The sequence below is a fragment of the Streptomyces sp. NPDC107517 genome, from assembly GCF_055582645.1.
Window position 1 is genome coordinate 45832 of the sequence record NZ_JBVJPM010000010.1, and the last position, 56027, is coordinate 101858.

The following is a 56027-nucleotide window of genomic DNA, read 5'->3' on the forward strand; positions in this document are numbered from 1 at the left end:
TCCGACACCCTCACCACCCGGGGCAGCCTCGCCCGGTGGCGGGGGGAGGCTGGGGATGTGCGGGGTGCGGTCGACGACTTCGCCGCGCTGCTGCCCGACTGCATTCGGGTGTTGGGCCCGGAAGACCCCGACACCCTCACCACCCGGGGCAGCCTCGCCCGGTGGCGGGGGGAGGCTGGGGATGTGCGGGGTGCGGTCGACGAGTTCGCCGCGCTGCTGCCCAACAGGATCCGGATGTTGGGCCCGGACCACCCCGACACCCTCACCACCCGGCACAACCTCGCCCAGTACCGGGGGGAGGCTGGGGATGTGCGGGGTGCGGTCGACGAGTTCGCCGCGCTGCTGCCCGACTGCATTCGGGTGTTGGGCCCGGACCACCCCGACACCCTCATCGTCCGAGGCAGCCTCGCCCGGTACCGGGGGGAGGCTGGGGATGTGCGGGGTGCGGTCGACGAGTTCGCCGCGCTGCTGCCCGACAGGATCCGGGTGTCGGGCCCGGACCACCCCAGCACTCTCATTGCTCGCCACAACTTCGCCATGGCGCGGGGGCGGGCGGGGGATGTGCGGGCTGCGGTCGACGAGTTCGCCGCGCTGCTGCCCGACTGCATTCGGGTGTTGGGCCCGGACCACCCCGACACCCTCATCGCCCGGGGCAGCCTCGCCCGGTGGCGGGGGGAGGCTGGGGATGTGCGGGGCGCGGATGAAGCCTAAGCAGACCTCGGATTCTGAGTTTGACCTTAGTCTCAGTTCTAGTCTCGATTGCTGTTCAATCCGGTGCGGTACGTCCTCGTCCATGGGCGTCCGGCACGCCACCTGACCTGCAACGCGAACCCGTTGTCAGACGTCCCCGGACCGCTACGGAACGGGACAGGACAGCTTGTAATGCGTAGGTCGTCGGTTCGAATCCGACAGGGGGCTCCACGCTGAAAGCCCAGCTCAGACACCGTCCGATCTGGGCTTTCTTGGTTCAGTGGACGCGGCGGCGGCGCTAAGCGCGGGCCGCGCGGCGCCGTCCAAGGGCTGAGATCAGCGCCTGGGCGGCACCGCCCGCGTGGAGACGGCCGTTTCCCGACCAGGCGCCCGAACGCGGGGGATCAAGACCTACCCCGCCAGGTGCCGCAAGAAGTCGGTCACGAACTTCTCGACCTCCTCCTTGGTGCTCGCGTCCCGGACGTCGGCACAGAAGTTGGGGTCATGTGCAGATTCTGACAGGTGCCACTGACAACGCCCCAGTGGTGAGGCGGAGTTCGAGGTTCGTGTGCCCACCGGGCGGGGCCGGAGGACGGCAGGCGGCCTTGCGTTCCGAGGTGCCAGTTCAGAGGCGTTAGTAAGACTGCTGGACCCCTCGCACCCACGGACCGTGGAGCAGGGTTCTGCGGTTACTCATGGAACCGTCTCGACTGCGCACTCCTCGATCCAGCGGGCTACGACCGAGAACGTCGCTAGGTACTCCAACGCTTCCTGCTGAGACCAGTTCACCTCGTCCTCGTGAGCGGCGAGGTTCCGGAGCGCCAAGAAGACCCCGGCGGAGGTGTACTTCGCGCCGTCCTGGCGGGCCCTCCAGGACGGGGTGCTTCGGTCCCCGTCGAAGCGGAGGCGCGGTTTGCCCTCCTCAGGTGCCTTCATGTCGAAACTCTGCATGCAGAGGTCTTTCTCGCCGATGTCGTGGCGCCCAAGCTTCTGCTGAAGGCGTCGGTTGACAGTGCGAGCGGCGGAGAGGACGGCGTCTTGATGAGCTTCGGCGGCCCAGAGCGGCGCGGCCGGCTCCCAGACCCAGGGGTGGAGCGCGTCCGCCTGGATAACAGGTGACGCGGGCCGCAGAAACGCCGCAATCTCGTCTGCGTGCTTGGCGTGCCCAAGGGCCTCGGCTGCTGCCAAGCGTACGAGTTGCCAATACCCGAGACCCTCTGGGACGTACTGGCCCAGCTCGGTAAGAGCTTGTGGGACGTAGGCGTCAACGATCTTGCGGGCACGCACCAGCTCGATCGCGAGGTCCTGAGGCCAGTCAGGCCAGTAACGGCTGCCGCTTTTGTCCTCGCTGGCCGCTTCTAGCTTCGAGAGGTGGACGTTTACGTCTTCGAGAAAGTCGCTCAGCGTCTCGACGGCGTAGGCGTGATCCATAATTGGACCATAGGTTGAACAGCCCAGGCCGGGCAGCGGTTTCAGCTAGTTAGAGCCGCCGAGGGAACGTCCTTGATCCCCCACGTGTCCCCCAAGAGCGGCCCGAGGTGCGGAAATCGCCGGTCAAGGCGCCTGAATTCGTCCCACTGTAAATCTGCCGGCTCAGCCTTCCCAGGTTCGAATCCTGGCGCCGCCACTTGGTGGAGAACCCCCTCCGAACTGCGGAAACGCAGTTCGGAGGGGGTTCTTTCTTTTCGAACAGTGATCTTTGCGATTAGCCCGAAAAGCGTGGCTTGTCGGATGCTGTAGCGCCCGCATCCCGGGTCTCATCAGCGCGTGTCCCCCCAGGCGTCCCTCACGGGTGAGGCCCACTCCGTTCCATTCGAGCAACGCGGCCTCGATCTTCTGGTTCGCCCGCTGTTGAGTCTGGGCGAGCACCTTCGCGTAGACCCGGTACAGCGCCGCCAGTGAATGCCCGCCGCGCCGTGCGGCCTCCATGGCGTCCACTCCGGAACCGAGCCAGAACGACACACCGGCGTGACGTAGGTCATGCGGTCGTCTGGCGAGCAGTGAGGCAGCTTCCTCGCTTCCTCGGAGCTGAGGACGGCTTCTCGTGCTCGCGCCCAGACTTCGCCGTAGCCGGTGTCCTGGAGGACTCCGCCGCGATTGGTCCGCTGAACGACGCGTGAGGGAATGCCGAAGGGCAAGGCCCAGCACTACCGCGAGCGGGCGTTGGAGCTCTTGGTGTCGGCGGACGCGACTCTCGTCGCGCCGCAGGCTCGCAACACGTGCTTCGTCCCCAGCTGAAGGAGGCTGGGGACGGCGCGGTGGCGGTGCAGCGCCTGGCGATCGCTACACCGGGTTGTGTGTCCGGTGTCGGGGCATCGTCGGTTCCGGCAGGCGCAAAGCCCGTTGATGCCGCCCGCCCGGCGTTCCCGGCGGACATGCAGCGGCCCCTCCCCAGGCACTCGCCCGGGGAGGGGCCGCTGACAGTCACCCTGCAGTGGATCAGGACAGGGTGAACAGGGTCATCTGGCGAATCGCGGTGTAGGGACCGGAGAGGCCACCGCCCTCCAGCTCCGCCATCCGGTCAATGCCGGTGTCGTCGAAGTTGAGGGAGACGATCTCGTCCACTCCGTCGCCGTCGAGGTCGCCGGAGACGAACTCGCGGCTGCCGAGCGCTTGGCCGTACGAGACCCGGGACAGCCAGCCGTCCTTGACCTGTGCCGGGTCCATCAGGTCGAAGCCGGTCTGGCCCGCGCCGACCAGGTAGGACACACCGTTCGGGCCGGTGGCCAGGCCTCCGGTGTTGATCGTGCCGGTGGTGGACGCCGCGTAGTCCTGCCCGTCGGCGGCGTAGAGCCGGACGGTGGCGGTGCTCACCTGGTACACGCCGTCCGGACCGTTGAACCAGTTGCCGCTCTGCCAGGGGCCGGCGGCTTTGTTGGTCTTGAGGACCTTGCCGGTGCGGCCGTCGCGGATCTCGGTGACTCCGCCGAGGTTGTTCTTCGCGTCCCGGATGAGCCAGCTCACGGCGACCGCGTGGCCGTCGGCGTAGGGGAACTTCGAGGAGGCGAAGGTGGCGGCCCGCATCTGCGTGCCGATCAGCTTGGCCGCGCCCTCCGGCTTGGGGGCCGAGTCGACCCAGACGGCCTTGCCGGTGCTGCCCTTGACGGCGAGGGCACCAGTCGGCTGGTCCTCGTCCACGTCGAAGGCATGGTATGTGCCGTACTGGGCGTAGACCTGGCCGTCGTTGATGCTGGCCTCGGCGAAGACGGCGTTGTCGGCGGGGGCGGTGTAGGCCCACTTCTGCCTGCCGCTGCCGTCGTAGGCGCGGAGCTTGTCGGTGGGGACGACGATCTCGTCCTTGCCGTCGCCGTTGAGGTCGCCGGCGCTGACGGTCCACACGAACTGGCCGCCGCCGTCGATGGTCGACTTCACCTTGCCCTGCGCGGAGACGACGGCGGTCGCGGTGTCGGCGGCGACCACGATCTCGTCCTTGCCGTCGCCGTCGACGTCCGCCTTGACCATCTTGTGGATCTGGCCGGGAACGGTGGCCTGCCACAGCAGTTTCGCCTTGCCCGCGACCATGGCGGCGCCGTCGTAGGCGAAGACGGCGCTGGACTGGCCGCCGGCCACGATGTCCTTCTTGCCGTCGCCGTTGACGTCCATCAGGACGGCTGACCACAGCTGCGACTGCTCGGGCAGGATCGACTGCTGCTTGCCGCTGCCCAGGTTGTAGACGCGGATGTTCTGGTCCGTGTCCTCGGTCCGCAGGCGCCACTCCTTGCCCTGGCGGAAGGGCTGGGCGAAGGCCTGCGAGGCGACGACGCCCCGCTTCTCCCACTTCACCGCACCGTCGTCACCGTTCATGACGGCCAGGCGGGCGAAGCGGCTCGCGCCGCGGTTCTCCGCGTCGTTCAGACCCTTGTCGTCCTTGTACGAGGCGACGATCTTGCCGTCCACCGCCGACAGGTTCCAGGCGGTGGCGCCGTCCAGCGTGTTGTCGGCGTCACGCTTGACGGTGCGCTGCCACAGCACGGAGGCGTTCGAGCCGTCGAGCGCCCGGACGGTGTTGGCGTTGACAAAGAGGCTCTGGTCGAAGGTGTCCTCGCTGACCGTGTACTCCGGCTTGGAGTCGCTCCGGATGTCGGCGACTTCCAGGTCCATAGCGATGACGTTGGTGCGCTGGTCCAGGGTGGTGCGGTCCCCGGTCTTGAGGTCGTAGGAGGCGATCTCGTACTTGACGGCGTCGTTCACGTCCGCCATCTCCAGCGCGACCAGACGCCCCCGGGAGGCGTCGAGGTGCAGCTGGCGCGAGTACAGCGAGCCCGTCGACTGCCACTTGACGCTGCCGTCCGCCGCGTCGAAGACCAGGGTGTGGTTGGCCGTGGTGTCGGTGGCGCTGGTCTTGCGCTTGTTCCAGGAAGCGGCGACCAGGCCGTTGCCCAGCGGGGTGAGGCTCGACCAGGCGGCGCCCTTGAACAGACCCGTGTCGTACGTCCAGGAGTCTGCCGTGGTCAGCTTGCCGTCGGCGTAGTCGAACCGGATACCGGTCAGCGTGGACGTCGAGCTGGAGGCGGCCGAGGTGTTGTAGTACGGCGTGTCCGCGACCATCAGCGTCTTGCCGACCAGGGAGACCTGGTAGGCGCCCGCGTACAGCTTGGTCCACAGCGTCTTGCCGCTGGCCCCGTCGAGGACGGTCACGAAGGTGCCCGTGTGCAGGGTGCTGTCGCCGTGGACGAACGGCCGGTAGGGGTAGGTGCCCACATCGGCCGTGAAGACGAGGTCCGGCACGCCGTCGCCGGTCAGATCACCGGTGTCGTAACCGTTGTCGGAGTTGGCGGTGAACGGGGAGACCGCGTTGAAGCCCATCGTGATCTGGGCCGGGTAAGGCTCCTTGGAGAACCGCGCGGAGAGGGGCGGGAGGTTCCACTCCTTGTAGAAGGAGTTGTTGTCCCGCGTCCACACCTGCTTGCCGTCGGCGGTGCGACGGGTGAGGTTCCCGCGCGCGTGCACGGTGAAGTAGTCGCCGTCCGTGCCCGCGACGGGGACAGTGGCGGCCATGCCGGTCGCCCCCTCGGTGTATCCGGAGGCGGTGACCTTCGGGGCCACAAGGGCGTCGGTGCCGGAGGCCGTGGTGTCGGGGGCGGTCGCACCGGAGTCCGGGGTGCCCGTCGCCGTACCGGCGCCGGCGGTGTCGTCCGCCTCCGGGATCGCGTTCTGCGGATCGGTCTTCTCGGCGGTCGTGGCGGACGGGTCGAGCTGCAGACGCTCGGAGAGGTCCTTGGCCTGCGTGTCCGTCAGCGACATCACACCGCTGTCATCATCGGCCACAGCTACGGCCGGAACCGCGCAGAGCACCAGGCCGGCCGTGACCAGGGCGGAGGCGAGGCGTACGCCTCTTCGGGAGGTCTTGTTCATCAGTTGGCTCCCTGCGTGAAGCGGACGGCGGTGCCGGCGGCGATCACGGACTGGTTGAAGGAGTACTGCAGGGCGTCGGTGCCGGCCTGGTCGGCGATGCCGACGGTGGCGCCCGCGCCCTTGTCCGCGACGGACTGGTACTGCAGGGTCACGGCGCCGGTGGCCTCGTCGAAGACGGCCTCGAAGGTGGCGCGGCCCGAAGTGCCGTTGCCGTAGGCGGCGTTGTTCCACACGATGGCGAACTTGCGGTTGCCGGTGGTGCCGGTGGTGGCCGTCTGCACGGAGGACTTCTTGTCCAGGACCAGGTCGTCCCACAGCGGGGCGATGAAGCCCTTCACGCTGTTCCTGCCGGTGGTCGGGATCGCGGTGTTGTTGTAGTCGCCGACGCGGGAGGACAGGAAGTTGACCAGGCCGTCGGTGGTGACCGACGCCGAGGTGTACGAGACCCCGTAGTGCTTCACGGGGAAGGGCAGCGCCACGGTGGCCGCGTCCTCGTCACCGGACAGGGTGACCTTCTTGGAGCCCGCGATCCACGCGTAGGTGGCGGGGGCGCAGGAGTTGCCCGCGTTGTCGGTGCGGTTCGGGACCTTGACGTCCTTGGTCAGGTCACCGGAGCCGACCGCGGCAGCACCGTTGTAGACACCGTTGCACAGGATGGGCGCGGCGGGCTTCACCGCGAGGCTGTAGGAGCCTTCGGCGACCTTGGCGAAGGAGTAGGCGCCCTTGGCGTCGGTGGTGACGGCGTCGAGCGGCGTGCCCGTCAGCTCGACCTTCGCGCCGGACAGGGGCTTGCCGGCGACGTCGAGGACGGTGCCGGAGACCTTGTGCGAGGGAACCGGGGTGAGCGCGATGTCCTGCGTGAGGGCCTGCTGTGCGGCGAGCGTGACGCCTGTGGCCGAGCCGTTCGCGTAGCCGTAGCCACTGAAGGCGAAGGAGTACGTGCCCGCGGGCAGCGGCAGACGGTACGAGCCGTCCGTGCCGGTGGTGACCGTACGGACGGCGCCGGCCGTGTCGGTGGCCTGCCCGGTGATGTTGTTCAGGGCCGCGCCACTCGCCTCGTCGGTGACCTTGCCGGTGACGGTGGCCGCGGTGTGCGGGGCCTTGTCGACGGAGGCGAGGATGTCGAGCTTGCCCTCACCCCACACGTTGTTCATGCCGGCGGTGCCGCCGCAGTGCGTGTCGTCGACGTCACGCGCGCCCTCGCCCAGGAGCTTGCGGGTCTCGTCGATGTCGCCGATCAGCGACGGGGCCGCCGACCACAGGAGGGCCACCGCGCCCGCGAGGTGCGGGGTCGCCATCGACGTACCGGACTCGGTCTTGTACGTCGAACCCGGCCACGTGGACGCGACGTTGACGCCCGGGGCCGAGATGTTCGGCTCCGCCGAACCGTCGACCCGCGAGGGGCCGAAACCGGAGAAGGAAGCGATCTTGCCGGTGGAGTCGTAGGCGCCGACACCGTAGGAGTCGGCCTGCGCGCCGGGCGGGTCGGTCGTCGAGCAGGTCACACCGTCACCGGAGTTGCCCGCCGCGAACGCCTCGAAGATGCCCGCGGCGTCCCAGGCGGCAAGAATGTCCTGGTAGAAGGGGTCTGTACCGTTCGTTTCACCCCAGGAGTTGTTGACGATGTTCGGGGCGAGGTCCGGGCGCGGGTTCTGCCCGTTGTGGTCGGTCGGCGCGAGGATCCACTGCCCGGCCGCGAGCAGGTTGTCGTTGTCGCACTGCGCGGTCCCGCAGCCCTTGGCCGCGATCCACTTGGCGTTCGGCGCGACACCGATGCCGTTCTTGCCGACCATCGTGCCCATCGTGTGGGTGCCGTGGCCGTTGTTGTCGCACGGAGTGCCGCTGGCGTCGCAGTTCCCGGTCGCGTCGAAGAAGTTGTAGTCGTTGGTGAAGGTGCCGTCGCCGTTGTTGCCGCGGTACTGCTTTACCAGGTCGGGGTGGTTGTACTGCACACCGGTGTCGATGTTGGCGATGACGATGCCCTCACCGCGGTCCCCGTACTGGTCCCAGACCTGGTCGGCCTTGATGTCGGAGACGCCCCACTCGGGGGTGTCGGTGCCGTCGGCGGACGAGGCGGTTCCCGCCGACGTGGTGCGCGACTTGGTGACCTTGCTGTCGTCCGTCTCGCTGTCGTCGAGCTTGAACGACTTCGCCTTGACGACCGACGCGACGTCCGAGCGCTTGGCGAGCTCGTTCACCAGCTCCTGGTCACCGGTCACCTCGACGGTGTTGGCGATCCAGAAGTCCTTGTGCCCGACCTTCTCCTTGTCCAGGAACGAGGCCAACGACTTCTGGCTGTCCTCCGCGTGCGCACGCAGCTCCTTGTACGCGGCCTTCGCCTTGGCGGCGTGCGTCTTCTGCTTCTTGGCGCCGGACAGGTCGGCCTGGTCCTTCAAGGTGACGAAGAACGTCGCGTCGCCGCCCTTCGCGACGGCGCTGCGCAGCGCCGAGTCCACCTTCGCGGTGGCGGTGGCGGACGGGGTGTCGGCGGCGACGGCCGGCATCACGCCGGCGGCCAGGGCGGTCGCGGTGAACGCGGCAGCCGCCCATGCGGCGGATCTGCGCCGTGGCGGTCGGGGCAGGTGCATCGAAGCACTCCTCCAGGAGGGTTTCGGGGGGTGCCCGGACGCTAGGGAGCCGCCGTTACTGAGCCATTACTGGCCCTGTGACCTGCCGTTGAACGTCCTCCTGGCGCGTACCTTCCGGTGAGCGGTCACCACAGCCAGAGCGCGCCGCGTCAACCCGACTCCGCACGTCGAGTCCCTGTATCGCACGAGTGCAGCGGCTCGGACCCTGCGCGCGGAGGTTGCCCTGAAGACCTGACGGGGGCACTCAACCAGCGCCCGGGGGCTGCCAGTTGCACGCCCGTGTCGGTGGATGCGCTTACGCAGGGCTATCAAGTCGGGCGCTGTCCCGGCCGTCCGTGTGTCGCACGGCCCCATACATCTCGCCGACCACCTCGGTGCCGCCATCGACCAGCAGGCCAACGTACTGGGCATGCAGCCCTGCGCCTCGCTCAGTGCTCTACGCCGCCCCACACGGCGTCCCGTTCACCCCAGAGGTTGAGCGAGGCGCAGAGCCGCCATCCTGGGGCGGGGCCGTTACTGAGGAGTTACTGGCTCGGCCTTCCCAGGGTCGGACCCCGGCGCCGCCACATGGTGAAGAACCCCCTCCGAATTGCGGAAACGCGGTTCGGACGGGGTTCTTGGTTCTTTGTATGTCGGGCCCCTGCGCGAGAGGCACGAGTCCGCGCTGAACAGGCGGGCTCAGGCGGGCTCAGGCCGGCTCAGACGGTCTCAAGCGATCTCAGGCGGGCTCGTACCTGCACGGCCCCCGCACGGAGCCCTCTAGGGCGCGATGGGGAGTTGGCGCTTGTGGTCGGTGAGGCGGTAGCGGTGGATGATCGTCTCGAAGGCCCGGCCGTCGACCGGCTTGCCCTCCAGGAAGTCGTCGATGTCGTCGTAGGTGACCCCGAGCGCGTCCTCGTCGGCCTTGCCCGGGTCGAGGGTCTCCAGGTCGGCCGTGGGGACCTTCCACACCAGCTCGGCGGGCGCGCCCAGCGAGTCCGCGACGGCGCGCACCCGGCGCTTGGTCAGGCCGGTCAGCGGGACCAGGTCGGCGGCACCGTCGCCGAACTTCGTGAAGAAGCCGGAGACGGCCTCGGCGGCGTGGTCCGTGCCGACGACCAGGCCGTTGTGCGCGCCGGCCACCGCGTACTGGGCGACCATGCGCTGCCGGGCCTTGATGTTGCCGTGCACGAAGTCCTGGTGGCCCTCGTCGCGGAAGCTCACGTCGGCGGCCAGTGCGGTCTCGAGCGCGGCGTCGCTGGCGGGCTTGATGTCCACGGTCAGTACGTGGTCGGCCCGGATGAAGGAGAGCGCGAGCTGGGCGTCGTGCTCGTCGGCCTGAACCCCGTAGGGCAGCCGCATCGCGTAGAACCGCGCTTCGTGTCCGGCGGCCCTGGCCCGCTCCACGGCTAGCTGGCACAGCCGGCCGGCGGTGGTGGAGTCGACACCGCCGCTGATGCCGAGGACGAGGGAGCGCAGGCCGGTGGAGGTCAGGCGCTCGGCGAGGAAGGCCACCCGCCGTTCGATCTCACGCTCGGCCTCGAAGGTCTCGGCGACCTGGAGCTCCCGGGCGATCTCCTGCTGCAGGTCGTTAGACGCCGACTCGCTCACGTCTGCTCCTTGCTCCGGTTCATGAGGTGCTGTCGCGCCCAGCCTACTGGGGGTGCCCGGGGGTCAGCGGGGCGCGGGACGAGGCGCGGACGGGACGTGGACGAGCCAGGCCGTGCGCCCGGCGCCGCCACATGGCGGGAAGCTCGAGGGAAGCCGCAGGGGAGCTCCGCAGTGGAGCTCCCAGCGAAGCTCCCGGAGAATCCGCTCCCCGCCACATGGCGGGAAGCCCGCAGGGCAGACCAGGGAAGCCCGCAGGGCAGACCAGGGAAGCCCGCAGGGAAGCCCAGGGAGCCCCAGGGCTTCCCCCTCCGGACCGTGGCATCGCCGTCCGGAGGGGGCTTCCCCGGATCCTCGGACACCCCGTGGCGCAGACTGATCCCCATGTCCGTACCGTCGGCGTCTCGCCGCAGAAACTGCCCCGAGTGCCGCCGCGACATCGCCGTCGTGGCCGGCCGCTTCGCCCGCCACGACCCGCCCGGAGCCCGCAGCACGGGCGAACTCGTGTCCTGCCCCGGCTCCCGCAGGCCCGCGCAGCTCGGCGCCGCGCAGCCGTCCCTCGACGGCTACGTGGTCCCGACAGTGCCCGGCCAGCTCCCGCTCTTCTGAACCGGGCTCAGTTCCCCGCGATCGCCTTGACCGCCACCATCACCGGTGCCGACCCGGAGACCAGCTCCAGCGTCAGCCCCGCGGTGGCGGGCGTGTCCACCAGCTCCGCGAGCACCGCCGCCACATCGTCCCGCGGCACCGGCCCCCGCCCGGTGGACGCCTCCAGGCGTACGAGTCCGGTGCCCGCGTCGTCCGTGAGCATCCCGGGACGCAGGATCGTCCAGTCCAGGCCGGACCGGGCCCGTACGGACGCGTCCGCCTCGCCCTTGGCCCGCAGATACGCGTCGAAGACCTCGTCACCCTGATGGGCCGGGTCCGCGCCCATCGACGACACCATGACGTACCGCCGGACCCCGGCCCGCTCCGCCGCGTCCGCGAACAGCACGGCCGCCCCGCGGTCCACCGTGTCTTTGCGTCCGGCCGTGCTGCCCGGCCCCGCGCCGGCCGCGAACACCGCCGCGTCCGCGCCCTCCAGAAGCGCGGCGACCTCCTCCACGGACGCCGATTCCAGGTCGCACACAAGGGGCTCGGCCCCTGCCTCCCGCAGGTCGTCCGCCTGCTCTGCGCGGCGGACGATGCCCGCGACCTCGTCTCCGCGTGCGGCGAGCAGACGCTCGAGCCGCAGCGCGATCTGACCATGACCACCAGCGATGACAATGCGCATGTTTCCGACCGTACGCCGGGCCGCCCCGTTCGCCGCGCAACCTTGCGGGTGCCTCGTGGGTCTCATCAGCGACCCGCGCTGCCGACGGCCGCCGGGTCTCTCATCGGACCTCTGCGGGAGACAGACATCAGCGCCATACGTACCACCACCCTCACCGCGGCCGGCTGCGCCGCCCTGCTGCTCGCGACGACCTCCGCCTGCGGAACCGTCGAGAACCTGACGGCCGGTCAGAAGATCGAAAGGGCCGCCGACAAGCTCGGCGAACAGAAGTCGCTGTCCTTCGAGTTGGGCCTCGACGCGAAGTCGGACGCGCTCATGGAGCTGGCCGGCGGGCAGGGCGACGAGGCCATGCCGCCGGCGATCGCCAAGGCGTTCGCCGGCGCCCACGTCACCTTCTCCGTGCGGTCGAAGAAGCCGCTGTCCGAGTCGGACGAGAAGGACTTCGTCGGGATGGGCGCGAAGGTGGCGGTCCAGGGCGGCACCCTGGCCGAGTACCGGTTCGCCGGAGACTTCGTCTACTTCCGCCTCGACATGCAGAAGTCGTCGGAGCTCATGGGCTTCCCCCTCCCTTCGCCGAAGGACCTCCCGAAGGGTGAGGAGGGGCTCGCGAAGGCCCTCGCGGGCGAGTGGGTCAAGGTGGATGTCTCGGACGCGAAGAAGCACGCTTCGGGCGAGGGCTCCAAGGGTTCCGGGGGCGTGGACGAGCACACCCAGCGGAAGGTCCTCAAGGCCCTGCGCGGCGTCATCGCCGACGACGTCACGCTCCGCAGCGCCGGCACCAAGGACGGCACGGAGCGCATCGTCGCCAAGGCGTCCTTCCGCGAGCTCCTGACGGACCTCTTCGACAAGCTCGGCCCCCTGAAGGACGAGCTGCCGCCCGGCGCCGGATTCCCCACCGCCAAGGACCTCAAGGACGCCCCCGCCAAGAAGGTGGGCGTCGACTTCTCCATCACCAACGGCACGCTGTCGAAGATCTCCTTCGACCTCGCGACCCTCTCCGACGGCAAGAAGGGAGCCAAGGTCCCGCTGGTGCTCAAGTTCGGCAAGGCGGGCGACATCAGCGCACCGTCCGGCGCGACCGAGGTCCCGCTCGAAGAGCTCGCGGGCGGCAGCCCGTTCATCATGGGTGCCCCGATGGGCGGTTTCTGACAGTCGGTCAATGCTCCGGGTGGGGGCGGCGGACGGGCTTCACAGAAGGCAAAGGGGCCCGCGTGCGGGCGGGCCCCTTCACTCCTGCCCGCAGTCCGCGCCCTCCGGGGGCGTCCCCGTTCGCCCCTGCCGCGGCAGATCGAGCGCCGACGTCGAGTCGCAGTACTCCCGCACGGCACTGGTGCGCGCCACCACCCGCCCCCGGTGCACCACGATCCGGCTGTACGCGAGTGAGAGCGCACCCGCGAGCCGGTCGCCGCGCACGGCGATGAGCTCCGCGGGGAAGCCCGCCTCCACCCGCACCTCGGGCAGCCCGAGCGCGGCCCGCGCTGCCCCGCTGACGCAGTCGTACGCCTCCTCGGGGCGCAGCCCGTAGCGCGAGACCAGCAGGTGCGCGGCCTCCAGCGGATCGCCGCGCCCCACCGGGTTCGCCATGTCGCGCAGCGCCCCGCTGCCCGCCGCGACCCGCACGCCGGCCGCACGCAGGAGCCGTACGGGAGCCGTGCCGCGACGGTCGACGCCCGCGCAGCCGCCCTGCGGCAGGCAGACCACCGTGACGCCCGCGGCGGCGAGTCGGTCGGCGGTGCGCGCGGCGGCCTCGCGCGGCAGCCGCCCGAGCCCGCCGCACGGCCCGATCGTGACGCCGGGCCGCAACCCTCCGGCCATCGTCGCGATCCGCCCGAGCCGTGCCGGATCACCGCCGTCCGTATGCAGGTCCACCCCGCAGCCGTGCTCCGCCGCGACCTCGAGGACCGCCTCCACGTAGCCGGTCGGGTCGGGGTCGAGATCCGGGCACCCGCCCACCACGGACGCGCCCATCTTCACCGCGTCCCGCAGCATCGACAGGCCGTCGGCCCCCGCGAGGCCCGTCAGGAGCCGGGGCATCGCCACGGTCCGCAGATCGGCCAGGCCGCGCAGCGACCGCCACGCCTGGAGCACCGCCTCCATCGGGCCGAGGCCCTGCAGATCCCCGATCCGCACATGCGCGCGCTGCGCGGTGGCCCCGTGCCCGAGCTGGAGCAGCGCGGCCTCGGTGGCCCTCCGCTGCACGTCGGGCCCGTCGTACGACACAGGCCCCTCCGTCTCCTCGGACAGCGCCGTGTCGCCATGGGCGTGGGGCTCGGCGGGGGCGGGGAGCAGGAGGTAGCCGCCGAGGTCCACGCGCGCGGAGGGGGTGGTGAGGCTGCCGGCCGTGCCGACGGCCTCGATGCGCTCGTCGTCGAGCCGCACGTCCACGGTCCGGCCGTCGGTGAGCCGGGCGCCGCACAGGAGGAGGGCGGTGCTCTCGGCGGCGGAGTCGTTGCCGCGGGAGCGGGGGTGCTGCGGCTGGCTGTCGGGCATCGCGCTCCTGGGGCTCGGGGGCGGCGGCCGCGTGGGCGGGGGCCGCCCCGGACCGGAGGCGGGCCGGGGGCATACAAGATCACGCAGCGCGGGTCGAGCCTAGAGCTGCGGCAGGCCCGCTTCGCGGAGGAGCGCAATAGTCGTACCGCTGTGGTGCGCGGTGCTGATGAGGCGGCTGTGGGCGGCTGTTGCGGCTCCGGAAGGGCCGCGGCCCTGCCCATGGGCGGCGGTCGCGAAACGGATTTGGGCGATCGGCGGGCGAGCGTGTAATGTCTTCATCGCTCGCCCCAATAGCTCAGTCGGTAGAGCGTCTCCATGGTAAGGAGAAGGTCTACGGTTCGATTCCGTATTGGGGCTCTGGTGTGAAGTTCCCTCACCTTCGGGTGAGGGGCATCGCATCAAAGCGGTGTAGCTCAGTCGGTAGAGCAAGCGGCTCATAATCGCTGTGTCACCGGTTCAAGTCCGGTCACCGCTACACACAGTAGCCGATTGTGGGGTCGGTCCTCCGGTCGGCTACTATTCATGCGTTCATCCGTCAACCGTCCGTCCAAGGAGCACTCACGTGGCTGCCACCGACGTCCGCCCGAAGATCACGCTGGCCTGCGTGGAGTGCAAGGAGCGGAACTACATCACCAAGAAGAACCGGCGTAACGACCCGGACCGTCTTGAGATGAAGAAGCACTGCCCGCGCTGCAACCAGCACACGGCGCACCGCGAAACGCGCTAGCTCAGGCTCGTACATGAGGCCGTCCCCTTCCGAGGGGGCGGCCTCATGTCGTTCATCGCGTGTGGGCGGCCGGCCGTAAGATCCGGCCACATCCGGCAACAGCGCAAATCCAGGAGGTGCCGAGTCCATGGCGCTCGACCAGTCCTTCGTGGGACGGTCCTACCCGCCCACCGACCCCTATGAGGTCGGCCGGGAGAAGATCCGTGAATTCGCGGAGGCGGTGCGGGACGCCAATCCCGCCTACGTCGATCCGGAGGCGGCCAAGGCGCTCGGCCACTCCGATGTGATCGCTCCGCCGACCTTTGTGTTCGCCATCACGTTCAAGGCCGCGGGCCAGGTGATCGAGGACCCGCAGCTGGGCCTCGACTACAGCCGCGTCGTCCACGGCGACCAGAAGTTCGTGTACACGCGCCCGGTGCGCGCCGGTGACCGGCTCACCGTGACCTCGACGATCGAGGCGATCAAGTCCCTGGCGGGCAACGACATCCTGGACATCCGCGGCGAGGTCCACGACGAGGCCGGCGAGCACGTCGTGACCGCCTACACCAAGCTCGTGTCGCGCGCGGCCGAGGGGGCGTGACCATGACGACGACCATTCAGTACGCGGACGTGGAGGTCGGCACGGAGCTGCCGGCCCAGACCTTCCCCGTGACCCGCGCCACGCTCGTGCAGTACGCCGGCGCGTCCGGGGACTTCAACCCGATCCACTGGAACGAGAAGTTCGCGGTAGAGGTCGGACTCCCGGACGTCATCGCCCACGGCATGTTCACCATGGCCGAGGCGATCCGCGTCGTGACCGACTGGGTCGGTGACCCGGCCGCCGTCGTGGAGTACGGCGTGCGCTTCACCAAGCCCGTCGTCGTCCCGAACGACGACAAGGGCGCGACGATCGAGGTCGGCGGCAAGGTCGCAGCCAAGCTCGACGACGGCCGTGTGCGCGTCGACCTCGTCGCGACGAGCGCGGGCCAGAAGGTGCTCGGCATGTCGCGGGCGGTTGTGCAGCTGGCCTGACGGCTGCTTCGTAGGAACCTGAGTAAGGGGCACCCTCCATTGCGGGGTGCCCCTTACTCGTAGGCATCAGGACACGTATGGCTCAGAGGCATCAAGGTGTGTACGCCTTCGCGGCGGCCGAGACGTGATGCTTGACGTAGGTAGTGATTGGCCACTAACTTACCTGCATGGTCAGGATGAGCGCAGACGAGCGGCGCGAGAGCGTCATTCGCGCGGCGATGAGCGAGTTCGCCAGGGGTGGGTACTACGGCACCTCCACCGAGGCGATCGCCAAGCGGGTGGGTGTCTCGCAGCCGTATCTGTTCCGGCTCTTCCCGGGGAAGAAGGCCATCTTCCTCGCGGCGGCCACCCGTTGCGTACAGGACGCGACGAGGCTCTTCGCCGAGGCCGCCGAAGGGCTGGAGGGCGAGGAAGCCCTGGACGCCATGGCGAACGCGTACACCGGCGTCATCGCCGAGGATCCCGAGCGGCTCATGATGCAGATGCAGGTGTACGTCGCGGTCGCCGCCGCCGAGGCGGCCGGTGACCATGAGTTCGGCGAGGCGGTCCGCGCCGAGTGGATGAAGCTCTGGGAGGCGGCGCATCTGCCGCTGGGGGCGGACGTGGGTACGACGACGACCTTCATGGCCTACGGAATGCTGATCAACGTCCTGGTCTCCATGGGGTTCCCCCCGGAGCACCGGATCTGGGAAGGGCTGTATCCATCGGCTCGCGCCAAGGGGCGCCTGGAGCACTAGCGGCAGTCGGCAACTGATCGCGGGGGGCCGCGGGTGGGTGTCCGGGGTTCTGGGCACCTTTGCGCCCATGAAAGTTAGTCATCAATAACTAACCACCGTTCTGGGGGAACGATGTCACAGCAGACAGCACGCCGCGGGGGAGCCGTCTGGGCCCTCGTCATCACCAGCGTCGCCGGATTCATGGCGGCCCTCGACAACCTCGTCGTCACCACCGCGCTGCCCTCCATCCGCAAGGACCTCGGCGGCGCGCTCGACGACCTGGAGTGGACGGTCAGCGCCTACACGCTCACCTTCGCCGTGCTGCTGATGTTCGGCGCGGCCCTCGGCGACCGGTTCGGCCGCCGCCGGCTCTTCCTCGTCGGCCTCACCGTCTTCACCGGCGCGTCCGCCGCCGCGGCCATGGCACCCGGCATCGACTCGCTGATCGCCGCCCGCGCGGTCCAGGGTGTCGGCGCCGCGATCATGATGCCGCTGACGCTCACCCTGCTCACCGCAGCCGTCCCGGCGGCGAAGCGCGGGACGGCGTACGGGATCTGGGGCGCCGTCAACGGGCTCGCCGTCGCGAGCGGGCCGTTGATCGGCGGCAGCCTCACCGAGCACGTCTCCTGGCACTGGATCTTCTGGCTGAACGTTCCGCTCGGCCTCGCGCTTCTCCCGCTCGCCCGGCTGCGCCTCGGCGAGTCGTACGGCACCGGCGCCCGGCTCGACCTGGTCGGCACAGTGCTCGCCAGCAGCGGCCTCTTCGGCATCGTGTACGCCCTGGTCCGCGCGCCCCGCGACGGCTGGACCAGTGGACTCGTCCTGCTCGGCCTGTTCGCCGGCGGCGCCCTGCTCGTTGCTTTTGCGCTGCACGGCACCCGCGCCAGGAACGCGATGCTGCCCATGCGTCTCTTCCGCTCCCGCGCCTTCGCCGGGATCAACGCGGCCGGCCTGCTGATGTTCCTCGGGATGTTCGGCTCGATCTTCCTGCTCAGCCAGTACATGCAGGGAGTCCTCGGCTACTCGCCCACCGAAGCGGGCCTGCGGATGCTGCCCTGGACCGGCATGCCGATGCTCGTCTCGCCGGTCGCGGGGTATCTGTCCGACCGGATCGGCGGCCGTCTGGTCGTCGCCACCGGCCTCTTCCTCCAGGCCGCGGGCCTCGCCTACTACGCCTCCGTGGTCGCCGCCGACGCCTCGTACACCGCGCAGCTGCCCGCCCTGATCATCAACGGCATCGGGATGTCCCTCTACTTCGCCCCCGCGTCCAACCTGGTCATGTCCAGCGTCCGCCCGCAGGAGCAGGGCATCGCGTCCGGTGCGAACAACGCGCTGCGCGAGGTGGGCGGAGCGCTCGGTATCGCCGTGATGTCGTCGATCTTCGCGGCGCAGGGCGGCTACGACTCCGCGCAGACCTTCGTGGACGGCATCCGGCCCGCGCTGTGGGTGGGCGCTGCCACGGTGGCCGTCGCCGGAGCCGCGGCCCTGCTCATCCCCTCCCGCCGGCGCGCGGCCGAGGGCCCCAGGAGCGAGCCCGAGCCCCGGTCCGCCCCTGTCCTGGAGACCGCTTCGAACTGAGACAGCCCCGCATCCCACCGGCACTCTCCGAAGGAGCCCGTCATGCCCACACTGCCCTGGACCGTCCCGAACACCCCGCCGGCCGGCGCCGAGGCCCATGTCATGGCCTCCCGCTTCGAGACCCGCACCCTGTGGGGAGCCCTCCGGTTCTTCGCGAAGACCCCCTCTGTCTGGCGTCAGGTGAGCAAGGCACCCGGTGCGTACGGAGCCTCCTTGAAGGCGGCGCCCCTGCGGCGGACCTTCTGGACCCTGTCCGCCTGGGAGTCGCCCGACGCGCTGAAGCGCTTCGCGGGCTCGGCGCCCCACGGCCCGGCGGCCGGCGGTCTGCATGAAGGACGCGAAGTTCGTGCGCTGGCAGACCACCACGGACGAGCTGCCGCTCGACTGGGCGGAGGCGCTGCGGCGCCTGTCGTGATCCGCGCGCCGCGCAGGACCACGGACAGGCAGGACGCGCCGCTCAGGCCCACGGACAAGCAGGACACACCGCGCAGGACCACAGGCAAGCAGGACCCCAAGTAGGCCACATACGAGCAAGGCCCCAAGCAGGTGCGAGAACGGCCCCGCCACGACCGGCGGGGCCGTTCTCGTACTCTTGAGCGCGTGCAGGAACTCCACGACGCCCCCCTCGCCCCCCTGACCACCTTCCGTCTCGGCGGCCCCGCGGCCCGGCTGCTGACGGCGACGACCGACGACGAGGTGATCGCCGCCGTCCGTGAGGCCGACGCGGCGGGTACCCCGCTGCTGATCGTCGGCGGTGGCAGCAACCTGGTCATCGGCGACAAGGGCTTCGCGGGCACCGCCCTGCGGATCGCCACGAAGGGCTTCTCGCTCGACGGTACGAACCTTGAGCTCGCGGCCGGCGAGGTGTGGACCGACGCGGTCGCCCGCACCGTCGAGGCCGGTCTCGCGGGCATCGAGTGCCTCGCCGGAATTCCGGGCTCCGCCGGCGCCACGCCGATCCAGAACGTGGGCGCGTACGGCCAGGAGGTCTCGTCGACGATCACCGAAGTGATCGCGTACGACCGGAAGGCCGACGAGACGGTCACGATTGCGAACGAGGAGTGCGCGTTCTCGTACCGGCACAGCCGTTTCAAGGCCGATCCCGACCGCTTCGTGGTGCTGCGGGTGCGGTTCGGGCTCGAGGACGCGGGCGGCATGAGCGCCCCCATCAAGTACCCCGAGACCGCCCGCACCCTCGGTGTCGAGGCGGGCGACCGGGTTCCCGCGGCCCTCGCCCGCGAGACCGTCCTGAAGCTGCGCGCGGGCAAGGGCATGGTGCTCGACCCCGAGGACCACGACACCTGGTCGGCCGGGTCGTTCTTCACCAACCCGATCCTCACCGAGGAGGAGTTCGCCGCCTTCCACGCGCGCGTGGCGGACCGTCTCGGCCCCGACACCGCCCCGCCCGCCTTCCCGGCCGGCGAGGCCCGCGTGAAGACCTCGGCGGCCTGGCTCATCGACAAGGCGGGCTTCACCAAGGGTTACGGCAGCGGGCCCGCGCGTATCTCCACCAAGCACACGCTCGCCCTCACCAACCGCGGCGAGGCGACCACCGACGACCTCCTCGCGCTCGCACGCGAGGTCGTGGCCGGCGTCCACGACGCCTTCGGCGTGATGCTGGTCAACGAGCCGGTCACGGTGGGTGTGACTCTCTGACCCCCTGGCCTCCTGGCCCGGCGACCCGCTAATAGGCGACCCCCACGCCCTGCTTCACCGTCGCCGGGTCGTCGATCATCGCCAGCATCGCGTGGGCCACGTCGGCCCGCGAGATGCTCCGGCCGCTGCGCGGATTCCCGCCGACCACGGTCCGGTACGTGCCCGTGAGCGGCTTGTCCGTGAGCTTCGGCGGGCGCACGGAGGTCCAGTCCGTGGCGCTGGCCGTGAGCTCGCCCTCCATGGCCCGCAGATCGTCGTAGACGGGCCTGAGCAGCGAGCTGATGACGCCGATCATGGCGCGGTCGAGGAGCGGTGAGCGCTCCGGCTCGGGGCCGACCGGCGCCGCGCTGACGACGAGCAGGCGCCGTACGCCCTCGGCCTCCACCGCCCCCAGCACCGACCGGGTCAGCTCGGCCGTGATGCCCGCGTCCGCGCGCTTGCGGGCGCCGAGCCCGGACAGGACCGCGTCCCGCCCGGCGACCGCGGGGCGCAGCGCCTCGGGGTCCCGCACATCCGCCCGGAAGACCTCCAGGTCCGCGCCCGTCACCGTGAACCGCGCGGGGTCACGGACCACCGCGGTGACCTGATGTCCTGATGCCAGTGCCTGCCGGACGATTTCCTGGCCGATACCGCCGGTCGCTCCGAAGACAGTGATCCGCATGGCACACCCTCCTAGGGTGGGTAAGTGTTCACTCACCCCTAGAGTGAGTGGATACTCACCTGCTCGTCAAGCTCGGTTGGAGCCCGCATGCATCAGAAGCCGGCCCGCGTCCGCATCGTCGACGCCGCCCATGAACTCATGCTGAGCATCGGCCTCGCCCGCGCCACCACCAAGGAGATCGCCAAAGCGGCGGACTGTTCGGAAGCGGCGCTCTACAAGTACTTCGCGAACAAGGAAGAGCTGTTCGTGACCGTGCTCAGCGAGCGGCTGCCCAAGCTCGGACCGCTCCTGGCCGAGCTGTCCAAGGAGCCGGGCGAGAAGAGCGTCGAGGAGAACCTCACGGAGATCGCCCGCGAGGCCGCCCTCTTCTACGAGCAGACCTTCCCGATGGCCGCCTCCCTGTACGCGGAGCCCCAGCTCAAGCGCCGTCACGAGGAGGCGCTGCGCGAGATGGGCGCGGGTCCCCACCGCCCGATCCAGGGTCTGGACGCCTACCTCAGATCCGAGCAGGACGCGGGCCGCGTCAGCCGCGACGCCGACACCTACGCCGCCGCGTCTCTCCTCCTCGGAGCCTGCGCCCAGCGCGCTTTCGCGTACGACATGGCCCCCGACCGCAGGCCCCCGCAGCCGTTGGACGAGTTCGCCGCGGGCCTCGCCCGCACCCTGCTCACAGGGATCGCATAGAGTCCCCGTTCTTTCTGGGGGAGGGCAAGATCATGCTGCGTGGAAGAGGGCGCCGGGCCGCCGTGCCGGTGCTGGTGGCGGCGCTGACGGGAGTACTCGCCGCGGGGTGCGGCCGGGGATCGTCGTCCGGCGGGGACGCGGCCGACGCCAAGAAGCCCGAGCGGTTCGCGAGCTCCGGGCAACTGCCCGAACACCTCGCGGCCGACGGCACGACGGTCGTCGTCGGGTCGGCGGAGGCGGACACCGTCGTACGGCTCTACGAGGACCTGCGCTGCCCCGTCTGCCGTGACTTCGAGGAGGAGGGCGGCGCCGGCGCGCTGCGGAAGATGGCCCTCCACGGCGAGGTCAGGACCGAGTACACCCTGGCGTCGTTCCTCGACGACCGGCTGGGCGGCAAGGGCTCGAAGAAGGCGGCCAACGCGCTGCGGGCCGCGCTGGAAAAGGGGAAGTTCGTCGAGTATCACGACCTCCTCTTCCAGGAGCAGCCCGAGGAGGCCGTCGACGGCTACACCGACGCGTTCCTGCTCCGTACGGCCTCGCGGGTGAAGGGCCTGCGCGGCGCCGAGTTCGACGCGGCGGTGAAGGGCATGAAGTACCGCTCCTTCGTCACCGCCTCAGAGAAGGCCTACGAGGCCGACAAGGCACCCGGCACCCCGGCCTTCGCGGTGAACGGAACCCTCATCAGCGAGGACCGGTGGAACCTGATGTTCGACCCCGAGTACGTCGCGCTGGTGGTCAGGGCGTCGACCCTGCCGGAGTGACAGACGCACCGGGCCTGCTCAGGGGGCGGCGGTCAGCCAGTCGTCGACCCCCGACAGCAGCTTCGCCCTGATGTCCTGCGGCGCCGCCGAACCGCGCACCGACTGCCGCGCCAGTTCGGCCAGTTCGGCGTCGTCGAAGTCGTGGTGACGGCGCGCGATCTCGTACTGGGCGGCCAGCCGCGAGCCGAACAGGAGCGGGTCGTCGGCGCCGAGCGCCATCGGGACCCCTGCCTCGAACAAATTGCGCAGGGGTACATCCTCCGGCTTCTCGTAGACGCCGAGCGCGACATTGGACGCCGGGCAGACCTCGCAGGTCACCTGCCGGTCCGCGAGACGCTTCAGGAGCCGGGGGTCCTCGGCGGCCCGCACTCCGTGCCCGATCCGCGTCGCCTCCAGGTCGTCCAGACAGTCCCGTACGGAGGCGGGCCCGGTCAGCTCGCCGCCGTGCGGCGCGGCCAGGAGCCCGCCCTCCCTGGCGATGGCGAACGCGCGGTCGAAGTCCCGCGCCATGCCCCGCCGTTCGTCGTTGGAGAGCCCGAAGCCGACGATGCCGCGGTCCGCGTACCGCACGGCGAGGCGGGCCAGCGTGCGCGCGTCCAGCGGATGCTTCATACGGTTCGCGGCCACCAGGACCCGCATGCCGAGGCCCGTGTCGCGCGAGGCGGTCTCGACGGCGTCCAGGATGACCTCCAGGGCTGGGATCAGCCCCCCGAGCCGCGGCGCGTACGACGTCGGGTCGACCTGGATCTCGAGCCACCCCGACCCGTCCGCGAGGTCCTCCAGGGCGGCCTCGCGCACCAGCCGCTGAATGTCCTCGGGCTCGCGCAGGCAGGACCGCGCGGCGTCGTACAGCCGCTGGAAGCGGAACCAGCCGCGCTCGTCGGTGGCCCGCAGCTTCGGCGGCTCGGACCCGGTCAGGGCGTCCGGCAGCCTGACGCCATACTTGTCGGCGAGTTCGAGCAGGGTCGAGGGCCGCATCGACCCGGTGAAGTGCAGATGAAGATGGGCCTTGGGCAGCTGCCTTACATCACGTGGTACACGCTCCATTCCAGGATCTTGCCGCACACACCCGCCGCGCGGGAAGCGGCTTTCCCCCTTCGTGGCCTTGTCCGAACGAAGATCCGACCGAAGAACTGACCGAAGGACTGACCGAAGAGCCGGACGAAGATCCCGTGCGAGGGTCCGGACGAAAACGGGCCGCCCCCGGGAATCCCGGAGACGGCCCGCACCACGCGCAGGACGCGTCAGTCGCGCGCCTCGGCGAGCAGCTTCTGGATCCGCGAGACACCCTCGACCAGGTCCTCGTCGCCCAGGGCGTACGACAGACGCAGGTAGCCCGGCGTGCCGAAGGCCTCACCCGGGACGACCGCGACCTCGGCCTCCTCCAGGATCAGCGCGGCCAGCTCGACGGAGCTCTGCGGACGCTTGCCGCGGATCTCCTTGCCGAGCAGCTCCTTCACCGACGGGTACGCGTAGAAGGCGCCCTCGGGCTCGGGGCAGAGCACGCCGTCGATCTCGTTCAGCATCCGCACGATGGTCTTGCGGCGGCGGTCGAAGGCCTCGCGCATCTTCGCGACGGCCGTCAGGTCACCGGACACGGCGGCGAGCGCGGCGATCTGCGCGACGTTCGACACGTTCGACGTGGCGTGCGACTGCAGGTTGGTCGCGGCCTTCACGACGTCCTTCGGGCCGACGATCCACCCGACGCGCCAGCCGGTCATCGCGTACGTCTTGGCGACGCCGTTCACGACGATGCACTTGTCGCGCAGCTCGGGCAGGAGCGCCGGCAGGGACGTGAACTTGGCGTCCCCGTAGACCAGGTGCTCGTAGATCTCGTCGGTGAGGACCCACAGGCCGTGCTCGACGGCCCAGCGGCCGATCGCCTCGGCGTCGGCCTCGCTGTAGACCGCGCCCGTCGGGTTCGACGGCGACACGAACAGGACGACCTTGGTGCGCTCGGTGCGCGCCGCCTCCAGCTGCTCCACGGAGACGCGGTATCCGGTCGTCTCGTCGGCGACGACCTCGACGGGGACACCACCGGCGAGACGGATCGACTCGGGGTACGTCGTCCAGTACGGCGCCGGGACGATGACCTCGTCGCCCGGGTCGAGGATCGCGGCGAAGGCCTCGTAGATCGCCTGCTTGCCGCCGTTGGTGACCAGGACCTGCGAGGCGTCGACCTCGTAGCCGGAGTCGCGCAGCGTCTTCGCGGCGATCGCGGCCTTCAGCTCGGGCAGGCCGCCGGCGGGCGTGTACCGGTGGAACTTCGGGTTCTTGCAGGCCTCGATGGCCGCTTCGACGATGTAGTCCGGGGTCGGGAAGTCGGGCTCGCCCGCGCCGAAACCGATGACCGGACGCCCGGCGGCCTTGAGGGCCTTGGCCTTGGCGTCGACGGCAAGGGTCGCGGACTCGGAGATCGCGCCGACACGGGCGGAGACCCGGCGCTCGGTGGGCGAGGAGGAAGGAGTAGCAGCAGCGCTCATAACCCCATCGTTCCAGACCGGAAACCCGCCCGGCACACGGGTTTCGCGGACGATCAACGACCGGCCCGCTTCTTTCTGTTCGACGGAGGGCCGCGGAGCACGTACACTCACTGCTCGTTGGCCTTCACCGGCCGCCCTCTTCCGGCACACATCGTGCGGTCGGAAGGATGCGGTACGTTGGGGCAGACAAAGGGTCGTAGCTCAATTGGTAGAGCACTGGTCTCCAAAACCAGCGGTTGGGGGTTCAAGTCCCTCCGGCCCTGCTACACACTCCTTCGCCAGGACGTGTGCGCATGTACGTACTGCAAATGCACCGCCGTGCGGCTCAACCGGGCGCGGCACGGCCACGACCCGGAATTCAGGTGAGGACGCGTGACGGACGCCGTGGGCTCCATCGACATGCCTGATGCCCAGGATGAGGCGCCGGAGTCCCAGAAGAAGCCCCGTAAAGGTGGCAAGCGCGGAAAGAAGGGCCCCTTCGGCCGTCTCGCGCTCTTCTACCGCCAGATCATCGCGGAGCTCCGCAAGGTTGTCTGGCCGACTCGGAACCAGCTCACCACCTACACCAGTGTGGTGATTGTGTTCGTCGTCATCATGATCGGTCTGGTGACCGTGATTGACTATGGCTTCAACCACGCTGTCAAGTACATCTTCGGCTGAGCCGAGAGCGAAGGGCGCCGTACCCGGCGCCCCTTTCGCGTGTTCCACCCCTATGTATCCAGGAAGAAGCAGCCACAGTGTCTGACCCGAACCTGAACGAGGCGATCGAGCCCGTCGAGTCCGCTGAGGACGAGCTCGACATTGTCGAGGCGGCGGACGCCGAGAACGCCGAGGACACGGTCCAGGCCGAGGCTGCCGACGAGGCAGCCACTGAGGCTGACGAGCACGCCGAGGACGAGGTCGAAGCCGCCGAGGAGTCCCTCGAGCACGACGCCGAGGACGACGCCGCCGAGCTGTCCGACGAGGACGCCCCCGAGGCCGAGGCCGACGAGGAGTCCGTCGAGGAAGCCGCCGAGGAGTCCGAGCCGGTCGACCCGATCGTCGCCCTGCGCGAGGAACTGCGCACGCTGCCCGGCGAGTGGTACGTCATCCACACGTACGCCGGTTACGAGAACCGCGTGAAGACCAACCTCGAGCAGCGCGCCGTCTCGCTGAACGTCGAGGACTTCATCTTCCAGGCCGAGGTGCCGCAGGAAGAGGTCGCGCAGATCAAGAACGGCGAGCGCAAGACCATCCGTCAGAACAAGCTCCCCGGCTACGTGCTGGTGCGCATGGACCTGACGAACGAGTCGTGGGGCGTCGTCCGCAACACCCCCGGCGTCACCGGCTTCGTGGGCAACGCCTACGACCCGTACCCGCTGACCCTGGACGAGATCGTCAAGATGCTCGCCCCGGAGGCCGAGGAGAAGGCCGCCCGTGAGGCCGCCGAGGCCGAGGGCAAGCCGGCTCCGTCCCGCAAGGTCGAGGTCCAGGTCCTGGACTTCGAGGTGGGCGACTCGGTCACCGTCACCGACGGCCCGTTCGCGACGCTGCAGGCGACGATCAACGAGATCAACGCCGACTCGAAGAAGGTCAAGGGCCTCGTCGAGATCTTCGGTCGCGAGACCCCGGTCGAGCTCAGCTTCGACCAGATCCAGAAGAACTAGCCCCTTCCGGCACCTTCTGGAACAAGCACTTCCGAACAGGTCAGACGGGCTCTCGCAGCCTGTCTGACCTGCTCGGTTTTTAGCCGCACAGGGATACCCGTTATCGTTGTGCGGTATGCCTCCGTCCGGATGACCGGGTGGTTGGCTGAAAACTCTCACTAGGACCCGGAGAGAGCAATGCCTCCCAAGAAGAAGAAGGTCACGGGGCTTATCAAGCTCCAGATCCAGGCCGGTGCCGCCAACCCGGCCCCGCCGGTTGGTCCCGCGCTGGGCCAGCACGGCGTCAACATCATGGAGTTCTGCAAGGCCTACAACGCCGCGACCGAGTCGCAGCGTGGCTGGGTCATCCCGGTGGAGATCACGGTCTACGAAGACCGCTCCTTCACCTTCATCACCAAGACGCCCCCGGCCGCCAAGATGATCCTCAAGGCCGCGGGCATCGAGAAGGGCTCCGGCGAGCCTCACAAGACCAAGGTCGCGAAGATCACCGACGCGCAGGTCCGCGAGATCGCCACCACCAAGATGGCCGACCTCAACGCCAACGACCTGGACGCCGCGGCGAAGATCATCGCCGGTACCGCGCGTTCCATGGGCGTCACGGTCGAGGGCTGATCCTCACCCCGTTTGACCTTTCTGTGGTAGGGCCAGCGCTGGTCCGCACCACGAACTCCATACCTGAACTCCAGGAGTAGAAGTGAAGCGCAGCAAGACTCTCCGCGCTGCGGACGCGAAGATCGACCGGGACAAGCTCTACGCCCCGCTCGAGGCCGTCCGTATCGCCAAGGAGACCTCCGCCACGAAGTTCGACGGCACCGTCGAGGTCGCCATGCGTCTGGGTGTCGACCCGCGCAAGGCCGACCAGATGGTCCGTGGCACCGTGAACCTCCCGCACGGCACCGGCAAGACCGCCCGGGTCCTGGTCTTCGCGACCGGTGACCGTGCTGCGGCCGCGGAAGCCGCTGGCGCCGACATCGTCGGCTCCGACGAGCTCATCGACGAGATCTCCAAGGGCAACCGCCTGAACGAGTTCGACGCCGTTGTCGCCACCCCGGACCTCATGGGCAAGGTCGGCCGCCTCGGCCGCGTGCTCGGTCCCCGTGGCCTCATGCCGAACCCGAAGACCGGCACCGTGACCCCGGACGTGGCCAAGGCCGTGAACGAGATCAAGGGTGGCAAGATCGAGTTCCGCGTCGACAAGCACTCGAACCTCCACTTCATCATCGGCAAGGTGTCCTTCGACGACACCAAGCTGGTGGAGAACTACGGCGCGGCCCTGGACGAGATCCTTCGTCTGAAGCCGTCCGCCGCCAAGGGTCGCTACATCAAGAAGGCCGCCATCGCCACCACGATGGGCCCCGGCGTTCCGCTCGACCCGAACCGCACCCGCAACCTCCTCGTCGAGGAGGACCCGGCTGCGGTCTGAGCCTGACAGCTCAGCCAAGTCGGCTCGGGCCCCGCACCTTTCGAGGTGCGGGGCCCGTTCCCGTTTTCCCGCTAACCCCTCCGGGCGCCGGTGGGCTCCGCTAGCGTGCGGGGTCGGCCTGGGGCTCGGCGGGGGGGAGCGTATGAACGGCAGGACAGGGGTGCGGTACGCGACGGTCTGCCTGGCGGTGGCCGGCCTGGTGTCCTGCGGCGCGCACGAGGCGCCCAAGGGCGACGAGAGCGTCACCGGGGCGCTGCGGGCGGCACGCTCGGAGGTGGCCGCCGCCGGGTCCGCGAGGATCGAGGCGACCAGCAGTACGGGCGCCAGCCTGTCGTCGCGGAGCGTGGGCGTCCTGCGCTGGTCGGGCGGGCTGCGCGGCACCCTGAGGGTGACGGCGACCGGCGGCTCTATGGCCTCGACGACCCGGCTCATGGGCGGCTGCCCGTCCCAGTCCCGCTTCCTGCCGGACGCCTACTACACGCGCATGACCGACAGGTTCGCCGCGCTGTCGGACGGCAAGCACTGGATCCGGTACCCGTACGACCCCGGGGCCGACCTCTCACCGGCGGCCTCCCTGGAGCTGCTGCTGTCCTCGGGGAACGTGCGCGAGGTGGGCCGGGAGACCGTGCGCGGCGTCCGCGCCACGCACTACACGGGCACGGCCGACGGGCAGCGCGTCGACGTCTGGATCGACCGCGGGCACCTCCTGGTCAAGCGCGTCCAGCGGGCCCGTACGGACTCCGGAGCCTTCTCCGGGACCGTGCACTACGCCGACTACGGCGCCCGTGCCTCGGCCGAGCGTCCGCCGGCGCGGGACACGGTCGACTTCAAGGACGTAGTCGACCGAAAGCCCGCCGCATGACAGTGAAGAGGGCGGCGGCCAGGGCGAGCGGACCGCGCGCGACCAGCGGTCGAGTGCCGCGGCGGCGGGCCGACAAGGGCGGATTTGCCTGAGGCGGACCCCGTCACGTAATCTCCTCAGGAAGCCAAAGACCGCTGGTCGTTGCCGTGCCCTCGCAAGAGGAATCGGCGACCGAAGGATCTGCTGAAAGCGGACGACCTGCGCAGGTGACTGTGGAAAGTTCCCGGACTCGTTCCGGTCGAGCTACGCCCCGTGCGCCTGCGCCGGGGCGTTTTGTTTTGCACAGCCCCTTCTGAGCGGTCCTCATCACCCGGAAGGAGGCCGACGCTCTATGCCGACGCCCGACAAGGCTGCCGCGGTAGCCGAGCTCACGGACAAGTTCCGCAGCTCGAACGCCGCCGTGCTGACCGAGTACCGGGGTCTCACCGTGGCCCAGCTCAAGCAGCTGCGCCGTTCTCTCGGTGAGAACTCCGAGTACGCCGTGGTGAAGAACACGCTGACCAAGATCGCGGCCAACGAGGCCGGGATCAACACGCTGGACGACCTGTTCACGGGTCCGACGGCGGTTGCCTTCGTCACCGGTGACCCGGTGGAGTCGGCGAAGGGTCTTCGTGACTTCGCCAAGGACAACCCCAACCTCATCATCAAGGGCGGTGTCCTTGACGGTAAGGCGCTGTCCGCCGATGAGATCAAGAAGCTCGCGGACCTCGAGTCCCGCGAGGTTCTGCTCGCCAAGCTGGCGGGCGCCATGAAGGGCAAGCAGACTCAGGCTGCTCAGGTCTTCCAGGCGCTCCCGTCGAAGTTCGTCCGCACTGCGGAGGCGCTTCGCGTCAAGCGCGACGAGCAGGGCGGTGCCGAGTAACTCGGCTCGCGCAATGATCGCTGCCCGCCAGGGCAACGGTCGCAGCGGGCCGAACGTACGCCCGCCTACATGTAACTCCGGCACCTGCCGAATTAGTGGAAGGACGCCATCATGGCGAAGCTGTCCCAGGACGACCTGCTCGCGCAGTTCGAAGAGATGACCCTCATCGAGCTCTCCGAGTTCGTGAAGGCCTTCGAGGAGAAGTTCGACGTCACCGCCGCCGCGGCCGTCGCCGTTGCCGGCCCCGCCGCCGGTGGCCCGGCCGCCGAGGCTGCCGAGGAGCAGGACGAGTTCGACGTCATCCTCACCGGCGCCGGCGAGAAGAAGATCCAGGTCATCAAGGTCGTGCGCGAGCTCACCTCCCTGGGCCTCAAGGAGGCCAAGGACCTCGTCGACGGCGCCCCGAAGCCCGTCCTCGAGAAGGTCGCGAAGGACGCCGCGGAGAAGGCTGCCGAGTCCCTCAAGGGCGCCGGCGCCTCCGTCGAGGTCAAGTGACCTCAGGAGTCTGCTGACTCCTTGCTGAGCGGCTCTCGCGTAGGGCTGTAACGCGAACGTACTGAAGGGCGATCACCCAACTGGGTGGTCGCCCTTCAGGCTTTTCGGACGGCTGCTCGGCGTTCCAGTTCGGCTGCCTTGCACTGACGGTCCCGACGAGTATGGTGATCTTCGTTGTGCCTGGAGCCGGTGCCTGGAGCCGGTGCCTGCGGGTGCCTGCTGGTGAGTGCGGGGGTCGGGGCAGCCCCGTTCGCACAGGAGGGGGCCTTGACGAACCGCACGCAGCGCGCAATTCTCAGGACGCGTCGTCACAACGATCCGGATCCGAGGCATGGATCGACGACGAAGAGGGCAGTAAGGATGTGCGCGCCACGAGTGACGTGGTGACGTGTTGCAGCTGTTGAGAACAACGAGGGTCTGACGAGGGTCGTTGAGGACAACGAGGGTCTCAAAAAACCCGCACTGGACATCAGTGAGCCAAGTGGCTACACTGACCCTTTGCGCTGCCTGTTAGCTGCTCCCTGCCCGTCACCAGGGGCATGCCCTCGCTCCAGCACCGTGGACTGAAACCGTCCTGACCTGGCCCTCACCGGCCGATTCGGGAAGCTTCCGCCTCCGTGCCAGCTTGGGACCGGTACGCGCGTAGTGAGTCCGAGCCCTCGGAAGGACCCCCTCTTGGCCGCCTCGCGCACTGCCTCGACCGCGAATACGAACAACGGCGCCAGCACCGCCCCGCTGCGCATCTCCTTTGCAAAGATCAAGGAGCCCCTCGAGGTTCCGAACCTTCTTGCGCTGCAGACCGAAAGCTTCGACTGGCTGCTCGGCAACGACGCGTGGAAGGCTCGTGTCGAGGCGGCTCTGGACAGCGGACAGGACGTCCCCAGGAAGTCCGGTCTGGAGGAGATCTTCGAGGAGATCTCCCCGATCGAGGACTTCTCAGGGTCGATGTCCCTGACGTTCCGCGACCACCGTTTCGAGCCGCCGAAGAACTCGATCGACGAGTGCAAGGAGCGCGACTTCACGTTCGGCGCTCCGCTCTTCGTCACCGCCGAGTTCACCAACAACGAGACCGGCGAGATCAAGTCCCAGACGGTCTTCATGGGCGACTTCCCGCTCATGACCAACAAGGGCACCTTCGTCATCAACGGCACCGAGCGTGTCGTTGTGTCGCAGCTCGTCCGCTCGCCGGGCGTCTACTTCGACTCCTCGATCGACAAGACGTCCGACAAGGACATCTTCTCGGCCAAGGTCATCCCGTCCCGGGGTGCCTGGCTGGAGATGGAGATCGACAAGCGCGACATGGTCGGTGTCCGCATCGACCGCAAGCGCAAGCAGTCCGTCACCGTTCTCCTGAAGGCTCTCGGTTGGACGACCGAGCAGATCCTCGAGGAGTTCGGCGAGTACGAGTCCATGCGCGCCACCCTGGAGAAGGACCACACCCAGGGCCAGGACGACGCGCTGCTCGACATCTACCGCAAGCTGCGTCCGGGCGAGCCGCCGACCCGTGAGGCCGCGCAGACGCTGCTCGAGAACCTCTACTTCAACCCGAAGCGCTACGACCTCGCGAAGGTCGGCCGCTACAAGGTGAACAAGAAGCTGGGCGGCGAAGCCCCGCTGGACGCCGGCGTCCTGACCGTCGAGGACATCATCTCGTCGATCAAGTACCTGGTGAAGCTGCACGCCGGTGAGACCGAGACCGTTGGCGACAGCGGTGTCTCGATTGTCGTCGAGACCGACGACATCGACCACTTCGGCAACCGTCGTCTGCGTAACGTCGGCGAGCTCATCCAGAACCAGGTCCGCACGGGTCTGGCTCGTATGGAGCGCGTCGTCCGCGAGCGCATGACGACTCAGGACGTCGAGGCGATCACGCCGCAGACCCTGATCAACATCCGGCCGGTCGTCGCCTCCATCAAGGAGTTCTTCGGCACCAGCCAGCTGTCGCAGTTCATGGACCAGAACAACCCGCTGTCGGGTCTCACCCACAAGCGCCGTCTGTCGGCGCTCGGCCCGGGTGGTCTCTCCCGTGAGCGGGCCGGCTTCGAGGTCCGTGACGTGCACCCGTCTCACTACGGCCGCATGTGCCCGATCGAGACGCCTGAAGGCCCGAACATCGGTCTGATCGGTTCGCTGGCTTCCTACGGTCGCGTCAACGCGTTCGGCTTCGTCGAGACGCCGTACCGCAAGGTCGTCGAGGGCGTCGTCACCGACGAGGTCGACTACCTGACCGCGGACGAGGAAGACCGCTTCGTGATCGCCCAGGCCAACGCCGGCCTCGGCGAGGACATGCGGTTCACCGAGAACCGCGTCCTGGTCCGCCGTCGTGGCGGCGAGATCGACTACATCCCGGGCGACGACGTCGACTACATGGACGTCTCGCCGCGCCAGATGGTGTCGGTCGCGACCGCGATGATCCCGTTCCTCGAGCACGACGACGCCAACCGTGCCCTCATGGGCGCGAACATGATGCGTCAGGCCGTGCCGCTGATCAAGTCCGAGGCGCCGCTCGTCGGCACGGGCATGGAGTACCGCTGCGCCACTGACGCGGGCGACGTGCTCAAGGCGGAGAAGGACGGTGTGGTCCAGGAGGTTTCCGCGGACTACATCACCACCGCCAACGACGACGGCACGTACACCACGTACCGCCTCGCGAAGTTCTCGCGCTCCAACCAGGGCACCTCCGTCAACCAGAAGGTTGTCGTGGACGAGGGCGCCCGCGTGATCGACGGCCAGGTTCTGGCCGACGGTCCCGCGACCGAGAACGGCGAGATGGCGCTCGGCAAGAACCTGCTCGTGGCGTTCATGCCGTGGGAGGGTCACAACTACGAGGACGCGATCATCCTGTCGCAGCGCCTCGTGCAGGACGACGTCCTCTCCTCGATCCACATCGAGGAGCACGAGGTCGACGCCCGTGACACCAAGCTCGGCCCGGAGGAGATCACCCGGGACATCCCGAACGTCTCCGAAGAGGTCCTCGCCGACCTCGACGAGCGCGGCATCATCCGTATCGGTGCCGAGGTCGTCGCCGGCGACATCCTCGTCGGCAAGGTCACGCCCAAGGGTGAGACCGAGCTGACGCCGGAGGAGCGCCTGCTCCGCGCGATCTTCGGTGAGAAGGCGCGCGAGGTGCGCGACACCTCGCTGAAGGTGCCGCACGGTGAGATCGGCAAGGTCATCGGCGTCCGCGTCTTCGACCGTGAAGAGGGCGACGAGCTGCCGCCGGGCGTGAACCAGCTGGTTCGTGTCTACGTGGCGCAGAAGCGCAAGATCACGGACGGTGACAAGCTCGCCGGCCGCCACGGCAACAAGGGTGTTATCTCGAAGATCCTTCCGATCGAGGACATGCCGTTCCTCGAGGACGGAACTCCGGTCGACATCATCCTCAACCCGCTGGGTGTGCCGTCCCGAATGAACCCGGGACAGGTCCTGGAGATCCACCTCGGCTGGCTCGCCAGCCGCGGCTGGGACGTCTCCGGTCTCGCGGACGACTGGGCGCAGCGCCTGCAGGCCATCGGCGCCGACCAGGTCGCCCCCGGCACCAACGTCGCGACCCCGGTCTTCGACGGCGCCCGTGAGGACGAGATCTCCGGTCTCTTCGAGGCCACGATCCCGAACCGCGACGGTGACCGTCTGGTCCAGCCGTCCGGCAAGGCCAAGCTGTTCGACGGCCGCTCCGGTGAGCCGTTCCCGGACCCGATCTCGGTCGGGTACATGTACATCCTCAAGCTGCACCACCTGGTCGACGACAAGCTCCACGCCCGTTCGACCGGTCCGTACTCCATGATCACCCAGCAGCCGCTGGGTGGTAAGGCTCAGTTCGGTGGCCAGCGATTCGGTGAGATGGAGGTGTGGGCGCTTGAGGCTTACGGTGCCGCTTACGCCCTCCAGGAGCTCCTGACGATCAAGTCCGACGACGTGACCGGCCGCGTGAAGGTCTACGAGGCCATCGTCAAGGGCGAGAACATTCCCGAGCCGGGCATTCCCGAGTCCTTCAAGGTGCTCATCAAGGAAATGCAGTCGCTCTGCCTCAACGTGGAGGTGCTGTCCTCGGACGGCATGTCCATCGAGATGCGCGACACCGACGAGGACGTCTTCCGCGCGGCGGAGGAGCTCGGTATCGACCTGTCCCGGCGCGAGCCGAGCAGCGTCGAAGAGGTCTGACGGGCCTGGCCGGGGGCTCCCAGAAGGAGCCCCCGGCCATCCCCGGGACCGTTCAGACCATGATGAAGCGCCTTATTTCTCGCTAACGCGAGGGGCACAACCCCGAAAGAGGGATTGACGCACAGTGCTCGACGTCAACTTCTTCGACGAGCTGCGGATCGGCCTTGCCACCGCGGACGACATCCGGACCTGGTCTCACGGCGAGGTCAAGAAGCCTGAGACCATCAACTACCGCACCCTCAAGCCCGAAAAGGACGGACTCTTCTGCGAGAAGATCTTCGGTCCGACCCGGGACTGGGAGTGCTACTGCGGTAAGTACAAGCGTGTCCGCTTCAAGGGCATCATCTGCGAGCGCTGCGGCGTCGAGGTCACTCGCGCCAAGGTGCGTCGTGAGCGGATGGGCCACATTGAGCTGGCCGCCCCTGTCACGCACATCTGGTACTTCAAGGGCGTTCCGTCGCGCCTCGGCTACCTGCTTGATCTCGCCCCGAAGGACCTCGAGAAGGTCATCTACTTCGCGGCGTACATGATCACGTTCGTGGACGAGGAGCGCCGCACCCGCGACCTGCCCTCCCTCGAGGCGCACGTCCAGGTGGAGCGTCAGCAGATCGAGAACCGTCGCGACTCCGACCTGGAGGCCCGCGCCAAGAAGCTCGAGACCGACCTGTCCGAGCTCGAGGCCGAGGGTGCCAAGGCCGACGTGCGCCGCAAGGTGCGCGAAGGTGCCGAGCGCGAGATGAAGCAGCTGCGCGACCGTGCGCAGCGCGAGATCGACCGCCTCGACGAGGTGTGGAACCGCTTCAAGAACCTCAAGGTCCAGGACCTCGAAGGTGACGAGCTGCTCTACCGCGAGCTGCGTGACCGCTTCGGCACGTACTTCGACGGCTCCATGGGTGCCGCTGCCCTGCAGAAGCGCCTGGAGTCCTTCGACCTCGAGGAGGAGGCCGAGCGCCTCCGCGAGATCATCCGTACCGGCAAGGGCCAGAAGAAGACCCGTGCGCTCAAGCGCCTCAAGGTCGTCTCCGCGTTCCTGCAGACCAGCAACAGCCCCAAGGGCATGGTGCTCGACTGCGTGCCGGTCATCCCGCCGGACCTGCGTCCGATGGTGCAGCTGGACGGTGGCCGCTTCGCGACCTCCGACCTGAACGACCTGTACCGCCGCGTGATCAACCGCAACAACCGCCTGAAGCGACTCCTTGACCTCGGTGCCCCCGAGATCATCGTGAACAACGAGAAGCGCATGCTTCAGGAGGCCGTCGACGCGCTCTTCGACAACGGCCGTCGTGGTCGCCCGGTCACGGGCCCCGGCAACCGTCCGCTGAAGTCGCTGTCCGACATGCTCAAGGGCAAGCAGGGTCGTTTCCGTCAGAACCTGCTCGGTAAGCGAGTCGACTACTCGGCGCGTTCCGTCATCGTCGTCGGCCCGCAGCTGAAGCTGCACCAGTGTGGTCTGCCCAAGGCCATGGCGCTGGAGCTCTTCAAGCCGTTCGTGATGAAGCGCCTGGTCGACCTGAACCACGCGCAGAACATCAAGAGCGCCAAGCGCATGGTCGAGCGCGGCCGCACGGTCGTGTACGACGTCCTGGAAGAGGTCATCGCCGAGCACCCGGTTCTCCTGAACCGTGCGCCGACGCTGCACCGCCTCGGCATCCAGGCCTTCGAGCCGCAGCTGGTCGAGGGCAAGGCCATCCAGATCCACCCGCTCGTCTGCACCGCGTTCAACGCGGACTTCGACGGTGACCAGATGGCCGTGCACCTGCCGCTCTCCGCGGAGGCGCAGGCCGAGGCCCGCATCCTGATGCTGTCCTCGAACAACATCCTCAAGCCGGCCGACGGCCGTCCGGTCACGATGCCGACCCAGGACATGGTCCTCGGTCTGTTCTTCCTGACCACCGACGGTGAGCTCCGTGACGTCAAGGGCGAGGGCCGCGCGTTCGGCTCCACGGCCGAGGCGACCATGGCGTTCGACGCCGGCGAGCTCGCGCTGCAGTCGGCCGTCGACATCCGCTTCCCGGTGGGCACCATCCCGCCGCGCGGCTGGACCCCGCCGGCTGCCGAGGAGGGTGAGCAGGAGTACCAGACGGGCGACAGCTTCCGTCTGCGTACGACGCTGGGCCGCGCGCTCTTCAATGAGCTGCTGCCCGAGGACTACCCGTTCGTCGACTACTCGGTCGGCAAGAAGCAGCTCTCCGAGATCGTCAACGACCTCGCCGAGCGCTACCCCAAGGTCATCGTGGCGGCGACGCTCGACAACCTGAAGGCGGCCGGCTTCTACTGGGCGACCCGTTCCGGTGTCACCGTGGCCATCTCCGACGTCGTCGTGCCCGAGGCCAAGAAGGCCATCGTCAAGGGCTACGAGGAGCAGGACGAGAAGGTCCAGAAGCAGTACGAGCGCGGTCTGATCACCAAGGACGAGCGCACTCAGGAGCTCATCGCGATCTGGACCAAGGCGACCAACGAGGTTGCCGAGGCGATGAACGCGAACTTCCCGAAGACGAACCCCATCTTCATGATGGTTGACTCGGGTGCCCGAGGAAACATGATGCAGATGCGTCAGATCGCGGGTATGCGTGGTCTGGTGTCGAACGCCAAGAACGAGACGATTCCTCGTCCCATCAAGGCGTCCTTCCGTGAGGGCCTCACCGTTCTGGAGTACTTCATCTCCACGCACGGTGCCCGTAAGGGTCTGGCGGACACCGCCCTGCGTACCGCCGACTCGGGTTACCTGACCCGTCGTCTGGTGGACGTCTCGCAGGACGTCATCATCCGCGAAGAGGACTGCGGTACCGAGCGTGGCCTCAAGCTGAAGATCGCCGAGCGCGGAGCCGACGGCACGCTGCGCAAGACGGACGACGTCGAGACCTCGGTGTACGCCCGCATGCTGGCCGAGGACGTCGTCATCGACGGCAAGGTCATCGCGCCGGCCAACGTCGACCTCGGTGACGTCCTGATCGACGCGCTGGTCGCCAACGGCGTCGAGCAGGTCAAGACCCGCTCGGTCCTGACCTGCGAGTCCGCGGTCGGCACCTGTGCCTTCTGCTACGGACGGTCGCTGGCCACCGGCAAGCTGGTCGACATCGGTGAGGCGGTCGGCATCATCGCCGCCCAGTCCATCGGTGAGCCCGGTACCCAGCTGACGATGCGTACCTTCCACACCGGTGGTGTGGCCGGTGACGACATCACCCAGGGTCTGCCCCGTGTCGTCGAGCTCTTCGAGGCTCGTACGCCGAAGGGTGTCGCCCCGATCTCGGAGGCCAAGGGCCGCGTCCGTATCGAGGAGACCGAGAAGACCAAGAAGCTCGTCGTCACCCCGGACGACGGCAGCGACGAGACGGCGTTCCCGATCTCGAAGCGTGCCCGTCTCCTGGTCGGCGAGGGCGACGCGGTCGAGGTGGGCCAGAAGCTCACCGTCGGTGCCACGAACCCGCACGACGTGCTCCGGATCCTCGGTCAGCGCGCGGTCCAGGTCCACCTGGTCGGCGAAGTCCAGAAGGTCTACAACTCGCAGGGCGTGTCCATCCACGACAAGCACATCGAGATCATCATTCGGCAGATGCTGCGCCGTGTGACGATCATCGAGTCCGGCGACGCGGAACTCCTGCCGGGCGAGCTGGTCGAGCGCGGCAAGTTCGAGACCGAGAACCGTCGTGTGGTCACCGAGGGCGGTCACCCCGCCTCCGGCCGTCCGCAGCTGATGGGTATCACCAAGGCCTCGCTGGCGACGGAATCCTGGCTGTCGGCCGCCTCCTTCCAGGAGACGACCCGAGTCCTGACGGATGCGGCGATCAACGCCAAGTCCGACAGCCTCATCGGCCTCAAGGAGAACGTCATCATCGGTAAGCTCATCCCGGCAGGTACGGGTCTGTCCCGCTACCGCAACATCCGGGTCGAGCCGACCGAAGAGGCCAAGGCCGCGATGTACTCGGCCGTCGGCTACGACGACATCGACTACTCGCCGTTCGGCACGGGCTCCGGCCAGGCCGTTCCGCTGGAGGACTATGACTACGGTCCGTACAACCAGTAAGGCGTACGTCTGACGAAGGGCGCCCACTCCGCTTCGGCGGGGTGGGCGCCCTTCGGCGTTTCCAGGGGTTGCCCGCCCGTGCTCAGCGGACGGGCTGGAGGTAGGGCTCCAGGGCGCGCAGCCGGGTGTAGTTGTCGGGGTGGCTGGAGAGCAGCTTGGCCAGGCCGCCGGGCTCGCGCAGCTCCTTGCCCTGCGCGGCGGCGTAGGCCTTCGCCGCGTCCTGTTCGGCCTGGAAGTGGTGCAGGACCTGGGCCATCTCGGGCGCGAAGCCGAGGGCCGCGGACTGCTGGCCGGCCCGCAGCTCGCCGCGCCGGCCCGCGGCCGCGAGCAGGTACGGGGCGAGGACGAGCGGGATGGTGATGTACCAGGCGACGATGAAGCCGATCACCACGAAAGCGCCCATGAAGAGGTACATGAGGCCGGCGCCGGCGAACGAGAAGACGCGCGCGACGGCGAGCGCGGCCCGGGCCAGGCCTCGGGTCACCGCCCAGGCGATCCTGCCCGGCAGCGAGTACCAGTAGCCGAGCAGCCCGGCCCAGGCGTGGCCGCCGGTGTGGTGCCCGAGCTCATGGGCGAGTACGGCGGCCAGGTTGCTGCTGGGGATCCTGTTGAGCGCGTACGTGGTGACGCCGACGACGTGTCCTGCGGCCGCCATCGCGTTCAGGTCGGTGCTGTTCTCGATCACCAGCTCGTAGGTGTCCGCCTCGATGCCCGCGCGCGCGGCGACCTCGCGCCAGACGGGCTCCAGGCGTGCACGTTCCTCGGCGAGCGGACGCCGGAGCTTCAGTACGTGCCGGGCGAAGGCGAGTTCGGTGGGCCGGTGGAAGACGAGCGCCCCGGAGGCGAGCCAGGCCAGCAACACGAGCGGGCCGGCGGTGCTGCCGAAGACGGCCACGGAGACGGTGCTGACCACGGCGAGACTCACGAGGAACCCCGGAACCTGGGTGGCCAGCTGCCCGACCGCGGTGGCATCGGCCCCACGCTGATGGGCGGCGACGTGAACGCGGGAGCCGAGGTGGCGGTAGTGGAGGTTGTCGAGGGCGGGGGCTGGGGGCCGAAGGCTTGCGGCGGGGGGCCGGCGGGCCCGGGCGGGGCGGGGGCTCCGGGGTACTGGGGGTGGGTGCCGGGGTGGCCGTAGCCGGATTGTGGGGCGGCCTGGTTCGGGTGTGCGCCGGGCGGCTGGGCGGTCAGGGCCGAGGGGCTCGTCTCCGGGGACACGGCGTGCACGGCCGGGACACCGAGGCGGTGCAGCAGCATGCACGCGGCGGCGTACCGGCCGCCGGCGTGGGCGCCCGCCAGGACCAGGACGCGCTCCTCGCGCAGCCGCGCCAGGGCGGACGCGAAGGCCGGGCCCTCGACGAAGACCGCGGCCGGCGCGTCGAGATCCCCGCGCGGGATCTCCCGGAGGCGTACGCGGCCGTGGGTGCACAGAGTTGCTCTCGGGGGTCCTGGGATCGCTGTCCGTGACAGCGTCAGGGGCGCTCGGCCCGCGCTATTCGGCGCAGGATGTCCGGGCGCGTGATCAGCAGGGCCCGCCGCCCGGTGGCCACCGCGTCGCGCTCCCGCAGTTCCTTGAGCAGCCGCTGCACCATCTCCCGGGAAGCGCCCACGGACCCGGCGAGCTCCTGCTTGCTCAGCGGCACGTCGAGCTCGATGCCCTCGTCGGTACGCCGCCCATGGGTGCGGGCCAGATCGAGGAGCAGGACGGCGAATCGCTCCCGCACGCTCATGGAGGCGAACTCCAGGCGGCGCCGGTCGGCGGCCCGGGTGCGGTCGGCGGTGAGTCCGAGCAGGACGAAGGAGACGGCGGGGGAGCGGCCGAGGAAGTCGGTGAACCGCTCGTGCTCCACGGCGACCGCCCGCACGGGAGCCAGCGCGGGTCACGGTCGCCGAGCGGGGCCGGCCCGTCAGCGCGGCGGACTCCCCAATGATGTCGCCCGGACCGCGCAGGGCGAGCAGGGCCTCGTGACCATTGGCGGCCGACGCGGTCACCTTGGTCCAGCCGTGCACGATGAACAGGACGTGCGACGACGGCTCGTGCTGGTGCAGGAGCTCGACGCGGGGCGTGAGGCTCAGTTCGCGGCCGAGGGCGAGCAGGGCCGAGCGGTCCGCGCTCTCCAGTCGTGCCAGGAAGGGGACGCGGTCGTCGAGACCCCCGTCACCCGGTGAAAGCGCCCCCGCCATGGGCCCCCCGATCGTTGCAGCGGGCGATCAAGCTACTCAAGTGAGTGGTGCATGAACATGGATTGGCCAGGATCGGGCCACGAATGGATGGTTCGGGGGTGCGAGAAGTCCGGCGTGTCGCGGTGGACTGCATTTGTTTTGACCGAACCCGATGAGGTAGGTACGCTCAGACCTTGTGCCTGGGGTGTGCCTGGGCTCCTGTGCGTGTCGTCAGCCGCTACGGGAGTCCGTGACGGGCCACCGTAATCTGCGCCCTTCCCGCTTGGCGGCGGGAGTTCACAGTATTCGACACACCCGACCGCGTGGGTCGGGAAATGTTCCAGGTTAGCTTTACTACTCGGCACACAGAAACCGGAGAAGTAGTGCCTACGATCCAGCAGCTGGTCCGGAAGGGCCGGCAGGACAAGGTCGAGAAGAACAAGACGCCCGCACTCGAGGGTTCGCCCCAGCGTCGCGGCGTCTGCACGCGTGTGTTCACGACCACCCCGAAGAAGCCGAACTCGGCCCTCCGTAAGGTCGCGCGTGTGCGTCTGACCAGCGGCATCGAGGTCACGGCCTACATCCCGGGTGAGGGACACAACCTGCAGGAGCACTCCATCGTGCTCGTGCGTGGCGGCCGTGTGAAGGACCTGCCTGGTGTTCGTTACAAGATCATCCGCGGTTCGCTCGACACCCAGGGTGTCAAGAACCGCAAGCAGGCCCGCAGCCGCTACGGCGCCAAGAAGGAGAAGTAAGAATGCCTCGTAAGGGCCCCGCCCCGAAGCGCCCGGTCATCATCGACCCGGTCTACGGTTCTCCTCTGGTGACCTCCCTCATCAACAAGGTGCTGCTCAACGGCAAGCGCTCCACCGCCGAGCGCATCGTGTACGGCGCCATGGAGGGTCTGCGTGAGAAGTCGGGCAACGACCCGGTCATCACGCTGAAGCGCGCGCTGGAGAACATCAAGCCGACCCTCGAGGTCAAGTCCCGCCGTGTCGGTGGCGCCACCTACCAGGTGCCGATCGAGGTCAAGCCCGGTCGCGCCAACACGCTCGCGCTGCGCTGGCTCGTGGGTTACTCCCGCGCCCGCCGCGAGAAGACCATGACCGAGCGCCTCATGAACGAGCTGCTCGACGCCTCGAACGGTCTTGGCGCTGCCGTCAAGAAGCGTGAGGACACCCACAAGATGGCCGAGTCCAACAAGGCCTTCGCGCACTACCGCTGGTAGTCGCTACCCACATCGAGACCGAGAGAAGACTGAGCCGATATGGCTACCACTTCACTTGACCTGGCCAAGGTGCGCAACATCGGCATCATGGCTCACATCGACGCGGGCAAGACGACGACCACCGAGCGGATCCTGTTCTACACGGGTGTGTCGTACAAGATCGGTGAGGTCCACGACGGCGCCGCCACGATGGACTGGATGGAGCAGGAGCAGGAGCGTGGCATCACGATCACCTCTGCTGCCACCACCTGTCACTGGCCGCTGAACGATGTCGACCACACCATCAACATCATCGACACCCCGGGCCACGTGGACTTCACCGTCGAGGTGGAGCGTTCGCTCCGCGTCCTCGACGGTGCCGTGACGGTGTTCGACGGCGTTGCCGGTGTCGAGCCCCAGTCCGAGACTGTCTGGCGTCAGGCGGACCGCTACGGCGTGCCGCGCATCTGCTTCGTCAACAAGCTCGACCGTACGGGTGCCGAGTTCCACCGCTGCGTCGACATGATCGTCAACCGCCTCGGTGCGACCCCTCTGGTCATGCAGCTGCCCATCGGCGCTGAGATGGACTTCCAGGGTGTCGTCGACCTCGTCACGATGAAGGCGTTCGTCTGGTCCGCCGAGGCGGCCAAGGGCGAGGCGTACGACATCGTCGACATCCCGGCCACGCACACCGAGGCTGCCGAGGAGTACCGCGGCAAGCTGCTCGAGGCCGTCGCGGAGAACGACGAAGAGATGATGGAGCTGTTCCTCGAGGGCGAAGAGCCTTCCGTGGAGCAGCTGTACGCGGCGATCCGTCGCATCACCATCGCCTCCGGCAAGGGCGGCGACACCACCGTCACCCCCGTGTTCTGCGGCACCGCGTTCAAGAACAAGGGCGTTCAGCCCCTGCTCGACGCCGTCGTGCGCTACCTGCCCTCTCCCCTGGACGTCGAGGCCATCGAGGGCCACGACGTCAAGGACGCGGAGACGGTCGTCAAGCGCAAGCCGTCCGACGAGGAGCCCCTCTCGGCGCTGGCGTTCAAGATCATGAGCGACCCGCACCTCGGCAAGCTCACCTTCGTCCGGGTTTACTCGGGCCGCCTGGAGTCCGGCACCGCCGTGCTGAACTCCGTCAAGGGCAAGAAGGAGCGCATCGGCAAGATCTACCGTATGCACGCGAACAAGCGTGAGGAGATCGAGTCGGTGGGCGCCGGTGACATCGTCGCCGTCATGGGTCTGAAGCAGACCACCACGGGTGAGACGCTCTGTGACGACAAGCAGCCGGTGATCCTGGAGTCCATGGACTTCCCGGCGCCGGTCATCCAGGTCGCCATCGAGCCGAAGTCCAAGGGTGACCAGGAGAAGCTGGGTGTCGCCATCCAGCGTCTCTCGGAGGAGGACCCCTCCTTCCAGGTTCACTCGGACGAGGAGACCGGCCAGACCATCATCGGTGGTATGGGCGAGCTTCACCTCGAGGTGCTCGTCGACCGCATGAAGCGCGAGTTCCGCGTCGAGGCGAACGTCGGCAAGCCGCAGGTCGCTTACCGCGAGACGATCCGTCAGGCCGTCGAGCGTCACGACTACACCCACAAGAAGCAGACCGGTGGTACCGGTCAGTTCGCCAAGGTGCAGATCGCGATCGAGCCGATCGACAGCGGCGACGCCACGTACGAGTTCGTGAACAAGGTCACCGGTGGCCGCATCCCCCGGGAGTACATCCCGTCGGTGGACGCGGGCGCGCAGGAGGCCATGCAGTTCGGCATCCTGGCCGGCTACGAGATGACTGGCGTCCGCGTCATCCTTCTCGACGGTGGCTACCACGAGGTCGACTCCTCCGAGCTCGCCTTCAAGATCGCCGGTTCGCAGGCGTTCAAGGAGGCCGCGCGCAAGGCCAAGCCCGTGCTGCTCGAGCCGATGATGGCCGTCGAGGTCACCACGCCCGAGGACTACATGGGTGACGTCATCGGCGACATCAACTCCCGCCGTGGCCAGATCCAGGCCATGGAGGAGCGCAGCGGCGCCCGTGTCGTGAAGGGCCTCGTGCCCCTCTCGGAGATGTTCGGCTACGTCGGCGACCTCCGCAGCAAGACGTCGGGTCGCGCAAGCTACTCGATGCAGTTCGACTCCTACGCCGAGGTTCCGCGGAACGTCGCCGAGGAGATCATCGCGAAGGCCAAGGGCGAGTAACTCACCCGAGTTCACGCTTTAGGCTTGACACCGACCGCTGGGGTTCGTGAATCCCGGACCCCGGCGGCGGGTTTCCCAGCAAAGATCACCTGGCGCCGATGAAGCAAGGCGTACAGAACCACTCCACAGGAGGACCCAGTGGCGAAGGCGAAGTTCGAGCGGACTAAGCCGCACGTCAACATCGGCACCATCGGTCACATTGACCACGGTAAGACGACCCTCACGGCCGCCATTACCAAGGTGCTGCACGACGCGTACCCGGACCTGAACGAGGCCTCGGCCTTCGACCAGATCGACAAGGCTCCTGAGGAGCGCCAGCGCGGTATCACGATCTCGATCGCGCACGTCGAGTACCAGACGGAGACGCGTCACTACGCGCACGTCGACTGCCCCGGTCACGCGGACTACATCAAGAACATGATCACGGGTGCCGCGCAGATGGACGGCGCCATCCTCGTGGTCGCCGCCACCGACGGCCCGATGCCGCAGACCAAGGAGCACGTGCTCCTGGCCCGCCAGGTCGGCGTTCCGTACATCGTCGTCGCCCTGAACAAGGCCGACATGGTGGACGACGAGGAGATCCTGGAGCTCGTCGAGCTCGAGGTCCGTGAGCTCCTCTCCGAGTACGAGTTCCCGGGCGACGACCTGCCGGTCGTCAAGGTCTCGGCGCTCAAGGCGCTCGAGGGCGACAAGGAGTGGGGTCAGTCGATCCTGAACCTCATGGCCGCCGTCGACGAGTCCATCCCGCAGCCCGAGCGTGACGTCGACAAGCCGTTCCTCATGCCGATCGAGGACGTCTTCACGATCACCGGTCGCGGTACGGTCGTCACCGGCCGTATCGAGCGTGGTGTCCTCAAGGTCAACGAGACCGTTGACATCGTGGGCATCAAGCAGGAGAAGACCACCACCACGGTCACCGGCATCGAGATGTTCCGCAAGCTGCTCGACGAGGGCCAGGCCGGTGAGAACGTCGGTCTGCTCCTCCGTGGCATCAAGCGCGAGGACGTCGAGCGCGGCCAGGTCATCATCAAGCCCGGTTCGGTCACGCCGCACACCGAGTTCGAGGCCCAGGCCTACATCCTGTCGAAGGACGAGGGTGGCCGTCACACCCCCTTCTTCAACAACTACCGCCCGCAGTTCTACTTCCGCACCACGGACGTGACCGGCGTCGTGACCCTCCCCGAGGGCACCGAGATGGTCATGCCGGGCGACAACACTGAGATGAAGGTCGAACTCATCCAGCCCGTCGCCATGGAAGAGGGCCTGAAGTTCGCCATCCGTGAGGGTGGCCGGACCGTGGGCGCCGGCCAGGTCACCAAGATCGTCAAGTAATTTCCTTGACGGTTTGACCTGGTAGCTCCAGCGAGCACCAGAAGGGCCCGTACGACTTCGGTCGTACGGGCCCTTTCGCATGCGCGCTGCTTCTCTTCCGGGTCGCCTTCCAGGTCTCCTTTCGGGTCCCCTTTTCGGGTCCTTTCGGGGGGCTCAGATCTTGCGGGCGGTGCCGGTGCCGGTGGCGCTGTCCGGGCGCCACAGCCATGGCCGGGCGGTGGGGGAGAGGCCCGCGGCCACGGGGCCGCTCGGGGTGGCGCGCAGGGCGGGGCCGTCGAGGGTGACCAGGTCACGCGCGGCCCGCTGGATCCGGCCGTGGTGCAGGAGCTGGAGCGTGCCGGCGGTGTCCCGGCCCAGGAGGTACGGCCCGTCGGCGGTCACCGGGCCATAGCCCGGGAAGTCGACCGGCGGCCCGGCCGTCGCCGTCAGCGCGGACGAGGCCGGCGCCCGGTAGTAGAGCCGCCCGCCCGTGGCGGCGACCGCGTCGGCGGGGACCGGCAGCCCGGTGAGCGGCGCGGGCCCCTCCGGCGTCCAGTGGTGCACCGTGTCGCGGCCCGGCGCGTACACATGGACGCCGCCGTCCTCGCCGACGACCGCGGTCAGGCCGTCCTGCACGGGCCCGCCGCCGAGGGAGCGCCACGGCGACCAGCGCCCGTCGAGCCCGCGCACCCGCGTACTGATCCCCTGCCCGGCGTCCCTGACGAAGAGATGGACCTGGCCGTCGCGGGCGGTGACGGCGACGGGGACGCCGATGCGGCGGCCGCGCACGGGGTCGGTCTCCGGGTTGCCGAGCCCGGTCCAGGCGCCGAACTCCCCGCCGGCGGCGCGCTGTTCGAGGAGCACGATCTCGCGCAGGTCGGAGCCGCCGCGCCCCTCCAGAGCCGCGAGCCGGAGGCCGAGGAGCAGCTGCCGTCCGTCGCGGAGCGTGGCGGAACCCAGGGCCGGTGCGAGCGGGCCGCCGCCGAGGTCCGTCGGCCGGCCGAAGACTCCTTGCGTGGTCTCGCGCCACCGGACGGCACGCATGCCGAGCACGCCGTAGCCGGACAGCTTGCCGTCCGGTTCCTGGGTCAGGGCGATCCGCGGGCCCGGGTAGCGGTAGTGCGTCGAGCGGACCCAGCCCTTGCGGTTGGTGAGGGGGCGGTCCCCGCCGACGTTGTAGTCGCCGCAGCCGGAGGGGTTGCCGCACTGCCAGTCGGGGGCCGCGCCGTACGGCATCAGGTCCGCGGCCTTGGCGTGCAGCACGGCCTCGGGGAGATTCTCGGGCCAGTGGTGGTTGTAGTAGCCGCGGAACGCGGTGGCCGCGAACGGGGGCGGCCCGCCCGCCGCGGTCTGTGACCAGCGGATCAGCGCGGCCCAGGTGAAGGCGGCCACGGCCGTGTGGTCGGCGTGGTCGGAGAAACCGGGCTGTTCGCTGTCACGTATCCGCGTACGCAGATCGCTGTCCTGGATGTCGGGGTCCGGGTCGAGCGTGTGCACGAGGGTGGGCCGGTAGCGCTCGAAGAGGGCCACGAGTACGTCGACCAGGCTGTCGTAGTCGTACATCTGTGCCCGGCGCAGCGGCGACCCGTCGACGACGACCGTACGCAGCGGCAGCCCGCGCTCCCGCCACAGCGCCGGGGTTCCCATGTGGCCCGCCGGGGTGTGCATCGCGAGGTCGAGGAAGACCAGTTCGACGCGGCGGCCCCGGCGCTCCAGGGTGTTCACCTCGGCCTGGTGCCCGCCCGCGAGCGTGGTGACCTCGGTGCGCCAGCGGCTGAAGACGGGCAGGCCGAGCTGGGTCGCGTAGGACTGGCGGAGCCCCTGGTGACGGGCGGAGGCGTACGCGGACCTGTCGGCCGGGGGATACGGTCGGCCGGGGATCTTGTTGACGCCGTCGGCCTCACCCGCGGTGACGTACACGCAGACCAGCGGCACTCCGGCGGCGAGGGCCTGCGCGGTGTCCGGGTTCATGAAGTACAGGTCGTCATCGGGGTGCGCGAGGACCTGGAGCAGCAGGGCGTGATCCCCCTCGGCGGCGGGGCGGCCGGAGGCGGGGGAGGGGGCGGTGGTGCGGGGCGGAGGCGGGATCGGGTCCATGCGCCCCGCGACGGCGAGGGCGGTGGCGGCGACGACGGTGGCCGCCGAGCCGAGGAGAACGGCTCGCCGCGCGGGCGGGCGTTTGGCGCTGCCTATTCGAGCGTCGTCACGGTCGGTGGTGTGAGGCGGTTGCTTTCGGCCGTCGCCTATGTCTCCGGTCTGAGAAGGTCGGCTTCGAGCGTCGTGACGGTCGGTGGTGTGAGGTGGTCGGCTTCGAGCGTCGTCACGGTCGGTGGTGTGAGGCGGTCGGTTTCGATCGCCGCCTCTATCTCCGGTCTGAGCAGGTTCGTATCGCAACGCGCCGTCCTCCGTCCGCCGTACGCAGCGGTCGGAACGTGCGCTGCTTCTCGGTCCTTCAACCGAGAAGAGGCTCGCCCGTGGTGCCAGGTTCCATGCACGGACATGTTCTGTTCACACGTTTTGGGGCTCTTGGGCAACTCTTGGTTTCCCGCCGCCACGCGCCCGGCGGGCGTGAGTGGCGGCGTTCGCTGCGAGCTAGGCCACGAGGTGCTCGGCCGCGTCCGTGATCCCGTACGGGAGGTCCTTGCCGCGCAGCCACTCGATGGCCAGGAGGCGCGCGAGGCGGGCGCGGCGCGGCGTGGGGGACAGAAGGGCTCGGAAGTGGCCTGCGAGGGAGGCGAGTTGGGCAGATTCCTGTTTCACGTCACTGAGCGTGGCCGGGCGTGCATGGCGTGAACAGCGACAACGCCGGTACGTGCGGTGGCTGTCCGGGGCTTGTTCAGTGCAGTCCGGGCTGTCCGGAGGGGCGTGCGGGTAGGGGTCGTCGGTGCGTGGGGCGGGGCAGAGGTACGGCGGAGGTGGGCGCGGGTGGAGCGTGGACGGTCAGATGGAACGTGTGGCGGATGAACCGGGCCTTCAGCAGGGCAAGTCCATTGCCGCGTCATGGCGATGGATTGACCCTCCCTTGAACCGACTCCCCTAGGGTCGTGAATCGCATGCGCGAACGACGGGGGACATCGGCGCATGAGTGACGGCCACGACGACGGCATGGTCCTGCACATCAAGACCGCGGACATCAAGGCCTCGGCGCCGGTGTTCCACGAGCAGGCGAAGAACCTGAGCAAGGCACTGACGACCCTCGTCACCACCCTGGACAATCTGGGCAAGCCCTGGGGTGACGACAAGCAGGGCAAGGAGTTCGGGGACGTCTACTCGCCCCAGCAGAAGAAGATCGAGAGCTCCGCGGGATCCTCGTCCTCGGCCTGACCAGCATCCACGAGGCGCTGGTCGACCTGTCCGACGGCCACGTGGACAACGACGATCTCATCGCCGGGATGTTCACCAAGGTGAAGCCTTCGAAGGCCGGCGACGACGGCGAGGGTCACCGATGAGCCTCGAGGACGAGGCGAAGAAGATCCTCCTCCACCTGGGTCTGTGGTGGCCGGACGCCGACTCCGGCTCCCTGCGCTCGGCGGCCACGGCCTGGCGCACCTTCGCCGACGCAGTCGACGACGTACGCGCGCCCGTGCACAAGAGCGCGTCCTCCCTCATCCATCACAACAAGGGTGAGTCGATCGAGGCGTTCGAGAAGTTCTGGGGCCGGTACGCGAAGGGCCAGGACGCCGGCTGGCTGAGCGACTTGGCCGGTTCGGCGAGGGGGATGGCGAAGGCGCTGGAGAAGTTCGCGGACGCCATCGACGACGCGATCAACAAGCTTCGCACCCAGATCATCATCGACGCTGCCGTGATCGCGGGTGGCGTCACCCTCGCCTTCCTCACCGCGGGCCTCGCGTCCGGGGCCGCCGTCGCTGCGGCGGACGTCATCATCGAACTGGGCGCGACCATGGGCGTAGCGGTGTCGACGACGGTGGCAGAGATCGCCGCGGGCACCCTGGTCGCTGCCGCGTTCGGCGGAGTCGAGTCGGTGACCGTGGACGCCGCGATCGCCCAGCCGCTGAAGATGATCACCGGTCTGCAGAAGGGCTTCAGCCTCGACGAGGTCAACAAGGCCGCCACGGACGGCATGCTCTACGGGGGTGCGCTCGGTGCGGGCAGCGGTGTCCTGAAGGCGGGCGTCGAAGGCGCGTTCTCCGACACCGCGCCGCTCATGCCGCGCCCGCCGTCGCTCCGTCCCGACCTGGTGGAACTGGGCCCGGCCGCCCGCAACGCGGAGCGCACCCCGTGCGTCGGCGAGCCGATCGACGTGGCGACCGGCGCGATGCTGATGACGCAGACGGACCTGTCGCTGCCCGCGTCGCTCCCCCTCCTCTTCACGCGCACCCATCTCTCCTCCTATCGCGGGGGAGTCTGCTTCGGTCCGACCTGGATATCGACGCTCGACGAGTGCGTGCAGATCGATGGCGAAGGCGTCGTGTTCGCCGCGGCAGACGGCATGCGCCCGGTCTATCCGGTCCCGGAGCCGGGTGTGCCCGCCCTCCCCGTCAAGGGAGCGCGCTGGCCGCTGGAGTGGGACGGCAAGCCGGACGGCGTCATGACGATCACCGACCCGGACACGGGAGTCACCCGCTCCTTCACCACGCCCTTCCCGTCCGACTCGTTCGGCGTGTTCCACCTGCCCGTGGACGGGTGGAACGACCGAAACGGTATGCGCATCGACGTGGAGCGCGACGGCGACGGCGTCCCCGTCGGCCTGCGCCACTCGGGCGGGTACTACGTCGCCGTGGACACGGACGGCCCGCGCATCACGGCCCTGCGCCTGCTCGACCGGGCCCCCGACGCGTACGCCGCCGACGCCTCCCGCGAGGGCGGCACGGTCGTCATGCGCTACGGCTACGACGACGCGGGCAATCTCGCCGAAGTCATCAACTCCAGTGACCTTCCCCTGAGTTTCACGTACGACTCCGACGGCCGCATGACCAAATGGGTCGACCGCAACGGGACCTGGTTCTCGTACGAGTACGACGAGCGCGGCCGGGTCGCCCGCACCGAGGGCATCGACGGCATCTCTGCGGTCATCGAGGCTTCTCTCAGCACCGATGTGTTGGTCGCGGCGAGCCTCCGGCTGGAGGGCAGCTCTGGACTGCTGCTGACGGCTGACAACCTTCGAGGAGCGCTGTCGTCGAGGTCGGGCTACGCGCTACTGGCGGGTACGGAAGAGTTCATGAGGGGCGCCCTGGCTGATGGGCCGGACAAGGCGAAGGCGGAGTTCCGAAGGTACGCGCGGAGAGTGCAGGCGCAGGCGCCGCACATCGCGGCCGTTTCTGCTGACTACCCTCCGCTCAACAGGTCCTGGAAGGCTCCGCGTGACGTGCCCTCTGAGAGCCACACGGGTCGGCAACTGGCCCTGATGCGACAGCTTCAGGAAGACGCGGTCGACGGGCCGACGTTCGCCCGCGGGTGGCTCGGGGAGCGGCGTGGAGCGATGGCCGTGGGGGAGCGAGTGGGGGACGCGCTGAGCTCGGTCCTCGATGAGGTCTTCTACGCGCTGGACGACTACACCATCGACCCGGCCATCCGTGACGCAGAGTACATGACCGACGGAGAACTGCAGAGGCGCGTGGCAGCCGCCCTCGGAAAACTCGACGACTGAGACCCGGAAAACTGACGCAAGGGACCCCGCCGCCCAACTGGTCGACGACAGCCGAGAAGAGCGGTGCTCTTCCGACTTCGCGACGTGAACACGGATTGATTGCCCGATGTCGAATTCAGAGGCAATCGGGACCATTTCAAGCGTGTGGGCGCGCGAAACTCGTCGCGGCGGCTTGGGGCTCGACGGGTCCCCGACCGTCTTCGGGACCCCGGGGTACCTGCGATTCCTGGGCGCACTCATGGCACTCGCCGGGCTGGTGATGCTGCTCGTGACGTACGCCCTGTGGCACCTCGGCTGAGGCGGGCCCCAGTGGCTCCGGCCCGGGTATCGGTTCGGCGGGCGGAAGAGATGACCCCTGGCGCTATGACCTGCGCCACACGCCTCTATGTGACCCCTGGCGCACCTGGGATCGCCGACGCGCGGCACCCCCGGTTTGACCTCCGTCACTCCGCGGGTACTCTCTAGCGCTCGATTGGCCAGGCGCAGCCGCTCTGTGGCAGACTGTCGGGGTTGCTCGGTTGAGTGCCGATGCTGCACGCCTCCCGCCGGGAGGACCGGAAGCGAGTCCCACAGTACTCGTCGCCCCATCTGCCAGAAGGTCGAAAGATCTGCAGGCAGCGCTAGGGCGGACGTACGGGAATCTTCCGGGAAGTGTGGCGAGGTGGCTCGGCCAGGCGCCCGGTGGGTTTCTTCCCCCGGCTTCGCGGTTCTTGGGCCGCAGTCCCTCGCAGGGAAATCCGTATGGATATTTCCGTCAGTGAGACTGCGACACGCCCGACCGCGTGGGTCGGAGGAGGGCGGAATAGGACCCCCCAGGTTCCAGAGCGTTTCGAGAGACAGGACTACTGAGTAGCCATGGCGGGACAGAAGATCCGCATCCGGCTCAAGGCCTACGACCACGAGGTCATCGACTCCTCGGCGAAGAAGATCGTCGAGACGGTGACCCGCACTGGTGCGTCGGTCGCAGGCCCGGTGCCGCTGCCCACTGAGAAGAACGTGTACTGCGTCATCAAGTCGCCGCACAAGTACAAGGACTCGCGCGAGCACTTCGAGATGCGCACGCACAAGCGCCTGATCGACATCCTCGACCCGACGCCCAAGACCGTTGACTCGCTGATGCGCCTGGACCTTCCGGCCGGCGTTGACATCGAGATCAAGCTCTGAGAGGCGCGGAAGAGATGGCTAAGCAGATCAAGGGCATCCTGGGCGAGAAGCTCGGCATGACCCAGGTCTGGGACGACAGCAACCGTGTCGTCCCGGTCACCGTGGTCAAGGCCGGTCCGAACGTCGTGACCCAGGTCCGTACGAACGACATCGACGGCTACGAGTCGGTCCAGATCGCCTTCGGCGAGATCGACCCGCGCAAGGTGAACAAGCCCCTCAAGGGCCACTTCGCCAAGGCCGATGTAACCCCGCGCCGCCACCTGGTGGAGCTCCGTACCTCCGGCGCCAGCGAGTACACGCTGGGCCAGGAGATCACTGCCGAGGTCTTCGAGGCCGGCGTCAAGGTTGACGTCACCGCGAAGAGCAAGGGCAAGGGCTTCGCCGGTGTCATGAAGCGCCACAACTTCAAGGGTGGCAAGGCGTCCCACGGTGCCCACCGTGTGCACCGCATGCCCGGTTCCATCGGTGGCTGTGCCACTCCCGGCCGTGTCTTCAAGGGCATGCGCATGGCGGGTCGCATGGGCAACGAGCGGGTCACCACCCAGAACCTGACCGTTCACGCCGTTGACGCGGAGAAGGGTCTGCTCCTCATCAAGGGCGCAGTCCCGGGTCCGAACGGTGGCCTCGTCCTGGTCCGTACTGCGGCCAAGGGGGTTTGAGGAACCGATGAGCACCATTGACATCCTTTCGCCGGCAGGCGACAAGGCCGGGACGGTCGAGCTCCCCGCGGAGATCTTCGACGTAGAGAAGATCAGCATCCCGCTTCTCCACCAGGTCGTCGTCGCCCAGCTGGCTGCTGCCCGTCAGGGCACGCACAAGACCAAGCGTCGCGGCGAGGTCCGCGGTGGTGGGCGCAAGCCTTACCGCCAGAAGGGCACCGGCCGCGCGCGCCAGGGTTCGACCCGTGCGCCGCAGTTCGCCGGCGGTGGCGTCGTCCACGGCCCGCAGCCGCGTGACTACTCGCAGCGGACCCCGAAGAAGATGAAGGCCGCGGCCCTGCGCCACGCCCTCACCGACCGGGCCCGCAACGCTCGCATCCACGTCGTCACCGGCGTGGTCGAGGGCGGAGTCTCCACGAAGGCCGCGAAGTCGCTGCTCGGCAAGATCAGTGAGCGCAAGAACCTGCTCCTGGTCATCGACCGTGCCGACGAGGCCGCGCTGCTCTCGGCGCGCAACCTGCCCCAGGTCCACATCCTGGAGCCGGGCCAGCTGAACACGTACGACGTTCTCGTCTCGGACGACGTGGTCTTCACTCAGGCCGCCTTCGAGTCCTTCGTGTCCGGCCCGAAGGCCACTGACACCGAAGGGAGCGAAGCCTGATGGCTACGCGTCACCCGAGCATTGCCCCCAAGGCGGCCAAGGCCGCCAAGGCCGCGCGCATCGCCAAGGCGAAGCGCCACGAGGCCGAGGGCAAGAACACCGTTGAGACGCCGCTGAGCAAGAGCTTCACGGACCCCCGTGACGTCCTCCTCAAGCCGGTCGTCTCCGAGAAGAGCTACGCGCTCCTCGACGAGGGCAAGTACACCTTCATCGTCGACCCGCGTGCCAACAAGACCCAGATCAAGCAGGCCGTCCAGGCGGTCTTCTCGGTCAAGGTCACCGGAGTCAACACGATCAACCGCCAGGGCAAGCGCAAGCGGACCCGCACGGGCTTCGGCAAGCGTGCCGACAGCAAGCGCGCGATCGTGACCCTCGCTGAGGGCGACCGTATCGACATCTTCGGCCAGGCCTCCTAACGGAGCGCCCTGGTCCGAATATCGGACGAGGACTGAGAAATGGGTATCCGCAAGTACAAGCCGACGACGCCGGGCCGCCGTGGCTCCTCCGTCGCCGACTTCGTCGAGGTCACGCGGTCCACGCCGGAGAAGTCGCTGGTCCGCCCGCTGCACAGCAAGGGCGGCCGTAACAACGCCGGTCGTGTGACCGTTCGCCACCAGGGTGGCGGACACAAGCGCGCCTACCGAGTGATCGACTTCCGTCGTCACGACAAGGACGGCGTGCCGGCGAAGGTCGCGCACATCGAGTACGACCCCAACCGCACCGCGCGCATCGCGCTGCTGCACTACGCCGACGGCGAGAAGCGTTACATCGTCGCTCCGCGTGGCCTGTCGCAGGGTGACCGCATCGAGAACGGTCCTGGGGCCGACATCAAGCCGGGCAACAACCTGGCGCTCCGCAACATCCCGGTCGGTACCACGATCCACGCGATCGAGCTCCGTCCCGGTGGCGGTGCCAAGTTCGCCCGCTCCGCAGGTGCCTCCGTGCAGCTGCTGGCGAAGGAGGGCCAGATGGCCCACCTGCGCATGCCGTCCGGCGAGATCCGCCTGGTCGACGTTCGCTGCCGCGCCACCATCGGCGAGGTCGGCAACGCCGAGCAGTCGAACATCAACTGGGGCAAGGCCGGCCGCAAGCGCTGGCTCGGCGTTCGTCCGACCGTCCGCGGTGTGGCGATGAACCCGGTTGACCACCCGCACGGTGGTGGTGAGGGCAAGACCTCCGGTGGTCGCCACCCGGTCTCCCCGTGGGGTCAGAAGGAGGGTCGTACTCGTTCGCCGAAGAAGGCTTCGAACAAGTACATCGTCCGCCGCCGCAAGACGAACAAGAAGCGCTAGGAGCGGGTTTAGATGCCGCGCAGTCTCAAGAAGGGACCCTTCGTTGACGGCCACCTCGTAAAGAAGGTGGACGCTCAGAACGAAGCCGGTACCAAGAACGTCATCAAGACCTGGTCCCGTCGCTCGATGATCATCCCGGCCATGCTGGGTCACACGATCGCGGTGCACAACGGCAAGACCCACATCCCGGTGTTCGTCACCGAGTCGATGGTCGGCCACAAGCTCGGCGAGTTCTCGCCGACGCGCACCTTCCGGGGTCACGTCAAGGACGACCGGAAGTCGAAGCGCCGCTAAGGCGGGGTGGAATCGACTATGACGAACACTGAAGGGACAACCATGGAAGCCAGGGCCCAGGCGCGGTACATCCGCGTCACGCCCATGAAGGCCCGCCGCGTGGTGGACCTCATCCGTGGCATGGATGCCACGGAGGCTCAGGCGGTCCTGCGTTTCGCCCCGCAGGCCGCGAGCGTGCCGGTTGGCAAGGTGCTGGACAGCGCCATCGCCAACGCTGCACACAACTACGACCACACCGACGCCTCTTCGCTGGTCATCAGCGAGGCGTACGTGGATGAGGGCCCGACCCTGAAGCGGTTCCGTCCGCGTGCTCAGGGCCGTGCCTACCGGATCCGTAAGCGGACCAGCCACATCACCGTGGTCGTCAGCAGCAAGGAAGGAACCCGGTAATGGGCCAGAAGGTAAACCCGCACGGGTTCCGGCTCGGTATCACCACGGACTTCAAGTCCCGTTGGTACGCCGACAAGCTGTACAAGGACTACGTCAAGGAAGACGTAGCCATCCGTCGCATGATGACCTCCGGCATGGAGCGCGCCGGTATCTCGAAGGTTGAGATCGAGCGCACCCGTGACCGCGTGCGTGTGGACATCCACACCGCTCGTCCGGGCATCGTCATCGGCCGCCGTGGCGCCGAGGCCGACCGCATCCGCGGTGACCTCGAGAAGCTCACGGGCAAGCAGGTCCAGCTGAACATCCTCGAGGTCAAGAACCCCGAGACCGACGCTCAGCTGGTTGCTCAGGCCGTTGCCGAGCAGCTGTCCTCCCGTGTCTCCTTCCGTCGCGCCATGCGTAAGAGCATGCAGACGGCGATGAAGGCCGGCGCCAAGGGCATCAAGATCCAGTGTGGTGGCCGTCTCGGCGGCGCCGAGATGTCCCGCTCGGAGTTCTACCGCGAGGGCCGTGTGCCCCTGCACACGCTCCGCGCGAACGTCGACTACGGCTTCTTCGAGGCCAAGACGACCTTCGGCCGCATCGGTGTGAAGGTCTGGATCTACAAGGGCGACGTCAAGAACATCGCCGAGGTCCGCGCCGAGAACGCTGCGGCCCGTGCGGGTAACCGCCCGGCCCGTGGTGGCGGCAACGACCGTCCGGCCCGCGGCGGTGGCCGTGGTGGCGAGCGTGGCGGCCGCGGCCGCAAGCCGCAGCAGCAGTCGGCTCCGGCCGCCGAGGCCCCCAAGGCTGACGCGCCCGCCGCTGCCGCTCCGGCTGAGAGCACCGGAACGGAGGCCTGACCGAAATGCTGATCCCCCGTAGGGTCAAGCACCGCAAGCAGCACCACCCCAAGCGCCGCGGTCAGGCCAAGGGTGGTACGACGGTTGCGTTCGGCGAGTACGGCATTCAGGCCCTCACGCCGGCGTACGTGACCAACCGCCAGATCGAGGCGGCTCGTATCGCGATGACCCGCCACATCAAGCGTGGCGGCAAGGTCTGGATCAACATCTACCCGGACCGCCCGCTTACGAAGAAGCCCGCCGAGACCCGCATGGGTTCCGGTAAGGGTTCCCCCGAGTGGTGGGTCGCGAACGTTCACCCGGGTCGGGTGATGTTCGAGCTGTCCTACCCGAACGAGAAGATTGCGCGTGAGGCGCTTACCCGCGCTGCTCACAAGCTTCCGATGAAGTGCCGGATTGTTCGGCGCGAGGCAGGTGAGTCGTGATGTCGGCCGGTACCAAGGCGTCCGAGCTGCGCGAACTGGGCAACGAGGAGCTTCTCAACAAGCTCCGCGAGGCCAAGGAAGAGCTGTTCAA

At 68.5% G+C, this 56027-nt stretch carries 50 protein-coding genes, 3 tRNA genes and 4 pseudogenes (1 of these 57 running past the window's edge); 43 read left to right on the top strand and 14 right to left on the bottom strand.

Annotated features, from left to right (window positions below; all coding sequences use genetic code 11):
- A partial coding sequence (locus ACZ67T_RS23025) for a tetratricopeptide repeat protein (protein ID WP_469986491.1) occupies positions 1-711 on the top strand: 711 nt, incomplete at its 5' end.
- Positions 712-1383: 672 nt separating this feature from the next.
- Here the strand turns inward: ACZ67T_RS23025 and ACZ67T_RS23030 are convergent.
- Both ACZ67T_RS23030 and ACZ67T_RS23035 read right to left on the bottom strand, forming a co-directional pair.
- Positions 1384-2121, bottom strand: coding sequence for a TIGR02391 family protein (locus ACZ67T_RS23030; RefSeq protein WP_469986493.1), 738 nt, complete (start codon positions 2119-2121; stop codon positions 1384-1386).
- 375 nt (positions 2122-2496) lie between these two features.
- Positions 2497-2795: pseudogene (locus tag ACZ67T_RS23035) on the bottom strand (site-specific integrase); the annotation flags it as partial.
- A gap of 4 nt (positions 2796-2799) precedes the next feature.
- Between ACZ67T_RS23035 and ACZ67T_RS23040 the strand changes: the two are divergent.
- Positions 2800-2910 (top strand): annotated as a pseudogene (locus ACZ67T_RS23040) (YdcF family protein); the annotation flags it as partial.
- A 219-nt stretch (positions 2911-3129) separates the two neighbouring features.
- Here ACZ67T_RS23040 and ACZ67T_RS23045 read toward each other — a convergent pair.
- From ACZ67T_RS23045 to nadE, 3 genes are all read right to left on the bottom strand, one after another.
- The gene (locus ACZ67T_RS23045) at positions 3130-6045 is read right to left on the bottom strand and encodes an FG-GAP-like repeat-containing protein (RefSeq protein ID WP_469986494.1); all 2916 of its coding nucleotides are present in this window, start codon (positions 6043-6045) and stop codon (positions 3130-3132) included.
- Positions 6045-8633, bottom strand: a complete 2589-nt coding sequence (locus ACZ67T_RS23050) for a S8 family serine peptidase (protein WP_469986495.1) — start codon at positions 8631-8633, stop codon at positions 6045-6047. Before ACZ67T_RS23050 ends, ACZ67T_RS23045 begins: the two co-directional genes overlap by 1 nt.
- A gap of 759 nt (positions 8634-9392) precedes the next feature.
- Positions 9393-10223, bottom strand: a complete 831-nt coding sequence (gene nadE / locus ACZ67T_RS23055; protein WP_469986496.1) for an ammonia-dependent NAD(+) synthetase — start codon at positions 10221-10223, stop codon at positions 9393-9395.
- A gap of 381 nt (positions 10224-10604) precedes the next feature.
- On the opposite strand from nadE, the gene ACZ67T_RS23060 reads away from it, so the two are divergent.
- A complete protein-coding gene (locus ACZ67T_RS23060) occupies positions 10605-10829 on the top strand; it encodes a hypothetical protein (protein WP_469986497.1) in 225 nt (74 codons plus the stop codon).
- A gap of 7 nt (positions 10830-10836) precedes the next feature.
- On the opposite strand, the gene ACZ67T_RS23065 is transcribed toward ACZ67T_RS23060, so the two are convergent.
- Positions 10837-11493 carry an SDR family oxidoreductase gene (locus ACZ67T_RS23065; RefSeq protein WP_469986499.1) on the bottom strand — a complete coding sequence of 219 codons (657 nt, stop codon included), beginning with the start codon at positions 11491-11493 and terminating at the stop codon, positions 10837-10839.
- 48 nt (positions 11494-11541) lie between these two features.
- Here ACZ67T_RS23065 and ACZ67T_RS23070 point away from each other — a divergent pair, with 48 nt between their 5' ends.
- A complete protein-coding gene (locus ACZ67T_RS23070; protein WP_469986501.1) occupies positions 11542-12642 on the top strand; it encodes a hypothetical protein in 1101 nt (366 codons plus the stop codon).
- 78 nt (positions 12643-12720) lie between these two features.
- On the opposite strand, the gene ACZ67T_RS23075 is transcribed toward ACZ67T_RS23070, so the two are convergent.
- The gene (locus ACZ67T_RS23075; protein WP_469986502.1) at positions 12721-13983 is read right to left on the bottom strand and encodes an amidohydrolase family protein; all 1263 of its coding nucleotides are present in this window, start codon (positions 13981-13983) and stop codon (positions 12721-12723) included.
- 284 nt (positions 13984-14267) lie between these two features.
- Here ACZ67T_RS23075 and ACZ67T_RS23080 point away from each other — a divergent pair.
- The 9 genes and pseudogenes from ACZ67T_RS23080 (at position 14268) to ACZ67T_RS23120 (ending at position 19671) form a co-directional block, all read left to right on the top strand.
- Positions 14268-14340: transfer RNA gene (locus ACZ67T_RS23080), tRNA-Thr, on the top strand.
- Between the two features lie 45 nt (positions 14341-14385).
- Positions 14386-14458, top strand: a tRNA-Met gene (locus ACZ67T_RS23085).
- An 87-nt stretch (positions 14459-14545) separates the two neighbouring features.
- A complete protein-coding gene (gene rpmG / locus ACZ67T_RS23090) occupies positions 14546-14710 on the top strand; it encodes a 50S ribosomal protein L33 (RefSeq protein WP_100594914.1) in 165 nt (54 codons plus the stop codon).
- A gap of 127 nt (positions 14711-14837) precedes the next feature.
- Complete coding sequence (locus ACZ67T_RS23095; RefSeq protein WP_469986503.1) at positions 14838-15290, top strand: FAS1-like dehydratase domain-containing protein; 453 nt, start codon at positions 14838-14840, stop codon at positions 15288-15290.
- Between the two features lie 2 nt (positions 15291-15292).
- Positions 15293-15721, top strand: a complete 429-nt coding sequence (locus ACZ67T_RS23100) for a MaoC family dehydratase (RefSeq protein ID WP_469986504.1) — start codon at positions 15293-15295, stop codon at positions 15719-15721.
- A 167-nt stretch (positions 15722-15888) separates the two neighbouring features.
- Positions 15889-16458 carry a TetR/AcrR family transcriptional regulator gene (locus ACZ67T_RS23105; protein ID WP_469986506.1) on the top strand — a complete coding sequence of 190 codons (570 nt, stop codon included), beginning with the start codon at positions 15889-15891 and terminating at the stop codon, positions 16456-16458.
- A 111-nt stretch (positions 16459-16569) separates the two neighbouring features.
- Entirely contained in the window at positions 16570-18015 is a 1446-nt protein-coding gene (locus ACZ67T_RS23110; protein ID WP_469986507.1) for a DHA2 family efflux MFS transporter permease subunit, read from the top strand.
- A gap of 42 nt (positions 18016-18057) precedes the next feature.
- A pseudogene (locus ACZ67T_RS23115) lies at positions 18058-18430 on the top strand (DUF3291 domain-containing protein).
- Positions 18431-18561: 131 nt separating this feature from the next.
- Positions 18562-19671, top strand: coding sequence for a UDP-N-acetylmuramate dehydrogenase (locus ACZ67T_RS23120; protein WP_469986509.1), 1110 nt, complete (start codon positions 18562-18564; stop codon positions 19669-19671).
- 28 nt (positions 19672-19699) lie between these two features.
- On the opposite strand, the gene ACZ67T_RS23125 is transcribed toward ACZ67T_RS23120, so the two are convergent.
- Positions 19700-20332 carry an NAD(P)-dependent oxidoreductase gene (locus ACZ67T_RS23125; RefSeq protein ID WP_469986511.1) on the bottom strand — a complete coding sequence of 211 codons (633 nt, stop codon included), beginning with the start codon at positions 20330-20332 and terminating at the stop codon, positions 19700-19702.
- An 87-nt stretch (positions 20333-20419) separates the two neighbouring features.
- Here ACZ67T_RS23125 and ACZ67T_RS23130 point away from each other — a divergent pair, with 87 nt between their 5' ends.
- Positions 20420-21016 (top strand): TetR/AcrR family transcriptional regulator, encoded by a 597-nt coding sequence (locus tag ACZ67T_RS23130; RefSeq protein ID WP_469986513.1) that lies wholly within the window; start codon positions 20420-20422, stop codon positions 21014-21016.
- Between the two features lie 32 nt (positions 21017-21048).
- Positions 21049-21777, top strand: a complete 729-nt coding sequence (locus ACZ67T_RS23135) for a DsbA family protein (RefSeq protein ID WP_469986514.1) — start codon at positions 21049-21051, stop codon at positions 21775-21777.
- 18 nt (positions 21778-21795) lie between these two features.
- Here the strand turns inward: ACZ67T_RS23135 and ACZ67T_RS23140 are convergent, their stop codons facing one another.
- Positions 21796-22824, bottom strand: coding sequence for an adenosine deaminase (locus tag ACZ67T_RS23140; protein WP_469986516.1), 1029 nt, complete (start codon positions 22822-22824; stop codon positions 21796-21798).
- A gap of 197 nt (positions 22825-23021) precedes the next feature.
- A complete protein-coding gene (locus ACZ67T_RS23145; protein WP_469986518.1) occupies positions 23022-24260 on the bottom strand; it encodes a pyridoxal phosphate-dependent aminotransferase in 1239 nt (412 codons plus the stop codon).
- Positions 24261-24450: 190 nt separating this feature from the next.
- Between ACZ67T_RS23145 and ACZ67T_RS23150 the strand changes: the two genes are divergently transcribed.
- From ACZ67T_RS23150 to ACZ67T_RS23195, 10 genes are all read left to right on the top strand, one after another.
- Positions 24451-24523 (top strand) — tRNA-Trp (locus ACZ67T_RS23150).
- Positions 24524-24632: 109 nt separating this feature from the next.
- Positions 24633-24920, top strand: coding sequence for a preprotein translocase subunit SecE (gene secE, locus ACZ67T_RS23155; RefSeq protein WP_469986519.1), 288 nt, complete (start codon positions 24633-24635; stop codon positions 24918-24920).
- Between the two features lie 77 nt (positions 24921-24997).
- Positions 24998-25906: a transcription termination/antitermination protein NusG gene (gene nusG, locus ACZ67T_RS23160; protein WP_375985815.1), complete on the top strand. Its 909-nt coding sequence runs from the start codon at positions 24998-25000 to the stop codon at positions 25904-25906.
- Positions 25907-26083: 177 nt separating this feature from the next.
- Positions 26084-26518, top strand: a complete 435-nt coding sequence (gene rplK, locus ACZ67T_RS23165; protein WP_100594902.1) for a 50S ribosomal protein L11 — start codon at positions 26084-26086, stop codon at positions 26516-26518.
- 82 nt (positions 26519-26600) lie between these two features.
- A complete protein-coding gene (rplA, locus tag ACZ67T_RS23170) occupies positions 26601-27329 on the top strand; it encodes a 50S ribosomal protein L1 (RefSeq protein WP_356279187.1) in 729 nt (242 codons plus the stop codon).
- 142 nt (positions 27330-27471) lie between these two features.
- The gene (locus ACZ67T_RS23175; protein ID WP_469986520.1) at positions 27472-28191 is read left to right on the top strand and encodes an SCO4651 family lipoprotein; all 720 of its coding nucleotides are present in this window, start codon (positions 27472-27474) and stop codon (positions 28189-28191) included.
- 331 nt (positions 28192-28522) lie between these two features.
- Positions 28523-29053 carry a 50S ribosomal protein L10 gene (rplJ, locus tag ACZ67T_RS23180; RefSeq protein ID WP_100594899.1) on the top strand — a complete coding sequence of 177 codons (531 nt, stop codon included), beginning with the start codon at positions 28523-28525 and terminating at the stop codon, positions 29051-29053.
- Positions 29054-29164: 111 nt separating this feature from the next.
- Positions 29165-29548, top strand: coding sequence for a 50S ribosomal protein L7/L12 (gene rplL / locus ACZ67T_RS23185; protein ID WP_100594898.1), 384 nt, complete (start codon positions 29165-29167; stop codon positions 29546-29548).
- A gap of 675 nt (positions 29549-30223) precedes the next feature.
- Entirely contained in the window at positions 30224-33709 is a 3486-nt protein-coding gene (rpoB, locus tag ACZ67T_RS23190; RefSeq protein ID WP_469986521.1) for a DNA-directed RNA polymerase subunit beta, read from the top strand.
- Positions 33710-33833: 124 nt separating this feature from the next.
- A complete protein-coding gene (locus ACZ67T_RS23195) occupies positions 33834-37733 on the top strand; it encodes a DNA-directed RNA polymerase subunit beta' (protein WP_469986523.1) in 3900 nt (1299 codons plus the stop codon).
- 82 nt (positions 37734-37815) lie between these two features.
- Here the strand turns inward: ACZ67T_RS23195 and ACZ67T_RS23200 are convergent, their stop codons facing one another.
- Entirely contained in the window at positions 37816-38658 is an 843-nt protein-coding gene (locus tag ACZ67T_RS23200; RefSeq protein WP_469986525.1) for a M48 family metalloprotease, read from the bottom strand.
- 320 nt (positions 38659-38978) lie between these two features.
- Here ACZ67T_RS23200 and ACZ67T_RS23205 point away from each other — a divergent pair, with 320 nt between their 5' ends.
- Positions 38979-39200 carry a hypothetical protein gene (locus ACZ67T_RS23205; protein WP_469986527.1) on the top strand — a complete coding sequence of 74 codons (222 nt, stop codon included), beginning with the start codon at positions 38979-38981 and terminating at the stop codon, positions 39198-39200.
- Positions 39201-39205: 5 nt separating this feature from the next.
- Here ACZ67T_RS23205 and ACZ67T_RS23210 read toward each other — a convergent pair.
- Positions 39206-39917, bottom strand: a pseudogene (locus ACZ67T_RS23210) (Crp/Fnr family transcriptional regulator).
- 362 nt (positions 39918-40279) lie between these two features.
- Between ACZ67T_RS23210 and rpsL the strand changes: the two are divergent.
- From rpsL to tuf, 4 genes are all read left to right on the top strand, one after another.
- On the top strand, positions 40280-40651 hold the full coding sequence (rpsL, locus tag ACZ67T_RS23215) for a 30S ribosomal protein S12 (RefSeq protein WP_003948652.1): 372 nt from the start codon (positions 40280-40282) through the stop codon (positions 40649-40651).
- 2 nt (positions 40652-40653) lie between these two features.
- Positions 40654-41124 (top strand): 30S ribosomal protein S7, encoded by a 471-nt coding sequence (gene rpsG, locus ACZ67T_RS23220; RefSeq protein ID WP_116511074.1) that lies wholly within the window; start codon positions 40654-40656, stop codon positions 41122-41124.
- 39 nt (positions 41125-41163) lie between these two features.
- Positions 41164-43290 carry an elongation factor G gene (gene fusA, locus ACZ67T_RS23225; protein ID WP_469986528.1) on the top strand — a complete coding sequence of 709 codons (2127 nt, stop codon included), beginning with the start codon at positions 41164-41166 and terminating at the stop codon, positions 43288-43290.
- A gap of 138 nt (positions 43291-43428) precedes the next feature.
- Entirely contained in the window at positions 43429-44622 is a 1194-nt protein-coding gene (gene tuf, locus ACZ67T_RS23230) for an elongation factor Tu (RefSeq protein ID WP_116511070.1), read from the top strand.
- A 153-nt stretch (positions 44623-44775) separates the two neighbouring features.
- Here tuf and ACZ67T_RS23235 read toward each other — a convergent pair whose 3' ends face one another.
- Positions 44776-46698: a PIG-L family deacetylase gene (locus ACZ67T_RS23235; protein ID WP_469986530.1), complete on the bottom strand. Its 1923-nt coding sequence runs from the start codon at positions 46696-46698 to the stop codon at positions 44776-44778.
- A gap of 495 nt (positions 46699-47193) precedes the next feature.
- Positions 47194-47361 carry a hypothetical protein gene (locus ACZ67T_RS23240; RefSeq protein ID WP_469986532.1) on the bottom strand — a complete coding sequence of 56 codons (168 nt, stop codon included), beginning with the start codon at positions 47359-47361 and terminating at the stop codon, positions 47194-47196.
- A 321-nt stretch (positions 47362-47682) separates the two neighbouring features.
- Here ACZ67T_RS23240 and ACZ67T_RS23245 point away from each other — a divergent pair, with 321 nt between their 5' ends.
- The 13 genes from ACZ67T_RS23245 to rpmC all read left to right on the top strand — a co-directional run.
- Entirely contained in the window at positions 47683-47925 is a 243-nt protein-coding gene (locus ACZ67T_RS23245; protein ID WP_469986533.1) for a hypothetical protein, read from the top strand.
- Positions 47926-48046: 121 nt separating this feature from the next.
- Complete coding sequence (locus ACZ67T_RS23250; protein ID WP_469986534.1) at positions 48047-50209, top strand: DUF6531 domain-containing protein; 2163 nt, start codon at positions 48047-48049, stop codon at positions 50207-50209.
- A gap of 142 nt (positions 50210-50351) precedes the next feature.
- Entirely contained in the window at positions 50352-50507 is a 156-nt protein-coding gene (locus tag ACZ67T_RS23255) for a hypothetical protein (RefSeq protein WP_469986535.1), read from the top strand.
- Between the two features lie 557 nt (positions 50508-51064).
- Entirely contained in the window at positions 51065-51373 is a 309-nt protein-coding gene (gene rpsJ / locus ACZ67T_RS23260) for a 30S ribosomal protein S10 (protein WP_003948644.1), read from the top strand.
- A gap of 14 nt (positions 51374-51387) precedes the next feature.
- Positions 51388-52032, top strand: a complete 645-nt coding sequence (gene rplC / locus ACZ67T_RS23265) for a 50S ribosomal protein L3 (RefSeq protein ID WP_356279210.1) — start codon at positions 51388-51390, stop codon at positions 52030-52032.
- Positions 52033-52039: 7 nt separating this feature from the next.
- A complete protein-coding gene (rplD, locus tag ACZ67T_RS23270; RefSeq protein WP_116511064.1) occupies positions 52040-52693 on the top strand; it encodes a 50S ribosomal protein L4 in 654 nt (217 codons plus the stop codon).
- Complete coding sequence (rplW, locus tag ACZ67T_RS23275) at positions 52693-53109, top strand: 50S ribosomal protein L23 (protein ID WP_405479014.1); 417 nt, start codon at positions 52693-52695, stop codon at positions 53107-53109. Before rplD ends, rplW begins: the two co-directional genes overlap by 1 nt.
- 39 nt (positions 53110-53148) lie before the next feature.
- Positions 53149-53985 carry a 50S ribosomal protein L2 gene (gene rplB / locus ACZ67T_RS23280; protein WP_266561187.1) on the top strand — a complete coding sequence of 279 codons (837 nt, stop codon included), beginning with the start codon at positions 53149-53151 and terminating at the stop codon, positions 53983-53985.
- Positions 53986-53997: 12 nt separating this feature from the next.
- Positions 53998-54279, top strand: a complete 282-nt coding sequence (gene rpsS, locus ACZ67T_RS23285) for a 30S ribosomal protein S19 (RefSeq protein ID WP_015035577.1) — start codon at positions 53998-54000, stop codon at positions 54277-54279.
- A gap of 42 nt (positions 54280-54321) precedes the next feature.
- A complete protein-coding gene (gene rplV, locus ACZ67T_RS23290; RefSeq protein ID WP_004571827.1) occupies positions 54322-54669 on the top strand; it encodes a 50S ribosomal protein L22 in 348 nt (115 codons plus the stop codon).
- Complete coding sequence (gene rpsC, locus ACZ67T_RS23295) at positions 54669-55511, top strand: 30S ribosomal protein S3 (RefSeq protein WP_116511058.1); 843 nt, start codon at positions 54669-54671, stop codon at positions 55509-55511. The genes rplV and rpsC overlap by 1 nt, the downstream gene beginning before the upstream one ends.
- A gap of 5 nt (positions 55512-55516) precedes the next feature.
- Positions 55517-55936, top strand: coding sequence for a 50S ribosomal protein L16 (rplP, locus tag ACZ67T_RS23300; RefSeq protein WP_030782563.1), 420 nt, complete (start codon positions 55517-55519; stop codon positions 55934-55936).
- A protein-coding gene (gene rpmC, locus ACZ67T_RS23305) for a 50S ribosomal protein L29 (RefSeq protein ID WP_059079052.1) crosses the window boundary here: on the top strand, positions 55936-56027 show its start. It continues 133 nt past the right edge of the window; only the first 92 of its 225 coding nucleotides appear in the window; the start codon lies at positions 55936-55938; its stop codon lies off the right edge, out of view. Before rplP ends, rpmC begins: the two co-directional genes overlap by 1 nt.

What these genes read in the sequence shown, in the direction of transcription:
- ACZ67T_RS23030 (WP_469986493.1), bottom strand. Translation starts at nt 2,121, where the DNA reads ATGGATCACGCCTACGCCGTCGAGACGCTGAGCGACTTTCTCGAAGAC.
- ACZ67T_RS23045 (WP_469986494.1), bottom strand. Translation starts at nt 6,045, where the DNA reads ATGAACAAGACCTCCCGAAGAGGCGTACGCCTCGCCTCCGCCCTGGTC.
- ACZ67T_RS23050 (WP_469986495.1), bottom strand. Translation starts at nt 8,633, where the DNA reads ATGCACCTGCCCCGACCGCCACGGCGCAGATCCGCCGCATGGGCGGCT.
- ACZ67T_RS23060 (WP_469986497.1), top strand. Translation starts at nt 10,605, where the DNA reads ATGTCCGTACCGTCGGCGTCTCGCCGCAGAAACTGCCCCGAGTGCCGC.
- ACZ67T_RS23065 (WP_469986499.1), bottom strand. Translation starts at nt 11,493, where the DNA reads ATGCGCATTGTCATCGCTGGTGGTCATGGTCAGATCGCGCTGCGGCTC.
- ACZ67T_RS23075 (WP_469986502.1), bottom strand. Translation starts at nt 13,983, where the DNA reads ATGCCCGACAGCCAGCCGCAGCACCCCCGCTCCCGCGGCAACGACTCC.
- ACZ67T_RS23095 (WP_469986503.1), top strand. Translation starts at nt 14,838, where the DNA reads ATGGCGCTCGACCAGTCCTTCGTGGGACGGTCCTACCCGCCCACCGAC.
- ACZ67T_RS23100 (WP_469986504.1), top strand. Translation starts at nt 15,293, where the DNA reads ATGACGACGACCATTCAGTACGCGGACGTGGAGGTCGGCACGGAGCTG.
- ACZ67T_RS23105 (WP_469986506.1), top strand. Translation starts at nt 15,889, where the DNA reads ATGGTCAGGATGAGCGCAGACGAGCGGCGCGAGAGCGTCATTCGCGCG.
- ACZ67T_RS23110 (WP_469986507.1), top strand. Translation starts at nt 16,570, where the DNA reads ATGTCACAGCAGACAGCACGCCGCGGGGGAGCCGTCTGGGCCCTCGTC.
- ACZ67T_RS23125 (WP_469986511.1), bottom strand. Translation starts at nt 20,332, where the DNA reads ATGCGGATCACTGTCTTCGGAGCGACCGGCGGTATCGGCCAGGAAATC.
- ACZ67T_RS23130 (WP_469986513.1), top strand. Translation starts at nt 20,420, where the DNA reads ATGCATCAGAAGCCGGCCCGCGTCCGCATCGTCGACGCCGCCCATGAA.
- ACZ67T_RS23135 (WP_469986514.1), top strand. Translation starts at nt 21,049, where the DNA reads ATGCTGCGTGGAAGAGGGCGCCGGGCCGCCGTGCCGGTGCTGGTGGCG.
- ACZ67T_RS23140 (WP_469986516.1), bottom strand. Translation starts at nt 22,824, where the DNA reads ATGGAGCGTGTACCACGTGATGTAAGGCAGCTGCCCAAGGCCCATCTT.
- ACZ67T_RS23145 (WP_469986518.1), bottom strand. Translation starts at nt 24,260, where the DNA reads ATGAGCGCTGCTGCTACTCCTTCCTCCTCGCCCACCGAGCGCCGGGTC.
- rplK (WP_100594902.1), top strand. Translation starts at nt 26,084, where the DNA reads ATGCCTCCCAAGAAGAAGAAGGTCACGGGGCTTATCAAGCTCCAGATC.
- ACZ67T_RS23175 (WP_469986520.1), top strand. Translation starts at nt 27,472, where the DNA reads ATGAACGGCAGGACAGGGGTGCGGTACGCGACGGTCTGCCTGGCGGTG.
- rplJ (WP_100594899.1), top strand. Translation starts at nt 28,523, where the DNA reads ATGCCGACGCCCGACAAGGCTGCCGCGGTAGCCGAGCTCACGGACAAG.
- rplL (WP_100594898.1), top strand. Translation starts at nt 29,165, where the DNA reads ATGGCGAAGCTGTCCCAGGACGACCTGCTCGCGCAGTTCGAAGAGATG.
- rpsG (WP_116511074.1), top strand. Translation starts at nt 40,654, where the DNA reads ATGCCTCGTAAGGGCCCCGCCCCGAAGCGCCCGGTCATCATCGACCCG.
- fusA (WP_469986528.1), top strand. Translation starts at nt 41,164, where the DNA reads ATGGCTACCACTTCACTTGACCTGGCCAAGGTGCGCAACATCGGCATC.
- ACZ67T_RS23235 (WP_469986530.1), bottom strand. Translation starts at nt 46,698, where the DNA reads ATGGACCCGATCCCGCCTCCGCCCCGCACCACCGCCCCCTCCCCCGCC.
- ACZ67T_RS23245 (WP_469986533.1), top strand. Translation starts at nt 47,683, where the DNA reads ATGAGTGACGGCCACGACGACGGCATGGTCCTGCACATCAAGACCGCG.
- ACZ67T_RS23250 (WP_469986534.1), top strand. Translation starts at nt 48,047, where the DNA reads ATGAGCCTCGAGGACGAGGCGAAGAAGATCCTCCTCCACCTGGGTCTG.
- rpsJ (WP_003948644.1), top strand. Translation starts at nt 51,065, where the DNA reads ATGGCGGGACAGAAGATCCGCATCCGGCTCAAGGCCTACGACCACGAG.
- rplC (WP_356279210.1), top strand. Translation starts at nt 51,388, where the DNA reads ATGGCTAAGCAGATCAAGGGCATCCTGGGCGAGAAGCTCGGCATGACC.
- rplD (WP_116511064.1), top strand. Translation starts at nt 52,040, where the DNA reads ATGAGCACCATTGACATCCTTTCGCCGGCAGGCGACAAGGCCGGGACG.
- rplW (WP_405479014.1), top strand. Translation starts at nt 52,693, where the DNA reads ATGGCTACGCGTCACCCGAGCATTGCCCCCAAGGCGGCCAAGGCCGCC.
- rplB (WP_266561187.1), top strand. Translation starts at nt 53,149, where the DNA reads ATGGGTATCCGCAAGTACAAGCCGACGACGCCGGGCCGCCGTGGCTCC.
- rpsS (WP_015035577.1), top strand. Translation starts at nt 53,998, where the DNA reads ATGCCGCGCAGTCTCAAGAAGGGACCCTTCGTTGACGGCCACCTCGTA.
- rplV (WP_004571827.1), top strand. Translation starts at nt 54,322, where the DNA reads ATGGAAGCCAGGGCCCAGGCGCGGTACATCCGCGTCACGCCCATGAAG.
- rpsC (WP_116511058.1), top strand. Translation starts at nt 54,669, where the DNA reads ATGGGCCAGAAGGTAAACCCGCACGGGTTCCGGCTCGGTATCACCACG.
- rplP (WP_030782563.1), top strand. Translation starts at nt 55,517, where the DNA reads ATGCTGATCCCCCGTAGGGTCAAGCACCGCAAGCAGCACCACCCCAAG.